The sequence below is a fragment of the Acinetobacter sp. UBA1297 genome, from assembly GCF_002307755.1.
Classification (GTDB): Bacteria; Pseudomonadota; Gammaproteobacteria; order Pseudomonadales; family Moraxellaceae; genus Acinetobacter; species Acinetobacter radioresistens.
In genome coordinates, this window is sequence record NZ_DBUF01000026.1 from 1 (window position 1) to 57,671 (window position 57,671).

General features: G+C 43.3%; 54 protein-coding genes (1 of these 54 running past the window's edge). 24 read left to right on the plus strand and 30 right to left on the minus strand.

The window, feature by feature from the left end; all coding sequences use genetic code 11:
• Positions 1-176 precede the first annotated feature (176 nt).
• From B3R63_RS10465 to B3R63_RS10485, 5 genes are all read left to right on the plus strand, one after another.
• Entirely contained in the window at positions 177-1,082 is a 906-nt protein-coding gene (locus tag B3R63_RS10465; RefSeq protein WP_005023548.1) for an MlaA family lipoprotein, read from the plus strand.
• 124 nt (positions 1,083-1,206) lie between these two features.
• Entirely contained in the window at positions 1,207-2,175 is a 969-nt protein-coding gene (gene gigA, locus B3R63_RS10470; protein WP_005016128.1) for an RsbU family protein phosphatase GigA, read from the plus strand.
• A gap of 113 nt (positions 2,176-2,288) precedes the next feature.
• Positions 2,289-2,819, plus strand: a complete 531-nt coding sequence (gene gigB / locus B3R63_RS10475; RefSeq protein WP_005016131.1) for an anti-anti-sigma factor GigB — start codon at positions 2,289-2,291, stop codon at positions 2,817-2,819.
• A 23-nt stretch (positions 2,820-2,842) separates the two neighbouring features.
• Positions 2,843-3,667 carry a carbon-nitrogen hydrolase family protein gene (locus B3R63_RS10480; RefSeq protein WP_005016134.1) on the plus strand — a complete coding sequence of 275 codons (825 nt, stop codon included), beginning with the start codon at positions 2,843-2,845 and terminating at the stop codon, positions 3,665-3,667.
• Positions 3,668-3,764: 97 nt separating this feature from the next.
• A complete protein-coding gene (locus B3R63_RS10485; protein ID WP_005016136.1) occupies positions 3,765-4,190 on the plus strand; it encodes an organic hydroperoxide resistance protein in 426 nt (141 codons plus the stop codon).
• Between the two features lie 71 nt (positions 4,191-4,261).
• On the opposite strand, the gene gspE is transcribed toward B3R63_RS10485, so the two are convergent.
• Positions 4,262-5,749, minus strand: a complete 1,488-nt coding sequence (gspE, locus tag B3R63_RS10490) for a type II secretion system ATPase GspE (RefSeq protein WP_005023546.1) — start codon at positions 5,747-5,749, stop codon at positions 4,262-4,264.
• Positions 5,750-5,852: 103 nt separating this feature from the next.
• Between gspE and B3R63_RS10495 the strand changes: the two genes are divergently transcribed.
• A complete protein-coding gene (locus B3R63_RS10495) occupies positions 5,853-6,674 on the plus strand; it encodes a hypothetical protein (RefSeq protein WP_005016140.1) in 822 nt (273 codons plus the stop codon).
• Positions 6,675-6,683: 9 nt separating this feature from the next.
• A complete protein-coding gene (locus tag B3R63_RS10500) occupies positions 6,684-7,607 on the plus strand; it encodes a mechanosensitive ion channel family protein (protein ID WP_151838647.1) in 924 nt (307 codons plus the stop codon).
• Here B3R63_RS10500 and B3R63_RS10505 read toward each other — a convergent pair.
• Positions 7,597-10,446 (minus strand): DUF2339 domain-containing protein, encoded by a 2,850-nt coding sequence (locus tag B3R63_RS10505; RefSeq protein ID WP_151838648.1) that lies wholly within the window; start codon positions 10,444-10,446, stop codon positions 7,597-7,599. The two genes, B3R63_RS10500 and B3R63_RS10505, sit on opposite strands and share 11 nt — an antisense overlap.
• Before the next feature lie 153 nt (positions 10,447-10,599).
• Here B3R63_RS10505 and polA point away from each other — a divergent pair, with 153 nt between their 5' ends.
• Positions 10,600-13,359, plus strand: coding sequence for a DNA polymerase I (gene polA / locus B3R63_RS10510; protein ID WP_286730974.1), 2,760 nt, complete (start codon positions 10,600-10,602; stop codon positions 13,357-13,359).
• Positions 13,360-13,429: 70 nt separating this feature from the next.
• Here the strand turns inward: polA and B3R63_RS10515 are convergent, their stop codons facing one another.
• The 5 genes from B3R63_RS10515 to ppx are packed head-to-tail and all read right to left on the minus strand — an operon-like array spanning position 13,430 to position 18,554.
• On the minus strand, positions 13,430-13,999 hold the full coding sequence (locus tag B3R63_RS10515) for a YggT family protein (protein WP_005016149.1): 570 nt from the start codon (positions 13,997-13,999) through the stop codon (positions 13,430-13,432).
• 26 nt (positions 14,000-14,025) lie between these two features.
• Positions 14,026-14,856 (minus strand): pyrroline-5-carboxylate reductase, encoded by an 831-nt coding sequence (gene proC / locus B3R63_RS10520; RefSeq protein ID WP_005023535.1) that lies wholly within the window; start codon positions 14,854-14,856, stop codon positions 14,026-14,028.
• A gap of 16 nt (positions 14,857-14,872) precedes the next feature.
• On the minus strand, positions 14,873-16,237 hold the full coding sequence (tilS, locus tag B3R63_RS10525; RefSeq protein ID WP_151838651.1) for a tRNA lysidine(34) synthetase TilS: 1,365 nt from the start codon (positions 16,235-16,237) through the stop codon (positions 14,873-14,875).
• Positions 16,174-16,998, minus strand: coding sequence for an acetyl-CoA carboxylase carboxyltransferase subunit alpha (locus B3R63_RS10530; RefSeq protein WP_111280460.1), 825 nt, complete (start codon positions 16,996-16,998; stop codon positions 16,174-16,176). Before B3R63_RS10530 ends, tilS begins: the two co-directional genes overlap by 64 nt.
• Positions 16,999-17,033: 35 nt before the next feature.
• On the minus strand, positions 17,034-18,554 hold the full coding sequence (gene ppx, locus B3R63_RS10535) for an exopolyphosphatase (RefSeq protein WP_286730980.1): 1,521 nt from the start codon (positions 18,552-18,554) through the stop codon (positions 17,034-17,036).
• A 264-nt stretch (positions 18,555-18,818) separates the two neighbouring features.
• Here ppx and trxA point away from each other — a divergent pair, with 264 nt between their 5' ends.
• The 3 genes from trxA (at position 18,819) to B3R63_RS10550 (ending at position 21,529) form a co-directional block, all read left to right on the plus strand.
• Positions 18,819-19,145, plus strand: coding sequence for a thioredoxin (gene trxA, locus B3R63_RS10540; RefSeq protein ID WP_005016162.1), 327 nt, complete (start codon positions 18,819-18,821; stop codon positions 19,143-19,145).
• Between the two features lie 333 nt (positions 19,146-19,478).
• Positions 19,479-20,741 (plus strand): transcription termination factor Rho, encoded by a 1,263-nt coding sequence (gene rho, locus B3R63_RS10545; RefSeq protein WP_005016165.1) that lies wholly within the window; start codon positions 19,479-19,481, stop codon positions 20,739-20,741.
• A gap of 428 nt (positions 20,742-21,169) precedes the next feature.
• Positions 21,170-21,529, plus strand: a complete 360-nt coding sequence (locus tag B3R63_RS10550; protein ID WP_005016168.1) for a hypothetical protein — start codon at positions 21,170-21,172, stop codon at positions 21,527-21,529.
• A 201-nt stretch (positions 21,530-21,730) separates the two neighbouring features.
• Here the strand turns inward: B3R63_RS10550 and B3R63_RS10555 are convergent, their stop codons facing one another.
• The 3 genes from B3R63_RS10555 to pheS are packed head-to-tail and all read right to left on the minus strand — an operon-like array spanning position 21,731 to position 25,420.
• Positions 21,731-22,027 (minus strand): integration host factor subunit alpha, encoded by a 297-nt coding sequence (locus B3R63_RS10555; RefSeq protein WP_005016170.1) that lies wholly within the window; start codon positions 22,025-22,027, stop codon positions 21,731-21,733.
• The gene (gene pheT, locus B3R63_RS10560) at positions 22,024-24,405 is read right to left on the minus strand and encodes a phenylalanine--tRNA ligase subunit beta (protein ID WP_286730986.1); all 2,382 of its coding nucleotides are present in this window, start codon (positions 24,403-24,405) and stop codon (positions 22,024-22,026) included. Before pheT ends, B3R63_RS10555 begins: the two co-directional genes overlap by 4 nt.
• Positions 24,406-24,439: 34 nt before the next feature.
• Positions 24,440-25,420: a phenylalanine--tRNA ligase subunit alpha gene (pheS, locus tag B3R63_RS10565; RefSeq protein ID WP_005016174.1), complete on the minus strand. Its 981-nt coding sequence runs from the start codon at positions 25,418-25,420 to the stop codon at positions 24,440-24,442.
• Positions 25,421-25,576: 156 nt separating this feature from the next.
• Here pheS and B3R63_RS10570 point away from each other — a divergent pair, with 156 nt between their 5' ends.
• Complete coding sequence (locus B3R63_RS10570; RefSeq protein ID WP_005016177.1) at positions 25,577-26,614, plus strand: hypothetical protein; 1,038 nt, start codon at positions 25,577-25,579, stop codon at positions 26,612-26,614.
• Between the two features lie 378 nt (positions 26,615-26,992).
• On the opposite strand, the gene rplT is transcribed toward B3R63_RS10570, so the two are convergent.
• Entirely contained in the window at positions 26,993-27,352 is a 360-nt protein-coding gene (gene rplT, locus B3R63_RS10575) for a 50S ribosomal protein L20 (RefSeq protein ID WP_005016178.1), read from the minus strand.
• 11 nt (positions 27,353-27,363) lie between these two features.
• Positions 27,364-27,558, minus strand: a complete 195-nt coding sequence (rpmI, locus tag B3R63_RS10580) for a 50S ribosomal protein L35 (RefSeq protein ID WP_001096359.1) — start codon at positions 27,556-27,558, stop codon at positions 27,364-27,366.
• Between the two features lie 237 nt (positions 27,559-27,795).
• On the opposite strand from rpmI, the gene B3R63_RS10585 reads away from it, so the two are divergent.
• Entirely contained in the window at positions 27,796-29,058 is a 1,263-nt protein-coding gene (locus B3R63_RS10585; RefSeq protein ID WP_151838654.1) for an MFS transporter, read from the plus strand.
• Between the two features lie 137 nt (positions 29,059-29,195).
• Positions 29,196-29,924, plus strand: coding sequence for a TonB family protein (locus tag B3R63_RS10590; RefSeq protein WP_151838655.1), 729 nt, complete (start codon positions 29,196-29,198; stop codon positions 29,922-29,924).
• A gap of 40 nt (positions 29,925-29,964) precedes the next feature.
• On the opposite strand, the gene B3R63_RS10595 is transcribed toward B3R63_RS10590, so the two are convergent.
• On the minus strand, positions 29,965-30,387 hold the full coding sequence (locus B3R63_RS10595; protein WP_026444142.1) for a YqaA family protein: 423 nt from the start codon (positions 30,385-30,387) through the stop codon (positions 29,965-29,967).
• 71 nt (positions 30,388-30,458) lie between these two features.
• Complete coding sequence (locus tag B3R63_RS10600; protein WP_026444143.1) at positions 30,459-31,076, minus strand: glutathione S-transferase N-terminal domain-containing protein; 618 nt, start codon at positions 31,074-31,076, stop codon at positions 30,459-30,461.
• Between the two features lie 326 nt (positions 31,077-31,402).
• Between B3R63_RS10600 and B3R63_RS10605 the strand changes: the two genes are divergently transcribed.
• Complete coding sequence (locus B3R63_RS10605; protein ID WP_005016188.1) at positions 31,403-31,879, plus strand: Hsp20 family protein; 477 nt, start codon at positions 31,403-31,405, stop codon at positions 31,877-31,879.
• Positions 31,880-31,945: 66 nt separating this feature from the next.
• On the opposite strand, the gene infC is transcribed toward B3R63_RS10605, so the two are convergent.
• Together infC and thrS are read right to left on the minus strand one after the other, a co-directional pair.
• Complete coding sequence (gene infC, locus B3R63_RS10610; protein WP_080548202.1) at positions 31,946-32,497, minus strand: translation initiation factor IF-3; 552 nt, start codon at positions 32,495-32,497, stop codon at positions 31,946-31,948.
• Positions 32,498-32,502: 5 nt separating this feature from the next.
• Positions 32,503-34,425 carry a threonine--tRNA ligase gene (gene thrS / locus B3R63_RS10615; protein ID WP_151838656.1) on the minus strand — a complete coding sequence of 641 codons (1,923 nt, stop codon included), beginning with the start codon at positions 34,423-34,425 and terminating at the stop codon, positions 32,503-32,505.
• 391 nt (positions 34,426-34,816) lie between these two features.
• On the opposite strand from thrS, the gene B3R63_RS10620 reads away from it, so the two are divergent.
• The 3 genes from B3R63_RS10620 (at position 34,817) to B3R63_RS10630 (ending at position 37,329) form a co-directional block, all read left to right on the plus strand.
• Complete coding sequence (locus tag B3R63_RS10620) at positions 34,817-36,460, plus strand: acyl-CoA synthetase (RefSeq protein ID WP_151838657.1); 1,644 nt, start codon at positions 34,817-34,819, stop codon at positions 36,458-36,460.
• A gap of 77 nt (positions 36,461-36,537) precedes the next feature.
• Complete coding sequence (locus tag B3R63_RS10625) at positions 36,538-36,960, plus strand: DUF1810 domain-containing protein (RefSeq protein WP_119878436.1); 423 nt, start codon at positions 36,538-36,540, stop codon at positions 36,958-36,960.
• A 117-nt stretch (positions 36,961-37,077) separates the two neighbouring features.
• Positions 37,078-37,329 (plus strand): DUF2789 domain-containing protein, encoded by a 252-nt coding sequence (locus B3R63_RS10630; protein WP_151838658.1) that lies wholly within the window; start codon positions 37,078-37,080, stop codon positions 37,327-37,329.
• Positions 37,330-37,385: 56 nt separating this feature from the next.
• Here the strand turns inward: B3R63_RS10630 and yjgA are convergent, their stop codons facing one another.
• From yjgA to mazG, 9 genes are all read right to left on the minus strand, one after another.
• Positions 37,386-37,922, minus strand: a complete 537-nt coding sequence (yjgA, locus tag B3R63_RS10635; protein ID WP_005016207.1) for a ribosome biogenesis factor YjgA — start codon at positions 37,920-37,922, stop codon at positions 37,386-37,388.
• Between the two features lie 2 nt (positions 37,923-37,924).
• Positions 37,925-38,194, minus strand: a complete 270-nt coding sequence (locus B3R63_RS10640) for an HPr family phosphocarrier protein (RefSeq protein WP_005016209.1) — start codon at positions 38,192-38,194, stop codon at positions 37,925-37,927.
• Positions 38,191-39,042, minus strand: coding sequence for an RNase adapter RapZ (rapZ, locus tag B3R63_RS10645; RefSeq protein WP_005016211.1), 852 nt, complete (start codon positions 39,040-39,042; stop codon positions 38,191-38,193). The genes B3R63_RS10640 and rapZ overlap by 4 nt, the downstream gene beginning before the upstream one ends.
• A gap of 32 nt (positions 39,043-39,074) precedes the next feature.
• On the minus strand, positions 39,075-39,920 hold the full coding sequence (gene panC, locus B3R63_RS10650) for a pantoate--beta-alanine ligase (RefSeq protein ID WP_005405744.1): 846 nt from the start codon (positions 39,918-39,920) through the stop codon (positions 39,075-39,077).
• Between the two features lie 3 nt (positions 39,921-39,923).
• Entirely contained in the window at positions 39,924-40,733 is an 810-nt protein-coding gene (gene panB / locus B3R63_RS10655) for a 3-methyl-2-oxobutanoate hydroxymethyltransferase (protein WP_005405953.1), read from the minus strand.
• A 37-nt stretch (positions 40,734-40,770) separates the two neighbouring features.
• Positions 40,771-41,259, minus strand: coding sequence for a 2-amino-4-hydroxy-6-hydroxymethyldihydropteridine diphosphokinase (gene folK / locus B3R63_RS10660; RefSeq protein WP_005406001.1), 489 nt, complete (start codon positions 41,257-41,259; stop codon positions 40,771-40,773).
• Positions 41,256-42,707: a polynucleotide adenylyltransferase PcnB gene (pcnB, locus tag B3R63_RS10665; RefSeq protein ID WP_106438704.1), complete on the minus strand. Its 1,452-nt coding sequence runs from the start codon at positions 42,705-42,707 to the stop codon at positions 41,256-41,258. Before pcnB ends, folK begins: the two co-directional genes overlap by 4 nt.
• Positions 42,708-42,842: 135 nt before the next feature.
• On the minus strand, positions 42,843-43,259 hold the full coding sequence (locus B3R63_RS10670; protein ID WP_286731021.1) for a ComEA family DNA-binding protein: 417 nt from the start codon (positions 43,257-43,259) through the stop codon (positions 42,843-42,845).
• A 16-nt stretch (positions 43,260-43,275) separates the two neighbouring features.
• Entirely contained in the window at positions 43,276-44,037 is a 762-nt protein-coding gene (gene mazG / locus B3R63_RS10675) for a nucleoside triphosphate pyrophosphohydrolase (RefSeq protein ID WP_216069278.1), read from the minus strand.
• Between the two features lie 136 nt (positions 44,038-44,173).
• On the opposite strand from mazG, the gene B3R63_RS10680 reads away from it, so the two are divergent.
• Positions 44,174-44,950 carry an SDR family oxidoreductase gene (locus B3R63_RS10680; protein ID WP_005405835.1) on the plus strand — a complete coding sequence of 259 codons (777 nt, stop codon included), beginning with the start codon at positions 44,174-44,176 and terminating at the stop codon, positions 44,948-44,950.
• A 79-nt stretch (positions 44,951-45,029) separates the two neighbouring features.
• On the opposite strand, the gene B3R63_RS10685 is transcribed toward B3R63_RS10680, so the two are convergent.
• The 4 genes from B3R63_RS10685 to cysM are packed head-to-tail and all read right to left on the minus strand — an operon-like array spanning position 45,030 to position 50,533.
• Entirely contained in the window at positions 45,030-47,336 is a 2,307-nt protein-coding gene (locus B3R63_RS10685; protein WP_005016224.1) for a RelA/SpoT family protein, read from the minus strand.
• 33 nt (positions 47,337-47,369) lie between these two features.
• The gene (gene rlmD, locus B3R63_RS10690) at positions 47,370-48,761 is read right to left on the minus strand and encodes a 23S rRNA (uracil(1939)-C(5))-methyltransferase RlmD (RefSeq protein ID WP_151838660.1); all 1,392 of its coding nucleotides are present in this window, start codon (positions 48,759-48,761) and stop codon (positions 47,370-47,372) included.
• Between the two features lie 9 nt (positions 48,762-48,770).
• Positions 48,771-49,589, minus strand: a complete 819-nt coding sequence (locus tag B3R63_RS10695; protein ID WP_151838661.1) for a 3'-5' exonuclease — start codon at positions 49,587-49,589, stop codon at positions 48,771-48,773.
• Between the two features lie 17 nt (positions 49,590-49,606).
• Positions 49,607-50,533 carry a cysteine synthase CysM gene (cysM, locus tag B3R63_RS10700; protein WP_005016228.1) on the minus strand — a complete coding sequence of 309 codons (927 nt, stop codon included), beginning with the start codon at positions 50,531-50,533 and terminating at the stop codon, positions 49,607-49,609.
• Between the two features lie 152 nt (positions 50,534-50,685).
• Here cysM and B3R63_RS10705 point away from each other — a divergent pair, with 152 nt between their 5' ends.
• The 5 genes from B3R63_RS10705 to rsfS all read left to right on the plus strand — a co-directional run bounded on the left by B3R63_RS10705 (position 50,686) and on the right by rsfS (position 56,576).
• Entirely contained in the window at positions 50,686-53,490 is a 2,805-nt protein-coding gene (locus B3R63_RS10705) for a GacS-like sensor histidine kinase (RefSeq protein WP_005023479.1), read from the plus strand.
• Positions 53,491-53,606: 116 nt separating this feature from the next.
• Entirely contained in the window at positions 53,607-54,395 is a 789-nt protein-coding gene (locus tag B3R63_RS10710; protein WP_151838662.1) for a crotonase/enoyl-CoA hydratase family protein, read from the plus strand.
• 15 nt (positions 54,396-54,410) lie between these two features.
• Positions 54,411-55,277, plus strand: coding sequence for an NAD(P)-dependent oxidoreductase (locus B3R63_RS10715; protein ID WP_286731031.1), 867 nt, complete (start codon positions 54,411-54,413; stop codon positions 55,275-55,277).
• A gap of 19 nt (positions 55,278-55,296) precedes the next feature.
• Positions 55,297-56,085 carry a hydroxypyruvate isomerase family protein gene (locus tag B3R63_RS10720; protein ID WP_005016237.1) on the plus strand — a complete coding sequence of 263 codons (789 nt, stop codon included), beginning with the start codon at positions 55,297-55,299 and terminating at the stop codon, positions 56,083-56,085.
• An 89-nt stretch (positions 56,086-56,174) separates the two neighbouring features.
• Complete coding sequence (rsfS, locus tag B3R63_RS10725; protein WP_005016239.1) at positions 56,175-56,576, plus strand: ribosome silencing factor; 402 nt, start codon at positions 56,175-56,177, stop codon at positions 56,574-56,576.
• A gap of 626 nt (positions 56,577-57,202) precedes the next feature.
• Here rsfS and B3R63_RS10730 read toward each other — a convergent pair.
• On the minus strand, positions 57,203-57,671 hold the 3' end of the coding sequence (locus tag B3R63_RS10730) for an NAD(P)(+) transhydrogenase (Re/Si-specific) subunit beta (protein ID WP_286731037.1). Its footprint extends 989 nt past the window's final position; the window shows 469 of its 1,458 coding nt (coding positions 990-1,458); its start codon lies beyond the right edge, outside the window; it ends in the stop codon at positions 57,203-57,205.

Consider the following 57,671-nt stretch of genomic DNA (forward strand, 5'->3'; position numbering starts at 1 on the left):
ACGCAAGGGGTATTTTATAAAATATCGTTCATCTGGATAATTCTTAAACAAAACATCTTTTTTTCACCATATTTCAAACAAATTTGCTTTAATAGTGTGATTCAAGGAACTGTTTAAATAAGTTCTCATCAAATTTGTGGACCATTTGACTGCTTGTAGAAGTTTTAGGAATTTTTATGCCTCACTTTCATTTTTTATGGGCAAGCTTACTGGCTGCCGGTTTTGCTTCTTCTAGTTTCGCTCAGGAGATTGCCCAGCCTGTTTCGGCTTCAGCAGAACAGGTTCCTGATGCTGAGGTGATTGATCCGGACCATCCGTCTCATCCTTCTCGTTTAGAAGCTTTAAGGCAGCTCAAGAATGTTACCCGTCAAGACTTAAAGGTAAATGCTAATGCAGCACAGCCTGAGGAGGTCAAAGATCCTTTACAACCTCTGAATCGTCAGATCTATGAATTAAACGATGCGCTTGATCGCACTATTATTCGACCGGTTGCTGTGCAATATGTAGAAAAGATACCTACTGATGTGCGGGGAACCTACCGCAATTTCCGCAAGAATTTAGGTGAACCCTGGAACGCAGTAAACCAGCTTATGCAAGGACGTCCAGCCCGCGCAGCAAAAACTCTCGGTCGTTTTACAGTAAATACCCTATCCAGTTTAGGTTTTGCTGATCCAGCGAGACGTGTAGGTTTAGAGAGTGAAGACGAGAACTTTGGTACAACTTTGGGCTACTGGGGAGTGCCGTCCGGACCTTATCTGGTATTACCTGTTTTAGGTCCGAGTACTTTTCGTGATACTGTAGGTCGCGTAGTAGACAGTCAGGCGCGACCACAAAAATATATTTTTGAAGATCACGAGGGTCTTTACTGGGGGGACCAGATGCTACGTGGTATCGATATTCGTTCCCAGCTACTTGATGTTGAAGATGTCTTACAGGGCGACCGTTATGCGGCCATCCGTGATATTTATTTACAGCGTAAAAACTATGAGATTGCCCAGAAAAAAGGCACTGATGCTGAAATCACTTTTATTGATGATGAAGCAGATGATGAAAATGCGGATCCTGAAATTATCTCGGATTAACTAATTGATAAATAGTTTTGCTAGATCCTTTCTAGTTACTCTAGCAACACTTTGATTTATATAATTAGTATATCTATTATGATGAACTTAAAATTTGTTTAAAACAGGTAAATCAACGCCTCTTATGTATTTTATTCAGCCCACTCGCCCTATTCCTTATTTGGATCGGGCTTTACATGCGCTTCCGAATCTGCAAATGATTCATATTGAGGATATCGATTTATACGACCCGACAATTATTGCAATTGCAGATGTAGAAGATTTCCTGGTTTATCAGTGGAATTTACCTACTGTAGTTATTGCTTTTCAGCATGAGGGGGCTGCACTTGCCAAAGCCTGGGAACAGGGAGCGTTAGCTGGCTGGATTTGGAATGATCTACCGGATCAGCCTGATCAGGCGTTGTTAAAAATAGATGCACAGTATAAACGTAATCAGGATAGTCGTGATCTGCCCTCAGCCGCAGAACTGCAAAAACGTCTTTTACCTAATCCTTTAGCCTTAAAAGATTATGAAATAGAAACTTTTTTTCAACCTTCAGCCTATCTGTCCGGTGACTGGTATGACTACTGGAAGCTGAATGATAAAGAAATTATTTTCTATTTAGCAGATGTTTCAGGCCATGGGGTAACCAGCAGCTTGTTAACCTCATGGATGGCTGCGTTTCATGGACGCTCTAAAACACCCTGTGAACTGATCAAGAAACTAAACGGTATGCTGATGCAAGAAAATATTGAAAAGCATATCACCATGATTGCCGGAATTTTAAACCTCGAAACCCATCAACTCCGCTGGTCCAGCGCGGGACATTATCCGCCCGCTATTTTGTTTGAACCACATAAACCACCGAAAATTTTAAGTACGAGCAGCTTTCCATTAGGCTTGACAGATGATCTGGAAGTTGAAGAGTTTGAATGTTATCTGAACCAGCATGCACGGTTCATTATCTGTTCAGATGGCGCCCTTGAACCCTTTGATGGGCGTTTGAATGAACAGTTTGAACAACTGGTCCAACATCTGGAAAAACAGTCATTTGAGCCTCCGAGTCATGTTGCAGATGACATTGCCATCTTAAGTCTATGTCGAAAGAATTAACTGATTTATCAATATAATACTCTTTAGCTATAGCTATGATGACTATCGGCCACTTGAGTCTGTAGCCCCCCTATGTGATAATTTTCATATCCTTCTCTGCAAATGGCATTTATATGTCAACAGGTCATGTTGAATATGCAAGCTTGAATGGAACGCATATTTTCAAACTTATTGGTGAAGTGCGAGCCCAATCTTGTATAAGTCTAGACAAACTACTTGGTAAAATTGAGCAACAAGCAGGTGTCGTGGGTGCAATCGTCGATTTGACCCAGACCACTTTTATTGACAGTACTGTATTAGGTATTTTGGCGAAGCTGGGCTTAAAACTTAAGCAGACCCATAATATTCAGGCTGTCATGCTCTCTACCAATTCCGATATTACGACTCTGGCCAACAGTATGGGGCTGGGGCAGGTTTTTGTAATTTTAAATTACTGCGGTGATCCAAACGTTTGCACACGTACACTTGTTGAAGAGCATGTAACTCATGGTGCTATGTTGACGACTGTACTCGATGCTCACCGAACTTTAATGAAACTCAACCAGAATAACCAGAATATGTTTGAACCTCTGGTAAAACAGTTGCAAAAAGAACAGGATACACTGGATCAGGTATCTGAACGTAAAAATGCGCCTTCGACCTGAAGCCTAAACAAACGGAGTAACTGATGCCATTACTTTCTGTTGTTCAAATGAATTCCCAAAATCTGATTGAAGATAACTTCATTGAGATTGAACGTTTGATGCAGCAGAGTAAGGCTGAAGGTGCCGAGCTTATTGTATTTCCGGAAAATTTTGTCTGTTTTGCAGCAGGTAAGCAGCGTGAAACGGCTGAACAGTTTGAACATATTCAGCGCCGGCTAGAGCAGCTGGCACATCATTATAATCTTTGGATCATTGCAGGTACATTGCCCTGCCCGTTTCGTCCTGATGGCTCTACCATAAAAGATGGTCGGGTACGTACGACCAGTTTATGTATCAGTCCGGAAAAAACCGAAGGACGTTATGACAAAATTCATCTTTTTGATGTTCAGGTTGGGGATGCTGTAGGTGGTTACCAGGAATCTAAAGTATTTGAACCTGGTGACAAGCCTGTAGTCATTCATACACCATTTGGCCAAATCGGGCTTATGGTGTGTTATGACCTTCGCTTTCCAGAGCTGGCTTTAACCCTACGTCAGCGTGGTGCCAATATTTTAACTGCGCCAGCTGCTTTTACTTACACTACAGGCCAGCTACACTGGCAGTTACTTTTACAAGCTCGCGCAATGGATAGCCAATGTCAGGTTTTAGGTGCAGCGCAGCAGGGTTGGCATGGTGAAAAGCGCCAGACTTGGGGACATGCAGCCGCAGCAGACTCACGCGGCCAGCTGCTGGCTATGGTTAACAATGAAGGTCCGGGCCTGATTACCGTTCCTTTTGACCTGCAAGAACAGCAGTCTGTACGTAACTCTATGCCTCTCATGCAACATCGAAAACTGGTCACGTTCTGATTTAATTTGGTTTTAGATTTTTTTACAAAAAAACCAATTTATTCTGGTCTTTAATACGCCACGATAACACTACAACTATTCGCTTATAGGTAATAAAATGGCTTTAGAAAAAGTAGTTTATCGTGCACATGCAAAAGCAACAGGTGGCCGTGATGGTCGCGCAACCTCATCTGACGAGATTTTAGATGTAAAACTGGCTGTACCAAAGGAAATGGGCGGTCCTGGTGGTGGCACTAACCCTGAACAATTATTTGCGGCTGGCTATTCTGCCTGCTTCTTGGGTGCAATGAAATTTGTTGCGGGCCGTGATAAATATAGTATGCCTAAAGATGCTTATATTGACGGCGAAGTAGGAATTGGGCCGATACCGACCGGTTTTGGTATTGAAGTCACACTCAATATTCATTTAGAAGGAATGGACCAGACTGAAGCGGAAAAACTGGTTGAAGCTGCTCATATTGTCTGTCCATATTCAAACGCGACTCGCAATAATATTAATGTTGATTTAAAAATTACGACTTAAAAGTAAAATGGCATTATAAAATTCAAAAACAGAATTTTATAATGCCCTGATTAATATTCTTATAAAATGACTTATTCGGCTGCTTCATTGGTAACGCGAAGCACTTCTTCTAAAGTTGTTTTACCCTGCAATACTTTACGCAAGCCGTCTTCGCGAATTGAACCTGCATGTCTGCGGGCAAAATTTTCCAGCTCATACTCTGCTGCATTCCCATGAATCAGACGGCGCATCTGCTCATCAATCGGAACAATCTCATAAATAGCTGTACGCCCAGTAAAGCCGGTATGGGCACAGTGTTCGCAGCCCTTAGGTACAGGTAAACGAACTGGTTCTATCTGTTCAAAAGAGTTAAAGATATGCTGCTCAAAACTATCAGCCTCACGCCAATTAACACAATGTGCGCATAAAGTACGTACCAGACGCTGAGCCACCACACCAATTAAAGAACTTGAAAGTAAAAAAGGTTCAATGCCCATATCTTTTAGACGTGTTACTGCACCAATAGCGGTATTGGTATGGAGTGTAGAAAGTACAAGGTGGCCGGTCAAAGAGGCCTGCACTGCGATTTCAGCTGTTTCCAGATCACGAATTTCCCCGACCATAACCACATCTGGGTCCTGACGCAGCATAGCTTTTAAAGCCCGCGCAAAAGTCATATCTACTTTGGTATTAACCTGGGTCTGGCCAATTCCTTCAAGCTGGTATTCAATAGGATCTTCGGCTGTCAGGATATTACGGCTACCATCATTCAGATCAGACAAGGCCGCATATAAAGTCGTAGTTTTACCGGAACCGGTTGGTCCGGTCACCAGAATAATACCATGGGGTCGGTGCACCAAAGTTTTTAACCGTTCATAATCTTCTGCAATCAGGCCGAGATGCGTCATATTAAGACGACCCGCCTGTTTGTCGAGCAGACGCATAACAACGCGCTCACCATGCGAAGAAGGTAAGGTCGAAACACGAACATCAACTTCGCGTCCGGCAAGACGAAGTGAAATACGGCCATCTTGTGGAATACGTTTTTCGGCGATATCCAGACGGGCCATTACTTTAATCCGGGACACCAGCAAAGGTGCAAGCTCCCGCCGTGGCTGAACGATTTCTCGTAACTGTCCATCGACCCGCAGACGAACTGAAAGTTTTTTCTCAAAAGATTCAATATGGATATCGGATGCACCGACACGAATTGCCTCAGACAGCAAGGCATTAATCAGACGAACGATGGGTGCATCATCTTCCTGATCCATCAGGTCTTCTGCTTCAGGTACCTGATCTGCCAGGCTCAGCAAGTCCGGATGGTCTTCGAGCCCTGCAGCTACCTGCTGTGATTCACCGGTATCACCGGCATAACTGGATCCTAATAAACTATTGAACTCTTGCGCACTGCATAACTGATAATGTACCGGGCGGCCCAGTAGCCGACGAGCCTCCTGCAAAGCAAGGGGAGTCGTGTCTTCACGACGCATGATATAGACTTGGTCCCCTTCATAACGCAAGATGACGCCATGACGTTTTGCAAAACTGTAAGGTATTTGTAGTTGTTTAAGTATTTGCATCACAACTTATAATAATAGAAAAATTGGTTTTGAGTGTACTCTATGCATATGACAGCGTGAAGTCTGTTTTTTGCTAAAGATGTGATGAAAGGAATAACTGGTCTTGACAAATTACAATGAAAATTTCGAGCCTGAATCTTCTACTATTAAGTGGTGGGGTGAACAGCAATTTGATATGAACCAGAATAAAGCCTGGCAGTTCGGTTCATTATTTTTTCGTCTGACTCGCAGTCAGCGCGAGTGGCAACTTGAATATCATCGACCACAGTTTCAGCATGATGATGAGCAGGAATGGCGTATCATTGAAGAACCAGATTTTATCTTTCCACAGCCGGTTGAGATTGAACGTTATATGTTTAAAAAAACACATAGCAAATTCCAGCTTATGCCTCGTCTGGCTGACCGCTCTGTCGTAATTAAACCGGTCAATCCGATTTACATCCCAGCAGGGCAACGCGGTACGCTTTATATCAGCACTCCCTTATGGATTGCCGGTTTTGTAGAAAGTCAGAGAGATCCTTTATTCGATTTACCGGTCATTCTTTCTAAAGATACCTGGTTTGGCCCAGACCAGCGTACCGGTGAAATGTGCTATGCCACCGCAGTGGATGGCCGTACTGAACTAAGCCAGCTTAAACCGCGTGCTTTTCGCGCCGTAACCCCTATCCATTTTCATAATACCAGCAATCAGCAGCTGCGTTTTGACCGCATGAATGTGCCTGTACCTGCCTTGCCTTTGTTTTATAGCGAAAAAACTGGCCGTTTATGGACTTCACAGATTAAAGTTCTGCATGAAGGACTGGACCGTCCTCCGCGGGTAAGAATTGAAAACCAGACCCCGCCTCTGGCTGGCGAGGTTCAGTATATTCATCCCCCGCGCTCTCCAGGTGGAGCACTATTTAACATGTTTGATTCATTCTTCTAAGAGGTGGTCATGGCTGATACAAATATTCCAAAAGAAGTGACCCAAAGCCTCAAAGGAATCTTTACCAATATTAATCTGGACCGTTTAAGTGAAATCTTGGTAGGACTGGTACTTTGCCTGATTGGTTTCTTGATTGCCCGGGTAATTTCCAATACTTTTATCCGTACGGTAGGTTTACGTTTTAATGCTCATCAGCGCCTCGTCTGGCGCCGCGGTATTTTTTATTTTATCTTTCTGCTTTTTGTAATTGCCAGTTTGAAGGAAGCCGGTTTCAAACTTAGCGTTTTTCTTGGCGCCGCCGGTATTTTAACAGTAGCTTTAGGTTTTGCTTCACAGACCTCTGCAACCAACCTGATCAGCGGTCTCTTCCTGATTGGTGAAGGCTCCTTTGAGGTTGGTGATACCATCCAGATTACTCTCATCCGTGGCCATGTAATTGAAGGCGAGGTTCTGTCAATTGATCTGCTTTCGGTCAAATTGCTCACCCTCGATAATGTTTATGTGCGTTTGCCGAATGAACAGCTGATTCGGGCACCGGTCATGAATCTGTCAAAATTTCCCATACGGCGTATCCCCATTACCCTCGCGATTAATTTCCATGAAGATATTATTAAAGTACGGGAAGTTCTGCTGGATGTTGCCAATAAGTATCCTCTGGTTTTGGACGAACCTAAACCGGCAGTGACAGTAACGGCATTTCGAGAATCATCAATTGAACTATTGTTCGCCGTATGGTGTAGCCGGGAAAATTATCTGCAGGTCCGTGATGAAATGCAGGAATTGATCCGTAATGGCTTTGTCGATAATCAGATTGAAATTCCTGTTCCCAAAATGGGCTTTGTTGACCGCCCCCCTCTCACTGCTGCATTGGCTAATGAAGATATTGATAGATATGCCAATGCCAGAGAAATAAAACGTGAGCCTAAACTTTAGGCTCATCATCTGTCGACTGTTGTATGGCAGGTGGCAGAGGTGCCAGATAAGCAATAATCAGCATCACGATTCCGGCCCCAATAAACGAGAACACCCGGGTAATAGTGCCACTTTGCGATAGATCCAGAAAGACCAGTTTTGCCACTACAATAGCCAGTAAGGCTGCACCGATAAACCAGATCTGTCGCAACAAGCGGCGACTGGCCAGCGTCATCAGGATAAAAGCAAGGATAACCCACAACAGGGTTAAACTGAGCTGAACTGTCCCATTACTCCAAATTGCTGTTCCCCAAAGTGGTGTACCCATGTAATGATGTAAGCCACGTACCATGATACTGCTCATAACCAGCAAGCTCACCAGAATCGAACCAATCTTGAATGTCCATTCCAGATTTTTATCATGGAATCGATATTGATAAATCGCCCAGAGTAAACCAGCCATTACTCCAATCGAAAGCAGATCGGCAGGATTAAGAATTACTGTCCAGTAGGCATATTCAGCAACCTGAACATCAATGCTCAGGCCAGTCAGCCACAACAGACTTAAACACCACACTGTAATAGAATGCATCAGAAAAGGTGTTTTTGAGTAAATTGCCCAAGCGCCATACAATGCAGGAATTAAGCCCAGTGCCAGAAGTGGCGTTGTTGGCAAAACAGCCAAACCAGTAACAGCCAACAATAACCAGCTAATCGCAGCCCAAAATTCTTTTACTGATTGACTGTTATGTTCAGGTTTTGCCCATAATGTTATAAAAGCAGTAACGGCCGAAGCAAACAGGAACGAATATTGAGACCCCGATGTACTCCATGCCAGATTAGTCCACAAATTTTCCTGCCAGATTGCAGCACCTAAAAATAGTAAAAATAGCGTATTGATAAATAACTGTACCAGCAACCAATTTACTTGGGTTTTCCAGTGCATAAATGCTGTAAATACTGCAGATAAAAGAGCTGCCATAGCCAGATATGGGCTTAAACCCTGCCCTTGCAGGCCAAGACTGTGTACAGCGGCGGCGGCTCCCGCATAAAGACCTAAAGCTAGTAAAATACAGCTTAATACACTGCTACTAAAATACTTTTCTTCAGAGGACTGATGCTGTAACAGGTAATATACTGATATCAGCTGGGCAAACGCATAAATTGCTGTACTTAAAACCGGAAACTGGCTTTGGCTCCAGATTTGATAAAACAGGGTCACTGAACTTAGCAAAAGTAATGCTACGCCAATATAACGGCTAAATCGGTAGCGTTCAGTTACGCCCCAGACAATTAGAGCGGCACCCTGTACGACCCAGCCAATGGTGCTCCAGTGTGCCCCTTGCGCCAGTGGAAAAATTAGTGCAATAAAAGAAACCGATAAAATAAAGAAACTTTTAGCGAGTAAAGATAGCTCCTGCTGTTGCTGACGAATCCAGAGTGTTAATCCGGCATAGATGAGCGCCAGCAAGGCAGCACCTAGAGTCAAAGCCAATGTGTTATCGCGCATCAACCAGGCATGCAGGGAAAAACCTAGCACGGGTACACTAAAGATCAGGCTCACATCAAGCAATGGCTGTAAACGGCCCTGTTCTTGCTCAGGATGGCTAAGTAATTGTCTTAAACTTAATGCGTGTTTACGTGCAATTAACTGGCTGTAGCGAATGCTTAGCCAGATAAAGAGCAGAATATGCAGCCAGATGATGAGATCAAGGATGAGATACTGTTTTGCTTCGCTATATATGACGATGACACTGCCACCTAACAGCATGGTGACGAAGAATGCAATGTGATTAAGAATTTTCCAGGACTGAACAAAATTAACTATAGCCACTGCCAGATTAATTAATAAATAATAGCCCAGTAAAAACACTGTATCCGGATGATACTGTGGAATGACCAGGGGCGCCGCATAGGCCATTCCTAAAGCTAGTATAGCCAGATAAACAGCATGCTGTTTGAGGCTCAAATAACTGGTCACTATCAACAGTGCTGCAAAGAGCATACTGGCTATAGACAGGCTGGCAATAACTCCATAATGATGGGCAAATACCAGTGTCAGGAAAATAACAGCGAGTCCTACCCCCTGCAATGCAACAGCAAATAAAAGATTTCTCTTTTGCAGGCTATAGCCAAAAAATGTAATAGCACCGCCAATACAAGCAATAAACCCTAAGCGAAAACCCAAGCTGAGTTGCCAGTGTTCACTGGCAAAGCGGAGTAATAATATGACTCCGATCATCAGCACTGCCACAGCGACTCGCAAGATTGGATTACCATGTACCATCCAGTTAATGGCAGGCTGCCACCAGCTTGAAGCAGCCGGTTCTGGTGCTACTGCTGGCACTCTATCTGGTTCGGTAACAGAAGATCCGGTATGAGCTGGCCCTGAAGGGGAAGTCTGTTCGGAAAGTATTTCTGCTTCTTGCCTGCTTTGCAGTTGCCGGGCGGGTAACGGAAGTAAAGAAGGTCCAGCCAGTGAATGATGCTGCTCCAGATTAGCCAAACGTTGTTGCAACCGGTTAAGCAAATGAATCAGACAAATGATAAAAATTATAATTGCAAGCCAGAGCATACTGCGCCAGTCACTTAAATAAATCACTGCCCCAAACAGCACACTTGCATACATCCCTGCTTTTTGCCAAACCAGATCGGCTGCTGGCTGTATAAATCTCGCCCGCTGTTCTAGCTGCTGCAAACGCTGTTGCATATTTGAAACCAGCTGGATGAGTAATATGCTGAAAAATAAACTGGCGCCGACTATGCCAAGCTCAAAATTAACAAGTGCAGAGCCAGCAAAAATAACGACAAGTATGATCAGAAGAAAAATGAAATATCCCTGCTTATCTTTGTTATACATGGGCAAATTGAGTATTCCTGTCCAATTTTGGCTATCTTAACCGATCTCTTATCAGATAAAAGAATTTGCATACAAACTGCTGCAAAATTCATATTCTGCATTGCAGAGAAAATTCACGTAGAATAAAGCCATTCGATTGTAAGGAAGTATTCAATGCCACCATTTGTCTTGGTTGACGGGTCCTATTTTTTATTCCGGGCATTTCATGCGCTGCCTCAATTAACCACTTCAACCGGGTTACATACCAATGCAATCCGTGGCGCGATTTCTGCAATACAAAAACTGATGCGCCGCATCCAGCCCACCCATATGGCTGTAATTTTTGATACACCCGAGCCTACTTTCCGCCATGAGCTGTCGCCACTTTATAAAGGTGACCGCCCAAGCATGCCAAGTGAACTCTCCCAGCAGATTCCTTATCTGCATGCCCTGATCCGGGCTTTAGGTATTCCCCTTTATTCCCTGCCGGGTGCCGAAGCTGATGACATCATTGGAACACTGGCAAAACGCGCTGAAGCTGCCGGCCATCAGGTCCTGATCTCTACTGGTGACAAGGATATGGCACAGCTGGTCACAGATAAAGTGACACTGGAAGACAGTTTTAAAGACAAACCGATGGATATTCAGGGAATCTTTGAGAAGTTTGGAGTATGGCCTCACCAGATTATTGACTACCTGACCCTGATGGGTGATGCCTCAGATGGTATTATGGGTGTACCAGGTGTAGGGGCAAAAACTGCTGCTAAACTACTCAATGAATACGGTTCACTTGGGGGCATTCTAGAAAATGTAGAACATATTAAGGGTAGAGTCGGCCAGAGTATTAAGGATAATCTCGAAGGTATAACCATTGACCATCAGCTGGCTACCATTGTATGTGATCTTGACTTGAATATAAGCTGGGAAGATCTAAAACTGGCAGATCCGCATGTAGAAACCTTGCGTAATCTGTATACCGAACTTGAGTTCCGTAATCAGCTACAATCCCTAGATCACCCCCATAATCCAAATAACACTACTTATAAACAGGCTTCAGCTCAAGCTACGGCTTTACCTGCAAATAAAGATATACCAGATGAACATGCTACTTTGAGCAGTGAAGAAGACCGGCTGGGCGAAGCAACTTATCATACCGTGCTGACCCAAGCAGACTGGGAATTGTTATTTCAGCGTATGTCTAGCGAAACCCGCTTTGCTATTGATACTGAAACAACCAGTCTGGACTACCGGGTAGCAGAAATGGTCGGCTTCTCTGTCGCCTTTGATGCAAAAGATGCATATTACGTTCCTCTGGCACATGACTATGCAGGTGCACCTGAGCAGCTGAACCGTGAACAGGTTCTGGCTCAAATCAAGTCTATTCTGGAAAATGATCAGGTTGAAAAAATTGGCCATCACCTTAAATATGATGCCCATATTTTTGCCAATCATGGAATTGAACTCAAGGGCTGGTTTTTTGACACCATGCTGGCCTCTTACGTGCTGAACTCGGTGGCTACCCGTCATGGTATGGATGATGTCGCGCGCCTATATTTAAGTCACCTGACCACTACCTTTGAGCAGGTGGCAGGGAAAGGTGCCAAGCAGAAGAGTTTTAACCAGATTGAGCTGGAAGTGGCTTCACCTTATGCAGCCGAAGATGCTCACGTTACTTATCGCCTCTATGAAGTACTGGCTGAAAAATTAAAAGCTCATCCGGAACTTTGCAATATTTTATATAATATTGAAATGCCGGTTGCTCGTATTCTGACGGGTATGGAAGAAGATGGTATACGTCTAGACCACGGCTTTCTGGACCAGCTCAGCATAGAGTTTGCCAAAACCATGCAGGAGCTAGAACAGCAAGCGATGGAAATGGCTGGTGAAACGTTCAATATTGCTTCTCCGAAACAGGTAGGTGAAGTGCTTTTTGAAAAGCTCGGCATTAAAGGTGGTAAAAAGACTGCCACAGGCCAGTTCAGTACCAGCGAAAGTATTCTGGAAAAAATAGAGCATCCGATTGCTGCTGTAATTCTGGAACACCGCAGTCTTGCTAAATTAAAGAGCACCTATACAGATGCTCTGGTCAAGCAGTCCAATAATTCTACCCATCGGGTACATACCAGCTACCATCAGGCACTTACTGCCACCGGACGTCTGTCATCATCTGATCCGAACTTACAAAACATTCCAATTCGCGGAGAAATTGGCCGACAGATTCGTAAAGCCTTTATTGCTCCGGCTGGTCGTGTCTTGCTGGCTGCTGACTATTCTCAAATCGAATTGCGTCTAATGGCCCATTTCTCGCAAGATGATGCCCTGCTAGATGCTTTCCGCCACGGTCAGGATGTTCATCGCCGCACAGCAGCTGAAGTTTTGGGAATTGCTCTTGAAGACGTCACCAATGACCAGCGCCGCCAGGCTAAAGCTGTAAACTTTGGATTACTGTATGGCATGTCTGAGTTCGGTCTGATTCGTCAGCTTGGTTTTACCCGTCAGGAATCGCAGGATTATATCAAACAGTATTTTCACCGTTACCCGGGAATTTATGAGTATATGCAACGTACCCGTCAACTGGCTTTGGAACAGGGCTTTGTAGACACGCTATTTGGTCGCCGTTTATACACACCAGATATTGATGCCCGTAACATGATGGTACGTAAAGCAGCTGAACGTGCTGCAATTAACGCACCGTTACAGGGAAGCGCAGCAGATATTATTAAACTAGCCATGATTGCGGTAGATAAAATCTTGCCGAAAGATCAGGCACGTTTATTACTTCAGGTTCATGATGAATTGGTATTCGAGGTTGACGAAAATATCGCAGATGAGCTGGCCCCTCAACTGGCTGAGGTTATGGAGTCGGTAGTCGAAATCTCTGTACCTTTACTGGTAGAAGTAGGTAAAGGCTGTAACTGGGAAGAAGCACACTAAGCTACCACTTGCTTTACTTAATCACCAGAAAATAAAAAAGGACCTAACGGTCCTTTTTTATTTTAGCTCTTTATAAACCCACTAACAAAATCCGGGCAACTTCATTCATCAAAATCTCGGCAATATAGAGCGCCAGGAATGCCAAAATTGGAGACAGGTCAATCATCCCCATATTAGGCATCAAGCGGCGAAACGGTGCCAATAAAGGTTCAGCCAGATCTTGAATGACTTCAATATAAGGCCCACGCGACTGGGTAAACATCACCACCCAGCTTAAGATAATCGTTGCAAAAATCAGATAGCGACAGAAACGTAATAAATCCTGAATCATGGTCACAAAAGTCAAGATCACCAGATGCACAGGGCTGTTTGGCATAACACCAGACAGATACATCAGGCCGAAAATCTTAAGCAGATATAACACCACGATCAGAACCAGAGCTGCCAGATTTACACGGCCTTTACCGAGTGTTGGCAGGATACGGCCGAACACATCAACAATCTTGGTTGCCTTGACCGTAGACATTACTACCGGGTTATAAGGATTCACCGCAGCCAACTGGACCAAGAAACGGAAGAAGACGAGCAAAATCGCTACGTTAATGATAATGCCAAAAATTAGCGCAGAATTTGCACCCATACTTTAACTTTCCTAATCAAATCAAATTATTTAGTGCTTTCACTCAGCTCTTGTGCGAGTTCCTGGCTGCGTTTTTTCGCTGCAGCAAGTGCAGCCTGAATGTTTTGGGAAATCTGTGCACGATCAAACATTTCCAGTGCAGCCTGTGTCGTGCCGTTCGGTGAGGTTACATTTTTACGTAACTCAGACGGTGAGCTGGAGCTGGTAATCGCCATTTGTGCAGCACCTAAAGCTGTTTGTAAAGTCAGTGCGGTGGCTACTTTCTCATCCAGACCAAGATTTTTACCCGCCTGTATCATACTTTCCATCATATAGAAAAAATATGCCGGGCCAGACCCAGAGACCGCAGTAACAGCATCAATCTGTTCTTCGGTATTAACCCACAAGGTCAAACCGGTCGATGCCAGAATCTGGCTAGCCAGATCACGGTCCGCCTGCTGCACAGCAGGGCTGGCATATAATCCGTGTGCACCAGTCTGTACCAGTGCCGGTGTATTCGGCATTACCCGTACCACCTGATCACTCTCGACCAGCTCAGCGATAGTTGCAATCTGAGCACCTGCTACAATTGAAATAAGCAGTTTTCCAGCAAACAGACCTTTTAAAGGTTGCAATACCTTAGCCAATACCTGTGGTTTAACAGCCAGAACGACCACATCGGCATCATGAATAGCTGCAACATTGTCTTCAGTCACATGAATATCTTTTTCCTGAAGCAACGAACGAATCTGTTCAACCGGATCAGCTACTGTAATACGGGTAGCAGGCAACCCACGTGCTAACAGGCCACCAATTAAGGCTTGTGCCATATTGCCACCGCCAATAAAACAGATATTGCAATTTAAAGCTGTACTCATGTTCAATGCTCGTCATTTACATTTGTTGTTGCTGAGTGATTAATACCGGTTGCCAGCCACCTCGCTCACAATATGGAGATTGCGCCAACCAAAACCCTTTGGGCGTAAAAACCCCAAGCATAACATTATCTCGGCTTAATATTTGAATCTGATGACGCTGCCAAGGAAAAATTTGTGCTTCCTGAATAGCCTTTTTGAGCGGCCATGCACCTACACGGCCATAAAGATGAATTCTTTCCCCACCCTGCCGCGATGTTAATACAAGATTCTGCTTCAATAAATCTGCTGATAAACCCACTGCTTGCGGTTGAATTTGATAATGGCCAGAAGCAGTTTGGTAAACATGAGAAAGCTCGGGAATAAAACTTTGTTCAAAAATGAGCTGAGTATTTTTCTCAGCCAGATATTCATCTGTCTGTAAACGGTGAAGCTGCCCGTGATAACGAACATAATAATACTTGTTCCAGTGTAGCGCCGCCTGTGCATCGGCTTTGGCAGCAATAACTTCATGCTGAATCCGCTCAACCATTTCAAAAGCTGGCCGATATATACCTTCACCTTTCATCCATGTTGAAAGCAGTTGTCGCTGTCGGGGTTTTGAAAGTAATTTTAATCTTGCGAGATCAAGCTGCTGTGCATTGCCACAGTTTTTTAAATCCTCTTGTAATACTTCCTGCAGAATCTCATCGGCATCCTGCATTAATAAAGCTGTGCGGGTGACTGCTTGCTGCATTTTAGAAAAGCGGGAAGCTAAGAGCGGCCAGAGCATTGTTCGGCACCAGGCACGGTCGTAATAGGTATTATTATTTGAAGGATCATCAATAAAACTGATGTTTAATTGTTCAGCCCATTGGCAAATCTGCTCACGGGAGAGGGACAGCATCGGACGCCAGATTGGCATTTCATGACGCTGATCCAACTGTTTCATAGCAGAGAGTCCAGAAATACCCGTGCCAGAAAACAATCTTAACAATACGGTTTCTGCCTGATCCTGCTGATGATGGGCAAGAACAAGTACTTCGCCAGATTTAATATGCTGATGATAAGCCTGATAGCGCGCTTCACGGGCCTGACGTTCAAGATTACCTGCATTTACATGTACAGGCTGCACAATGCATGGAACATCAAGCTTCATACATTCAGCTTGCACATGAATACCCCAGTCCCTACTCTGAGCCTGTAATTGGTGATCAACATAGATAGCCCTGATCCGTCCGGGGCAAAGCGCCGCCATAAAATATAATAGGAGCATGGAATCCATGCCCCCACTACATCCGATCAGGAAAGAAGTTTCTGGTGAAAACTGCTCAAGCTGTTTTAAGCAACCAGACCTGAATTCTCGCTGCCAAACTTCATTAAACGTTGGTAACGTGCCTCGCATCGTTCGCTAGCATCCATTCCTTTCAATTCATCAAGTGCCTGTTTAAGCACTTCTTGAAGACGGTCCATAACCAGTTCAGGATGTAAATGTGCTCCCTCACCTTCATCGACGACATATTCTACAATACCCAGTGCCTGAAGTTTATCTGCTGTTAATGATAACGCTTCACTGGCCTGTTCTGCCTTTTCAGCAGTTTTCCATAAAATAGAGGCACATCCTTCTGGCGAGATTACCGAATAAATACTGTGTGACAGCATAATCACGCGGTCTGCAACCCCGATCCCCAGCGCACCGCCAGAACCACCTTCACCCAGTACCGTTGCAATAACCGGAACTTTCAGGCTTGAAAGCTGGGCAAGACTACTGGCAATAGCTTCAGCCTGTCCCCGCTCTTCAGCCCCTACACCCGGGTATGCGCCCATAGTGTCAATAAACGTAAATACTGGCAGATTGAATCGCTCTGCCATATCGAGTAGACGTTGTGACTTGCGATAGCCTTCAGGATTGCACATCCCGAAATTATGTTGCAATTTTTCACGAGTGCTACGACCGCGGTGCTGTCCTACCACCATCACCGGCTGACCATTGAAACGAGCCAATCCGCCGATCATCGCGCCATCATCGCCAAAAACGCGATCACCATGCAACGCATCGAACTCTGTAAAAATTTCGCCCACATAATCCAGAAATTGCGGACGTTCCGGGTGACGTGCAATTTGAACTGTTTTCCATGCTTTAGATTGAGCAGCTTTGTTCTTCATAGGCCGAGTATTATTCCTGAATTAACAAAATTGAGTTAATTGATAAATTTTTCCGACTGAATATTCAACTCAATATCCCAATGCTTGAACTGCACTTGCTCATCCTGCAAATCTGCAATCAGCAGAGGCCATTGTTTGGCATCACCCGAAACACTGAGTTGCCATTGTTGATCATTTACTACAGACAGTTCAATGGCAGGAAGCACCTGATCACTGCGACTATGATTGATTAAAACTGCTAAACGTAATAACAGGCAAAGATAGGCCAGTTTTTCGCCTCCTGCCCGCGTTACTTCAATTTTTGCTTCATGACGCAGCTTGCGGCGATGAAAGCCCACCAGCCGAGACAGATGATTTTGATCAATCTGGGAGAATCCCGGAATATCGGAATGTTGAAGTAAATAGGCACCATGATGATGATATCCACCATGACTGATTGCAAGACCAATTTCATGCACATAGGCGGCACGACGTAGCAGATCGCGATCATCACAAGTCAGATTTAATGATTCTGCCACGCCATCAAATAGTTGCTGGGCAGTTTTTACTACACGCTCTGCCTGTTTCGGATCAGCGTTATAGCGTCCCATCAATGCCTGTACACTACGGTCCCGAATATCTTCATGCTTAAAACGTCCCAACAGGTCATACATCACCCCTTCACGAAGTGCACCATCTGAATACACCAGTTTATCTAGCTCCAGGACTTCAAATACAGCATACAAGATGGCAATCCCGGCAGGTAAAACAGCACGCCGGTCATCTTTTAAACCTTCGAAATCAATTTCAGAAGCATGCTTAAACTTAAGCAGTTTATCTTTTAATTTATATAGACCTTCACGGGTAACTTTTTCCTGCTCGTCACTCAACCCCATGTTAACCATGATCTGACGGCAGGCCTTAATGGTTCCACTTGAGCCTACGACAGTATCCCATCCTTCAGTTTTATAGGTGTTAGCTATTGCAGAGAGCTCTTTACGTGCAGCAACCACGGCTTTATCAAAAGCTTTTACAGAAATAGAGCCGTCAGCAAAATAAGCTTTGGTATAGGCCACACAACCCATCTGTAAGGATTCAGTATGCAAGGGTTCAAACTCTTCACCAATAATCAGCTCAGTTGAACCGCCACCAATATCGACGACTAGCCGGCGGCCACCATTAGCAATAGTATGTGAAACTCCCAGATAAATCAGACGGGCTTCTTCACGCCCTGCAATGATTTCAATCGGCTTTGGCAAGATTTCGGCAGCTTTTTGAATAAATTCATGCCCGTTTTTCGCTTGACGCAAGGCATTGGTTGCTACAATTCGCATGCGGGTAGGTTGTACTGAACCCAAACGCGCCACAAAACGGGCAAGGCAGGTTAAACCCCGCTGTTGTGCAGCTTCAGTCAAGTTTTTATTTTCATCAAGGCCGGCTGCCAGTTGAACTTTTTCTGACATTGAGGCAACTTTTTTGACTTCCCCATGATCAACTCTGGCAATTGCAAGATGAAAACTGTTTGACCCCATGTCTATGGCAGCAAGCAATTCTTCATCGATCAAAAAATCAGACATTCTTTACACATACCTTCACCGAATTGTCGCTTAGAGTAATTCACATGCTATGAATTTAAAAGACGTTTACTCAACATTTACTCGAGTTTATATTTTTTGTTTTACTTAATGATTGTGTATCACGATTGTCAGTATCGCGAGCTTCCATTAGACAAAACAACAGATAAGAGGAAAAATAACTTTAACTCTTTCATTGAACCTGATGGCTGTGTAATATTCGCAAAATTACAATGCTATCTTTAAAATACTTTTGGAGTCATACCCATGTCTGCTAATATTGTTAATACAACTGATGAAAACTTCCAGGCAGATGTTCTGGACGCTGAAACTCCAGTGCTGGTAGATTTCTGGGCAGGATGGTGTGCCCCATGTAAGGCAATTGCTCCTGTACTTGAAGATTTATCACGTGAATACGAAGGCAAGGTTAAAATCGTTAAAGTTGACGTGACTTCATGCGAAGATACGGCTGTAAAATACAATATCCGTAATATTCCAGCGCTGTTGATGTTTAAAAATGGCGAAGTTGTAGGTCAACAGGTAGGTGCTGCTCCACGTTCGAAACTGGCTGCATTTATTGACGAAAATATCTAATCTGGTTTTAAACATCCGTTATAAAAATACGCTGTTATAAAATAGCGTATTTTTTTCATGCTTAAATTGACAAACTTCCTGTTCTGACTTATATTTCATGCTCAAGAAACGTTGGAGCAATTCTCGCTCTCCACTTTCTTAAAAGATACAAAACATAAGATCGCCGCTCGGCAACAGAAAGTGTTTTATACATTTCTCTTCGATACAACTAATCAGTCATCTGAGTTTGTTATTGTGCAATTACGACGGACTTACTCATATTGCATGCGGCCGACTTTTGCTTCTTCTTAACTTCCACTTCATATGTCCCTTTTTAGACCTATCTGACCATCTATGAACTTAACCGAACTCAAGAAAAAACCGATTGGCGAACTTATTAAAATTGCTGAGTTTATGGGCCTTGAAGGAATGGCCCGTAACCGCAAGCAAGATATTATTTTTGCCATCTTGAAACGTCATGCTATGAATGGCGAAGAAATTTTTGGTGATGGTGTACTTGAAATTCTCTCTGACGGTTTTGGCTTCTTACGTTCAGCTGCGGGTTCGTATCTCGCAGGCCCAGACGATATCTATGTCAGTCCATCCCAAATTCGCCGTTTTAATTTACGTACGGGTGATACCATTACAGGTACTATTCGCCCGCCAAAGGAGGGTGAACGTTATTTTGCCCTGCTTAAAGTTAACCAGATTAACTATGACACACCTGAAAACTCACGTAACAAGATTCTCTTTGAAAACCTGACCCCACTCTTTCCAACCGAACAGCTGGTAATGGAACTTGGTAATGGTACAACGGAAGACTTGACAGCACGTGTGGTTGACCTGGTTGCTCCGATTGGTAAAGGTCAGCGTTCAATTATTGTAGCGCCACCAAAAGCCGGTAAGACCATGTTGCTGCAGAATATTGCTCAGTCAATTGTTCGTAACAACCCGGAAGTTTTTCTGATCGTGCTGCTCATCGATGAACGTCCAGAAGAAGTAACTGAAATGGAGCGGACGGTTCGTGGTGAAGTAGTAGCATCTACCTTTGATGAATCACCTGCTCGCCATGTTCAGGTAGCTGAAATGGTTATTGAAAAAGCTAAACGTCTAGTTGAACATAAAAAAGATGTGGTAATCCTGCTTGACTCGATTACCCGTCTGGCCCGTGCTTATAACACGGTAATTCCATCATCAGGCAAAGTACTGACTGGTGGTTTGGATGCACATGCTTTAGAACGTCCTAAACGTTTCTTCGGTGCTGCACGTAATATCGAAGAAGGCGGCTCTTTGACGATCATCTCAACTGCCCTGATTGAAACTGGCAGCAAGATGGATGACGTCATCTATGAGGAATTTAAAGGTACAGGTAACCAAGAAATCACCCTAGACCGCCGTATTGCAGAAAAGCGTGTTTTCCCTGCCATGAATATCAAGAAATCAGGAACGCGTCGTGAAGAGCGCCTGATGAGTGAAGAAAATCTGCGCAAAGTCTGGATTCTGCGCAAACTTCTTCATCCTATGGATGAACTGGCAGCTATGGAATTCCTGCTTGACCGTATGAAAGAAACCAAGACCAATGATGATTTCTTTGATCAGATGAAACGCAAGCAATAAGCAAGAACTGTAAAGTAAGTACTCATAATATAAAGGCCATCTATAACGATGGTCTTTATATTTTAGTTGACAAGTTTTACATATTGATACAAACGACTTAACTTCATGTTTAATTTGATTACAAGCTTTTGATTAATAAAGCCTTCATTTAAAAAAACCTATAACTTTTAAGCATTTATTTAGTACTTGTCCAATGTATTCTTCATTTTCCATTGTTATTTTCTGTTAAAAATCAGACGTTTTTTTGCATTTTTTGACCTTTTTTTAAGGTTAGGCAGTAGTAATTAAAAAATGGCAGTGATAGCATATTTACAGCCCAGTTAGTCTGCTCCATGCGTTGTTACCTATCTAACGTTAGGAATAATAAAAGCACAAAACAGACTGGCTCAGGTTTTTTTTAATCTCAACTTTTTTATGAGAGTGATGCCATGTTATTCAAGAAAATCGCTATTGCTGCTGCAGTTGCTACTACCCTAGCTTTCGTTGGTTGTGCTAAAAAAACTGAAGATGCTGCTGCTGATGCAAACGCTGCTGCTACTGAAGCTACTGCTGCTGCAAACGAAGCAGAAACTGCTGCTGACGCTGCTGCTGTAGAAGCTGCTCCTGCTGCTGAACAAGCTGCTACTGATGCTGCTCAAGCTGCTGACCAAGCTGCTGACGCTGCTACTGATGCTGCTGGCGCTGCTACTGATGCTGCTGACGCTGCAACTAAAGCTCCAGCTGCTGATGCTAATGCAACTAATGCTACAGCTACTGACGCTCCAGCTACTGAAAAAGCTGCTCAATAATCTATACGATTATTTGTCAAAAAAGAGAGCCTTTGGCTCTCTTTTTTATTGTCTAAATCTTTAAAAAATTATAAGTTATCTTTCTATCTAACATTTTTATTATCTTTCAGGCTTTCCTCTCTTCTTCTATAGTTTTTAAAAATTTCTGCTCCAGTGTCTTACAATCCAGAGCCGACCTAAAAATAATTAAAAAAAAGCAGGTCAATCGACCTGCTCATTCCCCACACGTTGTCTAAATTTCTGTCCTGCTCGGAAAGTCACTACACGACGTGCTGAAATTGGAATTTCTTCACCTGTTTTTGGGTTACGACCTGGGCGCTGGCGCTTATCGCGTAACTCAAAGTTACCAAAACCGGAGAGTTTTACCTGTTCACCGGCAATCAAAGCTTGACTAATCTCATCAAAAAATAACTCAACCATTTGTTTCGCTTCACGGCGGTTCAGGCTCGTAAGCTCACTAAGATGATCGGCCATTTCTGCTTTAGTTAATGCTGTCATGAGGCCCTCAATGTCGCTTGATAAGTGTTTTCCAACACTTCAATAATTTTATCCATACCTGATTTAATTTCAGCATCTTCAAGCGTACGTGTTGGGTGTTGCCACAACAGCGCAAATGCTAGTGAGCGTTTGCCCTCTTCAACACCTTGACCCGTATACACATCAAACAGCCAAGCTGAGTGAAGCAGCTCACTGCCTGTTTGTTCGATTAACTGCTGAATTTCACTAACATTTATCTTATCACTAATTAAAAGCGCAATATCACGTCGAACCGATGGAAAACGTGATAATTCTGTAAAATTAGATACATAAGATTGCAAAACAGCCTTTTGATCCAGTTCGGCAACCCAAGTGATACCTAAATCAAGCTCATCTTCTAGTGAAGGATGCAAACGTCCCAGATAACCCACGGTTTTTCCATCCACCAGAATTTCGGCTGACTGACCAGGATGTAACCATGATCGTTCTGAAGGAACATACTCGACCTTAATCCGGCCTGCTGCCAAAATTGCTTCTACATCACCCTTTAAATCAAAGAAATCCATCACTTGAGTTTTAGCATGCCAAGATTCAGGTACACGGGATCCAACTGCAATAAAGGCCAGAGTTGGAATTTGCTGAAGACCACAGATATCAGTTGCATTCTGATAGTCAAAGCGCAAACCCAGTTCAAACAGGCGCACACGGTTTTGCTGACGGTTCAGGTTATATTGTACACATGGAATCAGGCTCGATAATAAAGTACTTCGCATGGCAGCGAGATCACTTGAGATCGGATTTGCCAACATTAATGGATGTACCTGTGGATTAAGCTGCTTTTCAAGTTTAGCATCAGCAAAACTGAAGCTGATGGCTTCCTGGTATCCCAAGGTTGCGATAGTCTGACGTAATTGACCAAGCTCAAGCTGATCCTGATATTTTGCCAGTTTGACATCAATGACCGGTAGACTGATCTGGATGTTGTCATAACCATCTATTCGAGCGACTTCTTCGATCAGGTCTTGATATATGGCCAAGTCATAACGATGTGAAGGTGGCACAACTATCCAGTGTCCTTCAGCTCGTATTTCAACCCGGCAGCCTAAACGCGTTAAAGCGTCTGTAATAAACTCTCCATCAAGCTGATAACCTAGTAATTGGTCAACCTGTGTCTGTTTCAGCTCAATGGCATCACGTGTTGGTAAAAGCTCAGACTGTTCCACCACTGTAATTGGACCGAAGTCACCACCTGCCAGTTCCTGAATCAATTGAGATGCGCGGTTCATGGCCAGTATTGGCAACTCAAAATCCACGCCACGTTCATAGCGCTGTGAAGCATCCGTATGCAGTCCGAAACGGCGGGCACGTCCAGCAATAGCAAGTGGTGCAAAGAATGCAGACTCAAGGAAGATTTCCGTAGTTTCATCAGAAACTGCAGAAGACAGGCCTCCCATAATTCCGGCAATTGCTAATGCTTTTTCATCATCAGCTATGACCATTATATCCTCAGAAAGTGTAACTTCCTGCTCATTGAGCAAGACCAGTTTTTCTTGCGGGTTTGCCTGACGGACATGTATCGCACCTTGTACATTGCCAGCGTCAAAAGCATGTAATGGTTGGCCTAGCTCCATTAATACATAGTTGGTAATATCGACCAGAATACTATGCTGACGAATTCCGGAACGGGCCAGAGCCTGCTCCATCCAGAGTGGAGTAGCTGCTTTGGTATTTACATGTTTAATAACCCGGCCCAGGTAACGTGGACAGCCAGCAGTGTCCACAATCACTTTCTTTTCATCGGCAATAGTGGCTGCAACGTCTGCAACTTCAGGTGCAGTAACTGCCAACTGGTTAATTACTCCAATTTCACGGGCAATACCGCGAATGCTGAAGCAGTCACCACGGTTAGGTGTAATACTGATATCAATGACATGATCGTCAAGATTAAGATATTCACGGACGTTCATACCAATCGGTGCATCATCTGGCAGCTCAAGCAGTCCATCAAGTTTATCTTCAAGATCAATTTCAGAGGCACCACAGAGCATTCCCTGAGATTCAACACCACGAAGTTTGCCTTTTTTAATTTTGAAATCACCAGGCAAAACTGCCCCAATTGTTGCGACTGCTGCTTTCATACCTGCACGCACATTAGGTGCACCGCATACAATCTGTAAAGGTTCATCCGAACCAATATTAACAGTCGTTACACGCAGACGGTCTGCATCAGGATGCTGCTCTACACTTAGAACTTCACCCACGACAACTCCGGTAAAAGGTTTTGCTGCCGGTGACATATCATCGACTTCAAGACCGAGCATTGTCAGTTGATTTGACAGCGTTTCACTATCGATGGCCGGATTTACCCAGCTACGTAACCAATTTTCGCTAATTTTCATATCGATTAAACCTTACAAATTTTCAAATCTTGTCTTAAGCAAATTGGCGCAAGAAACGCACATCATTCTGGTAGAACATCCGCAGGTCATTGATGCCATAACGCAGCATAGCGAAGCGCTCTACTCCCAGACCAAATGCGAAGCCTTTATATTTTTCAGGGTCTATACCAGCAGCTTGCAGTACGTTCGGATGTACCATACCGCAGCCCAGCACTTCCAGCCAGCGGCCACGTTCATCCATAATATCCACTTCCGCACTAGGCTCAGTAAACGGGAAATATGAAGGGCGGAAACGGACCTTCAAGTCCTTTTCAAAGAACTCATTAAGCAGGTTAATCAGCAGGCCTTTAAGTTCTGCAAAGCTGGTATTTTCTGCGACATATAATCCTTCAATCTGGTGAAACATTGGTGAATGGGTCTGGTCTGAATCACAACGGTAAACGCGGCCCGGGCATACAATACGAATAGGTGGCTCAGACGTTTCCATAGTGCGAATTTGTACACCCGAAGTATGGGTACGCAATAAATGCTTGGCATCAAAATAGAAAGTATCATGCATGGCACGTGCCGGATGGTGGCCAGGAATATTCAATGCTTCAAAGTTATGATAGTCATCTTCAACTTCTGGTCCGGTTGCAATAGTAAAACCGGCTTTAGTAAAGAACTGACAGATGCGCTCTTGCACCTGAGTCACCGGATGGATACTGCCCATGCGCTGGCCACGGCCTGGCAAAGTAATATCAATAGTCTCACTGGCAAGTTTTTGTTGTAATGCAGCCTGCTGTAATTCTTTCTGACGTTCTGTTAGCGCAGTATTGATCGCTTCACGTACGGCATGAATGGCAGCGCCCTGAATCTTACGTTCTTCAGGGTCCATTTTGCCCAGTGCCTTGGACTGTTCTGCTAGCTGGCTTTTTTTACCCGTAAATTGAACGCGTACTTGGTCGAGTGTAGCAAGGTCTTGAGCCGCTGCAATTGCAGCCAGCGCTTCAGTGGTCAGGGCTTCCAGTGACATATTAACTCTCAAAGCATCAAAGTTGGAAATATAATAAAACTCTGCATTCTAACAGTTTTTATCCGGATTGATGAAGCCATCAGGCAGGAAAATTAGATTGGCAGGATGATTTATAAAAAGTATAAGATAAGATGAATGACAATGAGATCAACCCTAATGGCACTCGATCAAATCTGGAAACAACAATTAAGTCTCGTTACTTATGGCAATGAATATTTAAGCCATGACCTGCCCTTTAGCCGCTGGCTACATCATTCTATTTTTCAGCAACATATCTTCAGTTTTCGCAACTTGCATACACAGCACTTGCTAGCCCAGCATTTTCAAATCTGGCTGGAGGGTTTAAAGAAACGTGGGGTTTACCGTTTAAGTCTGCATAGTTCAAATTTATTGATTGATGAGAAAAACCCGAATGCAAATGTTGAGCTGTTGCCATTTGCTCATTTTATTGTCAGTCATGAGCATCAAAAAAAGACAGCATGGATTTTCGGAAAGGAACTGGCTGAATGGTATATTGCTGAAAACGATTTTGAAGCACCTGCTGGACAACGTCTGGATAAGCGTCATGAAACATTCTGGAGCTATGAGTTACCAGGGCGTTTATCCAAACTGGTTGATATTGACCTGCAAGATGCCAATTGGGATGAAATACACCAGTTCATTGAACAGGAACTTTTCAGAACCCAATTTGCCCAAGGTTATGTAGAGCCTGCAAACCGCCACCTACCATATTACGGTGTCAGTGAGCCAGCATCCCAAGTAGCGTCTGACAGTATATCATTACAATATTTGGCCTTAATTCCAACTGACTATTCTGCCGATATTGCACATGAACTATTACACCGGGTAACTGCACTGTCAGAATTTGTCGAGTATAAGCGTAAACATCCTTTTGATGAGCAGGGTACGACTTTAACGCCTGAAGAACAGATTAACCTGAGACATTTTTCTCAAAAAATTGATGACCTGCTCAGCAAGCTGATCGTTAAAGTTGCCAATCACTATAAATCTGCACAGTTAACTTATGTAGAACCGGTAGCAACCCCACTAGATAGTCCAGCAGTTACCCTGGCACAACCCGTACGTAAAGAAAAAGTACCAGCAGGTACACATAAAGCCGGCATGGGAAATGTGATTAAATTGCTTCTTTTAACAATCGTAATTTGTGTCGTCGCCTATTATTTTGGATTGTAACTGCTAAATATTTTTCTAACCCAAAGTTGTGTTCATATTGAGTCTATGACCCAGTATGAACGCAATGTCAGAACTCTAATAATCAGCTTAGAGAAACTTGGTACAATTTATGAATTAAATCAGTTTCTATTTTTAGATTTACTCATCATTATTATCAGTCAAAATAAAAATTTAAAGTTTTATACAAGATTTATAAGCGAGTTGCTCCCGCTCATGATAAAAATTAGTGCTGGAAGAATAATTTTGGGCCTTATAGTAATAAATAAAATATTTTAACTATTTTCAACAATTTAAAGGCTTACTTTACTTACGACCAGATGTTTTTAAAGATAATAAAAAAGACTGCAAAAGCAGTCTTTTTTAGATCATCGAAGATGATTAAGCAGCTAACGCACCTTTAGCTTTTTCAGCTAAAGCAGCAAAAGCAACTGCATCATGCATAGCGATGTCAGCAAGTACGCGACGGTCGATGATTACCTGAGCTTTTTTCAGACCAGAAATCATACGGCTGTAAGACAGACCGTTTTGACGCGCACCAGCATTGATACGTGCAATCCATAAAGAACGGAACTGACGTTTCTTCTGACGACGGTCACGGTAAGCGTATTGACCAGCTTTGATTACTGCTTGGAACGCTACGCGGTAAACGCGTGAACGAGCGCCATAGTAACCTTTAGCACGAGCAAGAATTTTTTTGTGACGGCGATGAGCCTGTACACCACGTTTTACACGAGCCATTTATAATCTCCTTAGATGTATGGGCACATACGACGAACTGAAGCAACGTCACTTACGTGAACCATTACACAGCCGCGCAATTGACGGATACGCTTAGCAGATTTTTTGGTCAAAATGTGGCGTTTGAACGCTTGTTTACGCTTGAAACCGTTTGCAGTCGCTTTGAAACGTTTAGCTGCACCACGGCGAGTTTTTAACTTTGCCATAACAACCTCTTTAAGCACCTGTTCGGCTCGTCTGCACCATTGCAATAACGACCTGCAGGTAAGGAAGGCGACATTTTATAGCAACTCTGCCTAAAACAAAAGCAATTAATCGGATTTTCATGATTTTAATCGGGCTTCAATACAGAAGATATATTTCTTGAATAATTTAGAAATGATGGAAATTTCAGCTTTTATTCAGGAGTATAATCACTACAAAAATATGTAGAACCCTCTTATATGTCTAACCAGCATGATGCTTTTGCCGCCTTGCGGTATCGAGACTTCTCGATTATTACACTCAACCAGTTTTGTCTCACTCTTGCCATTCTGATTCAAGAAATTATTGTTGCCTATTCTCTTTATCAAATTACCAAAGATCCTCTCACATTGGGGCTGATTGGACTGGCAGAAGCCATACCATTTATTGCACTTTCCTTATGGGGTGGCTATTTTGCTGACCGTTTTAACAAGCAGACGATTATGAAAGTTTGCCTGTTTTTTGCAGCCCCCTTGCCGCTTATCTTATGGTGGCTCTTTCATGCCTATGCAATAGATTCGATCACAATTAACAGTCTTTCTTGGGGAATCTATGCAGTTATTTTTGGACTAGGCACCATTCGCGGTTTTTACAACCCTTCTGCGACCTCCCTAAAACCTTTTCTGATTCCCAAAGCCATCTATGCCAATGGCGCAACATGGACCACCATTGGCTGGCAAAGTGGTGTGATTTTAGGCCCGATGCTAGGTGGTTTTATGTTAGCCTTTCTTGGCCGCGAAACCAGCCTGATTGCTGTTTCAATATTACTTGCCCTATGTTTTATGCTTATTAATCTGCTTCAAAAACGTAATTTTCCTGTGATGGAAGAACATCGAGTGCTGGATTCACTGGGTGAGGGGTTTCGCTTTATCTGGAAAACCAAAATTGTACTGTGGGCCATTTCTCTGGACCTTGTTTCAGTCCTGTTCGGTGGTGTCATCGCACTGCTGCCCATTTTTGCAGAAGATATTTTGAAGGTCGGACCCGAGGGCCTAGGCTACTTGCGCGCTGCTCCTTCAATTGGCGCCCTAGTTACCATGATAGCTTTAACCAAATTCCCTCCCACTCAGCATGCCTGGCGCAACATGTTACTGGCAGTTGCTGGTTTTGGTATATTTACCCTGCTGTTTGCCTTTTCAGATCATGTGTGGCTTTCACTTTTCGCTCTTGCCATAACTGGAGCTTGTGACAGTATTTCTGTAGTTATCCGACAGACTATTTTACAGATTTTTCCTCCCGAAAATATGCGGGGCCGTGTAGCTGCCGTAAATGGAATGTTTGTTTCGTCTTCAAATGAACTGGGCGCATTTGAATCGGGCCTGGCGGCCAAATATATGGGTACAGTTATGGCGACAGTATTTGGCGGCTGCATGACCATGGCTGTAGTCGTCGTTAGTTGGGCCAAAACCAAAGATCTATTTGATATAGATATAACCCAGAGTTCAGATAATCAATTCAAATAGATATTTGGCTTGGGATGCCTAGGCCTTTTCAGACTTCTTTTATATTGTCATCTGGATAGAAACAGATAATACTTAGCCGCCAGAGCTGGCCGAACGGGCAATGGCTCACTTTATCTAATAATGAAATGAATAAACTTATGAAATATGCTCTTCCTGTTCTATTTCTAATGGGCCTGCCGTCAAGTATAAGTTATGCTGCGGCACTAACAACCATGAAGCTTACTCCACAAACCAGTTCTGCATTACCTGCACATTTAACAACACGCATTCAATGGGTCCGTTTTCCTCAGCCAGTTTATAAAGATGAGGATTTAAAGGGCCAAGATCGCCACGCCATCATTCGTATTTATGCAGATGAAACAGGTAAGGTTAATAAAGCTGCAATTCAGGAAAGTACGGGTATTAAAACTCTTGACGACATCCTGCTGAATGCTGTGCAACAAGCTCAAGTCAAAGCCTATATTGAAAATGACACAGCTTTGCCAGTGATTGGCTATCAGGCTTTTAGCCTGAAATTAGACGACAATGCCGGTCAGGACTGTCTTTATAATTTTAATTCAGAAAACTGGCTGACTCAGCAACAGAATAAAAAAGTTCCTTTCCAGTATCTAAATCAGCCTCAACTGGAAATTAATCGCGACCAGTTGAATGGTTATGATCGTAGCATTAAATTTAGTTTTAAAAGCAATAGACAGGGTAATATTAAAAAAGTAAAAATACAGCAGGGTTCAGGAACCTACGCACTTGACCAGGCAGTAATACAGGCGGTTTCACAGGTACAAGTTTCTGCTCCGCGTAAATTCTGGATTTATAAAAAGTCACACTTTAAAGACCAGATTCATTTCAAGCTGGAAGAATGCCAGTAAATTTCCAGAAATACAGGAAGTAGCTATTCTACTTCCTGTATTAAAATAAAATATAAGCTAAATAAATAAAAAGATAACGTCCTGTTTTGGCCAAGGTCACCATCAACAGAAATCTTAAAAAATTTTCTTTTAACAGCCCCGCAATTAGGGTAATCGGATCACCAATGACTGGTAACCAGCTAAGTAACAGTGACCAATATCCATATTTATAATAAAAGTTCTGTGCTTTTTGTATCTTGGCTTCAGATACCGGAAACCACTTCTTATGCTTATAGTGTTCAATATGAATTCCCAGCCACCAATTTATACATGAACCTAAAATGTTTCCGGCACTGGCAACCATTAATAGCAATAAAGCTGAATAATGTTGTTGCGTCAGCAAACCAAGCAATACTGCCTCAGACTGCAAGGGTAATAGAGTCGCTGCACCAAATGCAGATATAAACAGTAGAAGGTATGCCATTGAAGATCAGTCCCAGATAAGGACTGAAGTATAAACTGTCTCTATGGCTGGGTTATCTACTCTACAATAAATTAAAGCTGAATAGTTAAAGCCCGCTGTATGGCAGGACGTGCTGTCAGGCGCTCTACATATTCTTTCACATTTGGATAGTCTTCTAACTGAATTCCCTGCCATTCATAGCGTAAAATCCAGGGTAAAATTGCCATATCTGCAATAGAGTATTCCCCAGCTACAAATTTTTGGCCGATGAGCTGTTTGTTTAATACGCTATACAAGCGCTTTGTTTCATTTAGATAGCGCTCTATGGCATATGGAATTTTTTCCGGCGCAAAACGGTTAAAATGATGATTTTGCCCAAGCATCGGGCCAAGTCCGCCCATTTGCCACATTAACCATTGTTCAACCTCTACCCGTTCCTGCTCATCCTGTGAATAGAAAAGGCCCGTTTTGCGACCCAGATATTGCAAAATTGCGCCTGATTCAAAAACAGAAATAGGTTCACCACGTGGCCCATCCTGATCAACAATTGCCGGAATTTTATTGTTAGGAGAAATTTTCAGAAAGTCTGGCTGAAACTGGTCATTTTCCATAATATTGATCGGAAAAATCTGATAATCCAGCTCCATTTCTTCAAGGGCAATCGTAATTTTATGGCCATTTGGCGTAGCCCAATAATATAGATCAATCATTTTTTATCCTTTCACTGCTATAGTTATTGTCATGAACAAACGCATTATATCTGTCTTTATAACACAGTTTTATAAATAACTTCTGTGACTGCACCATTAAAAGTTTGAAGTTTATGACTGAAATAACCCTATTTAAAGTGCACAAATTCTCATAGCAAGAGATTTGAGAATTTTTTAAAAATCTCTCTTGATTTTTTTTACTGGCATACCGATATATCTAGTACAGCAATGATCTTCCGGATATTGCTGGTAATTACTGTTGATGCCAAGCGTAACAGTAGTTCTTGTTTATACAACTTTGCTGAACTCATCAGGAGGTTATATCAATGAGTAGCGTAAGCCTTAGTCCACTTTTCCGTCGTAGTATTGGTTTTGACCGTTTAAATGATTTATTCGACTACGCCATGCAAAGTGAGGCACCGAACTATCCACCTTACAATATTGAAAAGCTGGGCGATAATCAGTACCGTATTGTGGTGGCAACTGCCGGTTTTAAACAGCAGGAATTGGCGATTAATCTGGAAAACCGGGTTCTGACTATTACCGGCAAGCCAGACAATGAAACAGGCGATCATAGTGTTGAGTACCTGCATAAAGGAATTGCACGTCGTTCCTTCAAGCTTTCATTACGTCTGGACGAGCATATTGAAGTACAACAAGCTGATTATGAAGATGGCTTATTGATCATCGAATTGCAGCGAATTGTGCCTGAAGAGAAACTGCCACGCCAGATTGCAATTGGCCGTAAAGCTAATGAAAGTGAAGCTGGCAAAGTTTATGAGATTCCTGCTTCTCAAGAATAAAGGGTTAAATTTTTAACTCTTCAATAAAAAAGCACCGCATTCGCGGTGCTTTTTGATATGAGATAATTACTTTTTCTTTTTCGGTCCAAGTAACATACCCATTTGACGGCCTTCCATTTTTGGTGCCTGTTCAACTACACCAATTTCAGCGACATCTGCTTCAATCTTTTGCAATTGAGCCAAACCAAGTTGCTGGTGAGCCATTTCACGGCCACGGAAACGTAAAGTAATCTTTACTTTATTTCCTTCTTCCAAGAACTTGATAATTGCACGCAATTTAACTTGGTAATCACCAACATCAGTAGCTGGACGCAACTTGATCTCTTTGACTTGCACCTGATGCTGTTTTTTCTTTGCATCTTTTTGCTTTTGCTTTAGGTCAAACAAGTGCTTGTTGTAATCCATGATTTTACAAACAGGCGGTTCTGCATTAGCAACGATCTCGACCAGGTCAAGATCTGATTCTTCTGCAGCACGCAACGCTTCAGCAAGTGAAACGATTCCTTTTTGTTCACCATCCGCAGCAACGAGGCGTACTTCTTTCGCACGGATCTCGTCATTAATGGCAGGACGGTTACTCTTAGCACCTTGTTGCTGGTTACGGTCAGGCTGTTTAATCTTTATTACTCCACAATATACCGGCCGCGTTCGGCTACGGCTACTTTCACTAGGTCATTGAAGGCATCAATAGACATAGTACCTAAATTTTTTCCTGAGCGGGTACGCACGTTGACCGTACCTTCCTCTACTTCCCGATCACCTAGAACCAGCAAGTAAGGAATGCGCTCAAGTGTACGTTCACGAATCTTAAAGCCGATTTTCTCATTTCTCAAGTCAGAAATTGCACGAATTCCGTTTTCCTTGAGTTTGGTCACTACCTGCTCGCAGGCCTGTGCCTGAGAATCGGTAATGTTCATGACACATGCTTGAACTGGCGCAAGCCAAGGTGGCATAAAGCCCGCATAATGTTCAATAAGTATACCAATAAAACGTTCAAAACTGCCAAGAATTGCACGATGTAACATAACCGGCTGATCGCGTTCATTATCTTCAGTCACAAATGAAGCATCTAAACGTTCTGGCAAATTGAAGTCACACTGGATTGTACCACATTGCCAGACACGGCCTAAGCAGTCTTTCAGTGAGAATTCAATCTTCGGACCATAGAATGCACCTTCACCTGGCTGTAGTTCCCATTCCAAACCTGCCGCATCCAGTGCATCTGCCAGAGATTTTTCAGCCATGTCCCAAAGTGCATCATCACCTACACGTTTTTCTGGACGTGTAGACAACTTCATCTGCACATCTTCAAAACCGAAATCTTTATAGACGTCCAGGGTCAATTTGATGAAGTCTGCAACTTCAGGCCCGATCTGCTCTTTGGTACAGAAGATGTGTGCGTCATCTTGAGTAAAACCACGAACACGCATAATACCATGAAGTGAACCAGACGGCTCGTTACGGTGGCACGAACCAAATTCGGCCAGACGGATCGGCAGGTCACGATAAGATTTCAGGCCCTGATTAAACACCTGAACATGACATGGGCAGTTCATTGGCTTTACGGCATAGTTACGGCTTTCAGAGTGGGTCGTAAACATATTGTCGGCATAGTTAGCCGCATGACCCGATTTTTCCCAGAGTGTAAAGTCTACGATCTGTGGAGTCTTGATCTCCAGATAGCCATTATCCTGCTGTACTTTACGCATGTACTGCTCAAGAACCTGGTAAATAGTCCAGCCATTCGGGTGCCAGAACACCATGCCTGGTGCCTCTTCCTGCATATGGAACAGATCGAGCGCTTTACCGATTTTACGGTGATCACGCTTTTCAGCTTCTTCAATACGCTTGATATAAGCCGCAAGCTGTTTCTTGTCTGCCCATGCAGTACCATAGATACGTTGTAGCTGTTCATTCTTGGCATCTCCACGCCAGTAAGCGCCAGAGATTTTAGTCAGTTTGAATGATTTCAAGAATTTGGTATTAGGTACATGTGGTCCACGGCACATATCCAGATAGTCCTGATGATAATACAGCCCCATCTGGGTTTCTTCTGGCATGTCTGCAATCAGACGTAATTTATACTCTTCTCCGCGTGCAGTAAATTCAGCAATTACTTCATCACGGGGGGTCATTTTCTTGATGACATCATAATCCTGATCGATGAGCTTTTTCATACGCTCTTCAATCGCTGCCATATCATCCAGAGTAAACGGACGTGGCATCCAGATGTCGTAGTAGAAACCTTCTTCAATGACCGGACCAATCACCATTTTTGCTTCTGGAAACAGCTGCTTAACTGCATGACCCACTAAATGTGCGCAAGAATGACGGATAATCTCGACGCCTTCTTCATCTTTCGGGGTAATGATTTGCAAGGTTGCATCTTCTGTAATGAGGTCAGAAGCATCAACCAGTTGACCGTTTACACGACCGGCAACTGTATTTTTTGCAAGCCCGGGTCCAATGCTTTGGGCAACGTCCATAACAGAAACAGCTTGATCAAACTGTTTTTGATCGCCGTTTGGCAATGTGATAATTGGCATAAAATGAATCCTTAAGGAGTGATGCCCCGTACCATAGGGCATTTCACCGCGAGATTATGATCGAGGAAAACCTCAAAAATATAAAAACGGTGGATAGAACAAATTTCGTTAAGAATTTTACACGTCTTGGCTTTATGAAGAAACAGCAAAAACGATAAAATCCTGTATTGTGAGTGATTTAGTTTATTGTACATAATGAACTGAACCTACAAAACAGCTTTCACCATAATTTGAAAGAATAATATTTTAGTTTTAGAATCAAAATTAAGTATTTGATTTATATATTAATTAAACAGAAACTAAGACTAAAGCATAAATGAAGTCCGGACCTGAAAGACCTATCTTTTCATAAACTGAAAGAATAAAACAATGATGAAAGGGAGTTATAAAAATGGTGAGTGCTTATGATGAATTACCGCGCACCCCTGCAAATTTCGTGGCACTTTCTCCTCTACGTTATCTAGAACGTGCGGCATATATCTACCCTCATCAGGCAGCGATTATTCATGGTTCACGCCAGATCAGCTGGCGGGAAACCTATCAGCGCTGTCGGCAGTTTGCCGATCAGCTGCAAAAGCTGGGTATCCAGAAAAACGATACTGTATCGGTACTTTTGCCGAATGTGCCTGCGATGATTGAGGCACATTTTGCTGTACCAATGGCAGGGGCAGTTCTGAACACCTTAAACACCCGCTTGAATGCCAAAACCTTAGCCTTTATGCTCGAACATGCAGAGAGTAAAGTTTTACTGGTCGACCCTGAGTTTTCTACTTTAGCAAAAGAAGCGCTGGCACTGGTTTCACAAGATATTTATGTCATTGATGTGGATGATGCCGAATATGAAAACTGCTTTAATGCACCGATTGGTGAAATTGAATATGAAGACTGGCTGACTGAAGGCAATGCTGATTTTGAATGGCATCTACCGCAAGATGAATGGGATGCTATTAGTCTGAACTATACCTCAGGCACTACCGGCAACCCCAAGGGAGTGGTTTATCATCATCGCGGTGCGTATATCAATGCTGCAAGTAATATCATTGCCTGTGGCATGACGCCACGTGCAACGTATTTATGGACCCTGCCCCTATTTCACTGTAATGGCTGGTGTTTTGCCTGGACCATGGCAGCAAATGGTGGGACCAATGTCTGCCTGCGCAAGGTTGACCCAGAACTGATCTTTAAACTGATTGCCGAGCATAAGGTGGATTATTTCTGTGGAGCTCCAATAGTGCTTTCCATGCTGATCAATACACCAGCAGAGAAACGAACTTATTTTGACCATCGCGTTGAAGTCATGGTGGCTGGTGCTGCGCCACCTGCTGCAATTATTGAAGGCATGCGTAATATTGGTATCAATGTTACGCATGTTTACGGATTGACAGAAACTTATGGCCCATCTGCACTTTGTGCATCACAGGCAGGCTGGAGTGACCTGACCATACAGGAGCAGGCACAATTACATTCACGTCAAGGTGTTCCATATCCGCTTCAAGATGGTATGAAGGTACTTGACCCAGAAACCATGCTACCTGTGCCAAATGATGGACAGAGCATGGGGGAAATCATGTTCCGCGGTAATATTGTCATGAAGGGTTATTTAAAAAATCCGGAAGCAACAGCAGAGGCGTTTAAAGGGGGCTGGTTCCATACCGGTGATCTCGCCGTATGTCAGCCTGATGGCTATGCTAAGATTACTGATCGTGCCAAGGATGTAATTATTTCGGGCGGAGAAAATATTTCATCACTTGAGGTTGAAGAGGTGCTTTATCAGCATCCGGCAGTGCTAACTGCTGCAGTAGTTGCCAAACCTGACCCACGCTGGCAGGAAGTACCCTGTGCCTTTGTGGAGTTAAAAGAGGGTGTGAGTATTTCTGCGGAAGAACTTACTGAACACTGTAAACAGGGATTAGCCCGCTTCAAGGTGCCTAAAGAGATCATCATCACTGATATTCCGAAGACCTCCACCGGAAAATTGCAAAAATTTATTTTACGTGAATGGGCCAAGGAGCGCTCAGTAGGTGAATTTGGCTAAAATAGCCAATCCTAAATGACGCACTCCATACCAGCCAGCTTAACTGCTGGCTTCCATTAAAAATATGAGTAAGTAAAATGGCAGATTTAAACCGTTTTATACAAGCTCAGGCACAATATTATAATCAAGCACTGGATGAGCTTAGAGCCGGACATAAGCGCAGTCACTGGATGTGGTTTATCTTTCCACAGCTTAAAGGATTAGGGCATAGCCATGCCGCGACCTATTACGGTATCAATAATCTGGAAGAAGCCCGAGATTTCCTGCGTCATCCAATTTTGGGCCAGCGTTATCTGGAACTCTGCCAAGTTCTAGCTGACTTATCTGAAAAAGATATTCATATAATTTTCGGCTCGCCTGATGACATGAAATTAAAATCCTCTTTAACACTGTTCAAGAGAGCCAGTGAGCATAAAAATCCTTTATTTCAAGTTTTGCTAGACAAATATTTTCAGGGAGCTGAAGATCAGCGAACGTTGCAGCTTTTATCTAATTCTTGAAGTAAAGACATAAATCTTTATATAGTTATATATAACAAGTTAGATAAATTATTAAACTTTATTTATTTCATTATCTTAAATAATATAAAAAATCCTATTTACATAAGGAGAATAGTAGTGAGCAGTAAAACTACTACGCGCATGACCCATTTATTTCAGCAGCTCGGGCTTGATTCTTCTGAAGCAGCTATTGCTCAATTTATTGAACAGCATCAACTGGCTGCTCCTGTCTATATCAGTGAAGCTGATTTCTGGACCACTGCACAAAGCCAGTTTATTCGGGAACACATGAAGTCAGACGATGACTGGGCCATTGTCATTGACCAGCTCAATGAATCACTGCATGAAGATTCAGTTAAAAAATCATAATGCATTCAGTGATTACAATAAAAAAGCGGCATACATGCCGCTTTTGCTTAACTGTGTTATCTCTGATCCGAGATTAAAGCAACCTGCTGGATATAGTTGACCAGCTTGTTTTTAGATTCAAGCAATTCTTCTTCACTTACCTGCTTGGCAACATCACGCTGAATTCGCAGCAGATGTTGACGTAAAGTATGGCGTTCGGCAGCATTATAAAGTTTTACAAACTCATTAATGACCGGATCACCCTGGTCAATAATACGGTCTACCCAACGCATGAGCTGTGCCTGTTTTTTCGCACCTTGCTGTGGCGTCAGGTAAGAAAGAATCATGGTTTCATCTTCATTACGCAACAGCTTGCCGATCCGCTGGAATTGACGCCGACGGGCTTCATGTGAAGTTATTGATTCAACTTCCAGTAAAGCGTCTATTAAACGCTCTTCTACCGGCAGCTTCTCAATTTGCTTACGTGGCAGCTCTGCCAGTTGTGCACCTAAAGCAGCCATGCGCTGAACTGCTTTTTTTTGTTCAGTTTTACTTGCACGTCCCTCTAAAACTTCAAAGTCTTCTTCAGTAAAACGTGTTGGACGACGCGCCACAGTTATTCAGCCTCATAAAATTTTGCTGCAAATAATGCCTGAATTTCCGATAAAGCTTTTTCTTCATCCGGACCGTCAATCACAATTCGCAAAGTGGTACCCTTACCTGCACCAAGCATGAGTAAGGACATAATATTTTTTGCATCAATCAGTTTATCATTTTTACCGATCTGAATTGAAGAACGAAACTTGGTCGTAACCTCAATCAACTTACCTGATGCACGCGCATGTAAACCTAGTTTGTTAATTACGTCAACTGTTGTATCAATCATGACCAGTGCTTCATTTCTCTATGTAAGACCTGAATAGACCATTGTGCCTCAAGCGATTTTTTTAGTCTATCCACGATATAAACTGAACGATGTTGCCCACCCGTACATCCGATCGATACTGTCATATAATGACGATGGCCTTTGGCAAAGGCCGGGAGCCACTTGTTGAGAAAGTGGTAAATATCCAAGAACATCTCATTGGGTTGATCACTTGATTCAAGGAATTTTCTTACCGGCTCATCCAGTCCTGAATACTTGCGTAATTCCAGGTCCCAATGCGGGTTGGGCAAATGCCTTACATCAAATACATAATCTGCATCTAATGGAATGCCATGCTTATAACCGAATGACTGTAAAATCAGGATTAAACGGTTAGCTTGGCCCAATTTTGAAAGCAAGGTGTGTTTCAGGTCATGTACACTTTTATCAGTCGTATCAATATGTACAGTGGCACGAAATTGAATAGGCATGAGCAGCTGTTTCTCTTCCTGAATACATTCATTCAGGCTCTTAAACCGGCTCGCCAAAGGATGCGGACGTCGTGAAGCACTAAATCGCGCAATCAGTTCCTGATCCTGTGTAGTCAGATAAATGACATCAACTGATCCATGCTGTTGTAACTGCTCAAAAACCTGATCAAATTCCTGTAAATCGGCCCGGGTACTACGTACATCTACACCAAGTGCCAGCTGCTCAAGATTATTCTCACGGTCCAGTTTTAAAACAATTTCTGTCAGCAATGCCAATGGCAGGTTGTCGATACAGTAATAACCCAAATCTTCAAGAACCTGCAATGCAGATGATTTTCCTGAACCGGATTGTCCTGTCACGATCAAAATACGCTTCATGGCAATAACTGTCCTTATTATATCTTTATGCTTCAGTGAGAATAATTGACCTGCAAGTTGTCAATCAGACGTGTATTCCCAAGCTTGGCCGCTACAAACAATACAAGACTCTGATTAAACTCATGTACAGCCTGGAGCTCAGGCGTGCGCGCCTCTACATACTCCACAACCAGACCCGCCTGTGTCAATTGACTTTTCACATGATCTAACACTTGTGACAAAGCTTGGCCCTGCTGTAACTCGAGTTCAGCATTTTTTAAACTTTCATAAATTGACGGAGCAAGCTGACGTTCTTCAGTACTCAGATAACCATTACGTGAACTCAAAGCCAGTCCATCTGCAGCTCGGGTAATTGGTACTCCAATGACCTCGAGAGGCAAATTCAAATCACGTACCAGCTGGCGAATGACTGCCAATTGCTGATAATCTTTCTGGCCAAAAAATGCATAATTCGGCTGTACTATATTGAACAGCTTGGTTACAACTACAGCTACACCATCGAAGTGACCCGGACGTGATTTCCCACACAGATCATCCGTAATTTTACCTACGCTAATATTGGTCAGACGAGGTTGTGAACCATACATTTGCTCTACACTTGGTGCAAAAATTATATCGCAGCCAGCATCTGCCAGCAGGTGACTATCCTGCTCCAGGGTACGCGGATAATTTTCGAAATCTTCATTCGGCCCAAACTGGATCGGATTTACGAAAATACTGACGACAACAACATCACATAATTTACGTGCCTCACGCACTAAATTCAGATGACCTTCGTGTAAATTTCCCATAGTCGGTACAAAACCGATAATTTTACGCGCTGTACGAGCAGGATTTAGAGAGGCACTTAATCCTTGAATGGTCACTTCAGTTTTCATAAATTACAACTCAACCTGGAAAGTATGTTCTCTAGCTGGAAAAGACTGATTCTGTACTGCCTGATGGTAGGCCTTGAAAGCATCCAGAATTGCAGTTTCACCACTTTGCTCTTTCATAAAATTACGCACAAAGCGTGCTACACGCCCAAAAGACAGTCCCAACATATCCTGTACGACCAGTACTTGGCCATCCGTCTCTGCACCAGCACCAATACCGATCACTGGAGTATGCGGAAACAGTTCAGTAATTTCTTTACCCAGCTGGGCAGGCACACATTCAAGTAATAATACCGCTGCCCCTGCTTCAACTACTGCTCTACAGTCAGCAATTAGCTGATCAGCGGCTTCACGACTTTTTGCCTGTAGCTTGTAACCACCCAGAACATGAACAGACTGCGGCGTTAGACCAAGATGTACACAAACCGGAATACCATTACGGGTCAGATTCTGTACCGTTTCAGATAACCATGCCCCACCTTCAATTTTGACCATCTGAGCACCGGCCTGCATTACGATGCGAGCATTTTTGAGCGCATCTTCCAGAGTAGCGTAACTCATAAAAGGAAGATCAGTCATAATCATGGCATGCTGATTACCACGACGCACTGCAGCAGTATGATAAGCCATATCTTCAACCAGTACCGGTAATGTTGAGTCATGACCCTGAATTGTCATTCCCAGTGAATCACCAATCAGAATAGAATCAATTTCAGCAAGCTCCATGGCTTTTGCCATACTGGAATCATAGCAAGTCAGGCAAGAAAATTTACGCCCCTGAGCTTTGAACTGTCTTAAATCACTCAGACTAATCATGAAGATATCCTCTTGCACAGTATCTTAAATATATAGATTAAATGCTGGCCCATTGTTCATCGGCCAAAACAGTAAGTTCTGATTGCTGGACCAAATCCAGTTGTTGAAGTAGCTGTCCATTTACGCTGAGACTCGCATCCAGATCAAGCAGTGGAATAACAACAAAATCCCGCTCCAGCAGTCCAATATGTGGCACATTCAGCCGTTCATGTTGTATAGACTGCTGACCATAAAGCAAAAGATCCAGATCTAGTGTCCGCTCGCCCCACCGGCGTAGACGCACCCGCCCGGCTTCCTGCTCAAAAGCTTGCAACTGATCTAATAGAGGCAAAGGCTCAAGCACGGTTTCAAGCTGTGCTACGGCATTATAATAATGCGGCTGGTCTTGAGGCCCCATAGGCGGACTCTGATATAACCTGGAAACTTTTACCGGCCCCAAGGTACTAAGCCTTGATACAGCTTGAGTTAAAATCTGGCGTGAGTCACCGAGATTGCTGCCCAGGCCAATATAAGCAATGGTACTCATTGTGTTGGTCCAAATACCACTTGACTAAGGTCACGCTTTACCCGTTTGCGCTTCATAATCGGATGATCACTATTAAAGTCTCCCACAGATTCTGCTGCTTTAATCGCTTCATGATCAACCTCCGGCTTACGTGCTTTTCTAGCACGTCGGCTACGCGGTTCGGGGATATCGACTAAGGGTTCAATTTCCAGATGCTTTACTTCATCCAGTACATCTTCGTTCTGTTTACGGCGATTTTTGGCACGCTGCCGGTTATACTGACTAATAGTTTTTTCTTTTTCATCAGCTCCCATATTCTGGTAAGCATCCCACCATTGCCCCATTCCCTGAGTCGTTGGGTCCCCTGCCTTCTCACGCAATAATAAAAAGTCAAAGCCGGCACGGAAACGCGCATGGCTGGCCAAGGCTTCAATTTGCTGAGGTTTCGGATTTAGCAAACGGCTCTGCATTTCCCAGACTTCACGAATAAAGGTTTCTGCAAAACGTGGAATAACAGTACGTGTGGCTTGACGCTTAAGTACATCCAGCCCAGCCTGAGCACGCGCCTCAGCAGCGACAATACCTTTACCGCTATAAAATTCATAGCGCTCCAGGAAGGGCTCCCAAAGTAGTACAGCATAGAAGAATGCTGGATTAATAGTTTTACCGATCTGAATACGATGATCAGTATTTTTCGCAGCCAACTCTATAAAGGCAGTAATATTCGGGCGGATATCTGCAAATAACTGCTTCCAGATATCAAAATCAATAAGCATCGGTAGCACACGTGCCAGGTGCCCCATAGTAAACAGCTTTTGTGATTCGTCATACAAACGGTGCGGAGACACATCACGGAGCAGTTGTGCCAGCTCGGCTGTAAAAATTTTCAGAATAGCTGGATCAATTTTGAAATTCAGTTTAGCTGCAAAACGCAAAGTGCGTAGCATCCGTACTGGATCTTCTTCAAAACGCTGTACCGGATCACCAAGCAAACGCAAGGTTTTATTTTTGATATCCTGAACCGCATCACAAAAATCAAGCACAATACCTTTATGCGGCTGATAATACAGGGCGTTAATAGAAAAATCACGGCGGGAAAAGTCTTGTTCGATACTGCCCCAGTTATTATCACGCAGGATCATGCCTGAGGCACTGGTCACAGCTTTTTTAGGAGGAGCACGAAAAGTTGCCACTTCAATCAGTTCACGGCCAGAATACACATGAGCCAATTCAAAACGGCGGCCAATAATACGGCAGCGACGCCCAAATACATCCTTGATCTGTGAAGGAGTTGCATTGGTTACAGCATCGAAATCTTTAGGGTTTAACCCCAGCATCAGGTCTCTTACACCGCCACCAACGATATAAGCTTCATAACCGGCCTTGGTTAAACTTTCGATAACATCTAAAATAGAAGAAGGTAATTGAGTGGTTGATAAACCACATTTTGACGCGCGCAAAGTTTGCAAAAGACGCTGTCTCCTACGTCAGGACGTAAATTTGCTAAGATGCTGTAATCATAGCTCCAACATGATTAAAGGGCAATTTGAATCTCAATATTGCCCTATTGTTTGTTGAGTTCTTATATCAACTAGCGTAACAACTTACAATGTCAGACGCGATTTATTTTTTTCAAATAGCTTGGGCCCAATGCCTTTGACCTTCTGCAAATCTTCGATGCTATTGAATTTTCCATTTTTGTTACGATATTCCACAATTGCCTGAGCTTTCTTTTCGCCCACGCCACTCAGTGCCTGCTGCAACTGATCAGCAGTACCACGGTTCAGGCTCACTTTTTCTGTACTGATCTGGGCTGCTGCTCCCGATGACATCGTCATTGAACCAGTTTGCTGCAATAGGCGGCGGTCGTGATCCAATTGCTGGTTTTTCCATTTCAAATAAGAATCATCAAACTGTTGTGCCTGTACCTGAACGGCACTTGCTAGCCAGAGACATGCCAGCAAACCCAACATTAAAGATAATATTTCTTTTAACCGGAAAAATTTATTGCTGTTTTTCATCACGATATAGAGCTCTTCATTTTAATTGTTGTTTAGCTTGCTCCCAGAGTTGATCCATTTCTTCCAGACTCAGCTGTTCTAAAGTTCGCTGTTGCTGTATGGCCTGATCCTCGATAAAAGCAAAACGGGTTCTAAATTTATGGATAGTTGAAAGTAAAGCCATCTCACTGGAAACATGAAGTTTACGGCCTACATTGATCAGTGAAAATAGACAATCGCCAAACTCATCCATAATTTCATCGGAATTTTGATGATATATCGCCTCTTTCAGTTCGAGCAACTCCTCTTCAAGCTTCCTATAAGCACTATTTACATCCGGAAAATCAAAACCGATTTTTGCCACATTCTTCTGTATTTGTTCGGCCTGAACTAATGCTGGGCCATGCTTGATCTCATTTAGCTGGGCAGCAGGCTTACCTTGTTTTTCCTGCTGCTTAATCTGTTGCCAGAGCTGGCTGACATCTTCTTGAGTTAGACGATGAGATTGTTCAGTTTTAAACACATGGGGATGACGACGCACAAGTTTCTGACAAATCGCCTGGACCACATCCTGAAAATCAAATGCACCTTGTTCACTGTACATCTGTGCCTGGAATACTACCTGTAGCAGCAGATCTCCCAGTTCATCACGGATTTCGCTTATATCGCCTTCACGTACTGCGGCTTCGACTTCATAAGCTTCTTCAATCGCATAGCGTGTCAGGCTCAAGGGCGTCTGTTCGCGATCCCATGGGCATTTTTGCCGGAGTTCCTGCATAATCGCCAATAGCTCTTTAATTGACTGCTCTGAATTTTTCATCTTTTGTCCTGCTTTACATTCACCTGTGCCAAATCATGTGACTTTTGTTAAGATAGGCCTGCAATAACAGTCAGGCTGATTGTTAATAATTAAAATATCAATAAAGAGAATAAGTATGACACACAGTATATTGATCAGTGGTGCAGCTCAAGGAATTGGCGCCGCAATTGCACGGCTCTTCTACCAGAAGGGTTACAAAGTTGGTCTGTATGATATTAACTACGCACAAGCACAGCAATTGGCACAAGCCCTTGGACCCAATGCAATGGCAGGGCAACTGGATGTTTCTGACTATCATCAATGGAACATGGCATTAGACGACTTTGTTAGCTGGGCTGGAGAGCTCAATATTCTGGTTAATAATGCAGGAGTTTTATACTCTGGTGCTTTTGAAAATACACCAATTTCTGCCCATCACCGTACAGTTGACATTAACATTAAGGGTGTAATAAATGGTTGTCATGCAGCTCTACCTTACTTAAAAACAGCCACTTTTGCACGCGTGATCAATCTCTCTTCTGCCTCAGCTATTTATGGACAGGCTGACCTGGTTTCCTATTCAGCCAGCAAGTTTGCAGTACGCGGTATTACCGAAGGGCTTGATGTAGAGTGGCAAAAATTTGGAATTCGTGTTTTAGATGTTATGCCATTATTTGTACAGACTGCTATGGTAAAAGATATGGATGCCGGCACCATCCAGAATATGGGTATTTCGTTGAAACCAGAAGATGTTGCCCAAAAAATTTATCAGCTTGCCAATATGAAAACTAATTTTTTGACTCCTACACATCAGCCAGTTGGCCTAAAAACCAAATTTCTTTTTCAGCTTTCACAAATCAGCCCGCAATTTATAAACCGCCTGACCAATTTAGCTTTAAGCCGGAAAAAATAGATTAAAAAATTTCTACTTCTACCGATTAAAATAAAAATATGCTTCTCAATGGAAGCATATTTTTTCAGAAATTTTAGATCTAATTACCCTGAACCAGACGGCGTGCGCTGATAATTCCTGGTTGCTGCTCCAAACGGGCAAGCAAACGTGATAATTGTGCCAGCCCTTTAACCTCAATTAACAACTTCATATTGGCAATACCATCAGCTTCAGAGATAGTATTGACCTGCCGGATATTGATCTGGTCTGCAAAAATGACCTGAGTCAGATCTTTAAGCAGACCACGACGGTCATAGGCTTCTACCACAATCTGCACACTCTGACCACGAGTAGGCTGCATTTCCCAGTCTGCTTCAACTGCACGCTCAGGCTCTTGACTGATCATACGCATATAATCCGGGCATCCCACCTTATGAATACTGACTCCTCGGTTTAAGGTAATATAGCCCGCAATACTTTCACCATGTACTGGCTGACAGCATTGGGCAATATGCAACTCGACATTGTCCAGCCCGTCGATCAGGATACCATGCGCCGATAAAGTATGACTGGCACGTGGATTCAGTGTCGGTTTGAGTACCAGCTCAGGCTCGTCCTGATCCAGATGCATGTGCCGGTTCACCTGATTAATCAGGGCATGCAGGCTCAGGTCTCCATTCACCAGCCCAATCAGAATATCATCACCACTTTTAACGTTAAAATGATTGCAATAATCACTTAAATCAATGCTCTTTGGATGAATTGCCAGACGCGATAACTCTTTATTCAGCAGGTCACGCCCCACTTCAAGATTTTTGCTCCGGTCCTGCTGTCTGAACCAGTGACGCAACTTATCGCGTGCTCGCGCGGTGCGAATATAACCTAGCGAATTCACCAGCCAGTCCCGGTTCGGTTCCCGGTCTTTTTTGGTAAGAATTTCTACCTGCTCACCTGTTTTCAAGCTATAGGTTAAAGGGACATAACGCTGGTTGACCCGTGCGGCATAGCATTTGTTCCCGACTTCAGTATGTACATGATAGGCAAAATCAAGTACGGTCGAACCCCGTGGTAATTCTTTAATGTCACCATCACGGCTAAAGACATAGATTTTCTCAAAATCCTCAAATTCTTGAATATGCTCAAAATTTTCGGTTTCATCACTCTGCTGATAGCCACTACTTTCATTACGTTCCTGATAATGCTCAAGAACCGCCCGTAAAGAATGCAAGCGATGATTAAAGGAATGGTCAGTGGTTTTAGAACCTTCCTTATAGTTAAAGTGTGAACATACACCAAGCTCAGCTTCTTCATGCATGTCATAAGTCCGGATTTGAACCTCTAGAGACTTATTTTCTGCAATTACTGCGGTATGCAAGGAGCGGTAACCATTGCCTTTAGGGTTGGTAATATAGTCATCGAACTGATGCGGTATATGTCGCCAGATTTGATGCACAATCCCGAGAGCGTGATAACACTCTGGTACGCTGTGCACGAGTACCCGCAAAGCACGAATATCATAGAGCTGATCAAAACTTAAGCTCTTGCTTTTCATTTTACGGTAAATTGAATAAATATGTTTGGCACGGCCGGTAATCTCTGCCTCGATCCCGTAATCAGCCAGTTCATTTTTCAGTTTATCGATGACAAATTGAATATAATGTTCACGTTCCAGACGTTTTTCATTGAGTAAAGATGCAATTTCTTTATAACGCTCAGGAGCCAAGTAGCGAAATGCCAGATCCTCAAGCTCCCACTTAAGCTGTGCAATGCCCAAACGGTGCGCCAGTGGCGAGTAAATCGTCAGAATTTCCCGTGCTACCCGCTCCTGACGCTCTTTAGAAGACTTAGCCAGTTCACGCAAGGCATACGTACGTTCAGCCAGCTTGATCAACACCACACGCACATCTTCAGTGACTGAAATCAGCATTTTATAAATGCCGGTCAAATGCTCGCGCTGATTATTATTAAAATGATCTTCGAGACGTTTATTCTTTTCAATCAGTTCAGAGAGTTTACCCATGGCCAAGGTGCCCTTGACCAGGTTATAGACATTCTCACCAAATCGTTCCTGCACCAGTTCAAGACTGGTAATCCCTTCACGTACACTGCGGTACAGCATAGCCGCTGAGAGCGTATCTTCATCTACATGCAGATGCGCCAGAATATCTGCCATTTCCACACCGGTATAAAAGGTGTTGGATCGGTGATTGACGTTGGTTTCCAGCTCTTTTTCTAATGTTAGCTGAGCGACTTCTTCTAGCTGCTTCAGCTCTGCCCCACCTAGAATATCACGCACGCGGTCTAGCCATGAGACTAAATCCAGCTGTGCTTCTTCGGCATGCTCGACAGTCGCTTCATCAGACAACTCGGTTAGTCGTCCAGGAAGCTGCTCACGTACTGTGACCATACCCTTCTCCTATACACATGTAACTCATGTTTTTTAATCGTTTATCTTGTTAATTTTTTCAAATAACACAATTGATTCTACGTGCCCGGTATGAGTAAACATATCCATCACACCAGCTTTTTTTAACTGATACCCATGCTCTACCAAAATACCTGCATCTCTTGCCAGAGTTGCTGGATTACATGAAACATAAACGATTCTTTTCGCATTAAAATTAGGAAGATAATGCATTACTTCTTCTGCTCCTGCCCGCGGAGGATCAATTAATAATGCATCAAAACCCTGCTTTGCCCAAGAATGAGAAGAAAAATCTTTTGTTAAATCTTGTGAATAGAAACGCACGTTCAATAATTTATTGCTACGGGCATTTTCAGTACCGCGTTTAACCATGTCTTCACTTCCCTCTACAGCAATTACTTGACCGGTCTCACCTACACAGCGAGCCAGAGGTAAAGAAAAGTTTCCTAATCCACAAAACAGGTCAAGTACACGCTCACCTGGCTGTAGATTTAGCAAATTACATGCCAGACTGACCATTTGCGAGTTCACTGTAGAGTTAACCTGAGTAAAATCTAGTGGAGAAAAAGCAAAATCGATATCGAACTCTTCCAGACGATAATGCAAATACTTTGATGCATCCGGCTGATCTACCCGATACAAACTCTCTGGTCCAGCAGGCTGCAAATACAGTTGCCACTGCCTGCTTAACGCATATTGTGTTAATTGGTTGACATCGACTTGAGGTAATTTCTCTATATTACGAATAACCAAAGCAATATCGTGATCACCCATAGCCAATTCTATATGCCCAATGGCTGCTTTGGCTGTTAGACTTTCGAGTAACAATTGTAGCTCATTTAAGTGGCCAGCCATAGCTCGGTCCAGTACCTTGCAGGTCTGAATAGAGACCAGATGATTAGTTTGACGCTCACGAAAACCAAATTTCAGCTTTTGCTCTTTAGCTAAAAAACGCACCCCTATACGGGCTTTACGACGGTAGTCTTCTCGAGTCGAACGTAAAGCGGGTAGCCACTCTTCAGGTTCAATGGCAGCAAAATGCTTAAGATGTGAAGCTAGGACGTCTTGCTTGAAACGGATCTGTTCATCTGGGTGCATATGTTGAAGACTGCATCCTCCGCATAGACCAAAATGCGGACAGACGGGTTCAATCCGATATGAGGATGGCTCACTCAGTAATTGAACACTGTCTGCTTCTTCCAATCTTTTGGTGTGATGGGTGATTCGGGCCTGAACAGTTTCTCCTGGCAAGGCACCGGTAATAAAAACCTTTTTACCCTGCTTTTCTGCCGGATGTCCCGGCTCATTTCCATAGTGAGCAATACCCCGTCCTTCATGGGAAAGCGCCTCAACCTTAAATACATAATGCGCAGGTTGAGCCGAACGCGGTTTAGCTTTGTGTCTCAAGGAAATAACCTAATCTCTAACTGTAGGAAAAATATAATGTGAAGTAAATTCGGTATGCTGCGAACTGTCTTGCCACAGGCGAACAAAATCCGCTTGTTGTGGCTGCTGGCTTAAATACGCAATTGTGGATTGAATCCAGAAACGATGATCCTCTGCAAGCAACTGACCTTTCAACAGTAGCCAGCGCAGATAGATCAGCCAAGTATTTAGCACATCGCCTTCACAGTGTTGGCTTAGCTCTAGCCATTCACCATGCTGTACTTGCTCAGGCACTCGGTAACCTTCTGCACGCTTGCCCGGATAACCCAGCAATTGTGCAGCGTCATCAAGTTTCTGAAAATTGCGGCCATTAAACATGGCCATCACGTCCATTAGATCGACATGACGGTGATGATAACGGTTCTGGTAATTATTATACCGCTTCTGAATATCAATTTCGCCCTGATCAAACAGGCTCGGAGCAGAAAGACCATGATACATGGTGCGAAATAAAATAACGGGTAAGTCAAACTGTGACCCGTTCCAGCTCACCAGAGTGGGATGACGCTTTTCAAAAATGGAAAGAAACTTTCTGAGAATCTCTGCCTCAGCAAACTGCTCCTGACTAAAAGAAAATAGCCGCATGCCATGTTCATCAACCCAGAGGCCTGAAATACAGACAATCTCGTGTAAAGGCAGACGCTGAAAATCGGTCCCTGCTTCTTGGCGACGTAGTTTAATCAAAGCCTGTTCAAGCTCATCATCCGGTAAATCCAGATTGTACAGGTGCGCACCTGCCTTCAAATCGGTCAGTGTTTCGATATCAAAAATCAGGACAGGTAAGCGCATGTAATTCTCTTGAATAATTATTTATCTTCAGCTGAAAACAAACCGGTAGACAGATAACGGTCACCACGATCACAAATTATACAGACGATGACAGCATCCGGATTTTCTTCTGCAAGCTGTAAAGAAGCCCAGACCGCTCCACCTGATGAAGTTCCGGCACTGATTCCCTCTTCCCGAGCCAATCTGCGCATAGTGCGTTCAGCCTCAATCTGTGGAATGTCGATCGTGCGGTCAATACGGCTACGGTCAAAAATTGTAGGAAGATATTGTTCGGGCCAACGGCGAATACCTGCAATACTTGAACCCTCAGATGGCTGCAAGCCCACAATCTGGATATCCGGGTTCTGCTCTTTAAGATATTTTGATACCCCCATAATGGTACCGGTCGTACCCATAGAGCTGACAAAATGGGTGATTTTACCCCCCGTCTGTTTCCAGATTTCTGGTCCTGTGGTGAGATAATGGGCCTCTACATTGTCCGGATTTCCAAACTGGTTAAGCACCAAACCTTTACCGTCCTGCTCCATTTGCAGCGCGAGGTCACGGGCACCTTCCATTCCCTGCTGTGGTGTCACCTCAATCAGCTCAGCACCATAAGCCAGCATGGCATCTTTACGTTCCTGACTCATATTGCTCGGCATGATCAGCTTCATTTTATAACCACGCATAGCCGCTACCATTGCTAGCGCTATACCGGTATTTCCACTTGTGGCTTCAATGAGCGTATCACCCGGTTTGATCTGTCCACGCCTTTCAGCCTGCATAATCATATTATAAGCAGGGCGGTCTTTTACCGAGCCAGCTGGATTATTTCCTTCAAGCTTGGCCAGCACAGTCGCTCGAGTGTGGCTAGCCAAGCGCTGTAAACGTACCAGTGGAGTTTTTCCAACATAATAGTCCAGCAGAAATTCATCCGCGGTAAAGTCAGGGGTCATCGTTGTCATTGTATGCACCTATATCGAGGTGATCAGTATTGTATGAAAAAATGCTTGCGCCTGCACTCATTTAACGTGCTTTTCTTAAAACCACTTAATGCACGGCCAGTTTTATATAAAGCATGCTAATATGCCTGCATGGGGAATGAACAGCTCAAGCCATGTCGAATCTGAATAAGAAACTATCTAAGCGCCTACATTTAAATCATGCCTATGGGCAGCTTATTGCCTTGATTTTTGTCCCCATTATGGTTCTTGCATGTGTTGGCGCGGCACTGGTTTTAACTGAAACTTCGAATGCGGCTAAGGCCCAGCAGCGCCATACAGCCACTGCAATTCTGACTCGCTATGAGCATGTAGCCCAGCAATTGTTTTATTTGCTTAGTCAAAACCCCGACCGTTACACTCAAGCACGTAACATTCTACAGTACATGTTTATTGAGCAGCACCTGCAAGGTGCCATGATTATTGATAAGAATGGTAAAAGCTATTTAGATATAGGCTTCCAAAGCGAGCCATCCCAAATAAAGCCTCCACAAAACTCTATCTTTTTTGGACCTGTTTCCTATCATCACAATCATCTTTATGGCTTGCAGATATCTTCTGATCCAGCCAATAAAGCCTGGCTGGTTATTGAAATGGACAACCAGCCATTGGAAATTGCGCGTTACCGGGTCATGATAGTGTTGATCGCTACCGGGCTTTTAACCTTATTATTGCTGTTACTGTGCCTGAATTTTTATTCACGGCGCTGGATTGCACCGATGTATGAGATCCGCATGCAGCTACAGCGGTTAAATGTCGATACTTTAGACCAGCACATTATTATTAACAGTACTGGCGAGCTGAGACTCTTACAGCGCGATATTGCCAATGTAGTGAAACGCCTACATTTTAGCTTTCTGGAGCTAAAAGAACATACCGAACAGACTGAAGATGACCTGCGCCGGACACTAGACACCCTAGAGGTTCAGAATATTACTTATCGCCAGGCACGCGATCAGGCAATTTCTGCAAATCAGGCCAAGTCAGTATTTCTAGCCAATATCTCGCATGAATTACGTACCCCGCTAAACAGTATTGACGGTTTTATTCACTTGATGCTAAGGCAGGATAATCTTAGCAATGAGCAGAACCTGTATTTGCAGACTATCCGTAAATCTTCTGCTCACCTGCTGGCCCTGATTAACGATGTACTGGATTTTTCTAAAATTGATGCCGGTAAGCTTGAGCTTGAAACTGCACCATTTGACCTTGAGGAAGCTATTTTTGATGTAATGGATATGCTGTCACCCCTTGCCGCACAAAAACAGATCGATATGGCATTTTATTATGGTGATGATGTTCCGCAATATATTGTAGGTGATGTACTGCGCTTCAAGCAGATTCTGACCAATTTGATTTCCAATGCAATCAAATTCACCCCAGATGGGGAGATTATTGTCCGGGCGCGGATGGAACAAGATGGTATGGAACAATGTCTCTTACATTTCAGTGTGCAGGATAGCGGCATTGGTCTGAGCGGTACTGATCGCAAAAAACTGTTTGAGTCTTTCTCACAGGGTGATACTTCGGTGACACGCCAGTTTGGAGGAACAGGTCTAGGGCTAGCAATCTCTAAACAGTTAGTACACCTGATGCAGGGACAAATCGGATTTGAAGATAATCAGGAGCGTGCACCTACAGAAAAGGGCTCAACATTCTGGTTTACCGCCATGTTTGGGGTGGAAGATGAGCATGAACAGCAACATCCGAATTTCGAACATATTCATGTTTTATCCTTCTTGGCCCATCCAGCTACTGCTAACGTATTGCGTCATTATCTGGAAAATTATCAGGTTAAGCATACTGAGACACAATCAATCCTGGATCTGTTCAGCCGCCTGAACCAGCTAAAAGACCAGAGTGAGAATACCTGGCTCATTGTAGACCATAGTGGTGACAGTGAAGCATTACTAAAAGAAATTCGTAGCCGCTATTCGGGACATCTTGCTGTTTATGGGTACCAGATGGTGCTTGAGCCGAATATTCTTACTGAATATCGTGCACGTCCCCTGTATCAGCCTCTTAGCCGTACTGCATTAATTCAGCTACTCAGCAACCAGCCAGTATTTGAACAGGATAGCCTTGAAAGTTTTAATGGCCGTGGCTTACATATATTGGCTGTCGATGATCACTTGCCAAATCTGATTGTACTTGAGGCATTACTAGGTGAGCTTAACGTTACAACTACCAAAGCGCTCAGTGGGCAGGAAGCACTAGATATCCTGCATCATCAGATTGAGCGCAAAGAAAAACTATTTGACCTGATCTTTATGGATATCCAGATGCCGGTAATGTCGGGAATTGACACCACCCGGGCTATCCGCTCACTGGAGTCAACGCTAGAGGGAGAAGTCCATCTACCGATTATCGCCCTGACTGCTCATGCTTTAGCCGATGAAAAAAATAAACTGCTGAAAGTAGGGATGGATGACTATGTCACCAAACCCATTCAGATTGATCAGCTGATTCATATCCTGACGCAGTGGACCAATAATCAGTTTAATCAGCCTCCCGCAATTGAAAGCGGTATTTTACTTGATGCTCTAGACCCTGAAGTTCTGGACTGGCAACAGAGCCTGCAGCTGGCAGCGAACAAGGAAGACCTGGCCCATGATCTGCTTAAGATGCTGGTGGACAGTTTTCCGGCTGAACTGGCTGAAATGCAGCAACTGATTGAGCTGGAAGATTTCCCCCAACTTGAACATGTACTGCACCGTCTATATGGCGCCACCCGTTATGTAGGTACGCCCAAGTTACAGGAGACCAGCGGAAGTTTTGAACAGTTTGTCTCTACCTTGCGCAAAGAACGCCGTAAGGCAGATGAAGCTTTTATTCAGGAAACCTTAAACCGTTTTGATGAACTAACAGCAATCATTCATGAAGTTGAGACTGCTGCCCGGCACATTCTGGATGCTTCTTAAAGCAAATAAATTGACTTAAATGCAAGACACAGCTCATTTACGTGACTCGGCTGTCATGCATCTGAGGTCATGCAATGGTATGCTCAGCCTCAAGAGAGAAAATAAGAGTTAGAAAAATGGCACTACTGCGTATAGAAAAAAATAATGGGATAGCGATAGTCTATCTGAACCGGCCAGAGAAACGTAATGCAATGAGTTTTGCTTTGTTACGTGAACTGATTAGTACGGCCAAAACTATAGAAAAAGATCGTTCCATCCGCTGTGTTATTTTAACGGGTGAGGCCAATGTATTTAGTGCCGGTATTGATCTGGGTGACCTCAATAATCCTAAAAACCGGGCCTATGCTGTTTGGGAGCTGCTCAAACCCGGTCAAAGCCTTTTCCAGAAAGCTTTTCTGGTCTGGCAAAACCTGCCAGTGCCGGTAATTGCAGCCCTCGAAGGTTTTTGTTTTGGTGCTGGAATGCAGCTTGCACTGGCTGCTGATATTCGCATTGCCCATCCTGAAACAAAGATGTCAATTATGGAAAGTCGCTGGGGCCTAGTTCCTGATATGGGTCTGTCACGTTCTTTAAAAGGTCTGGTGGGTATAGATCTGGCTAAGGAATTAACACTGACCGCACGGATTTTCAAGGCTCAATATGCCAAAGAAATTGGTTTAGTGACTCATTTGGATGAACAGCCTCTAGTACGGGCTCAAGCTTTGGCACAAGAAATGCTGCAACGCTCACCTGATGCTTTACTGGCTGCAAAACGGGTTCTGGAAGCAATGCAACATCAGCCAAAACAGTCATTACGGCTAGAAAAAATCTGGCAATTCAAGTTATTACTAGCAAAAAACACACGTCTTGCCCGTCAAAAAGATAAACGTCCTGAAATTGAATATCTGCCGCGTCAATACAAATAATAGAGAGCGAGACTGATGAGTTTTAACCGTGACATTCCAATAGCATTTTTAGGCATGGGACTGATGGGAAGCCGCATGGCTGCACGCCTGATTCATGCCGGCTTTCAGGTCGCAGTCTGGAACCGGACAGCTTCTGCTTGCGCCCCCCTGCTTGACACAGGTGCAAAAGCATTAGATCTGGAGCAACTGGGACGTTATAAAATTATTCTGACTTGTCTGGCAGATGATCAGGCTGTCCAGCAAGTTTTCAACCAGATCCAGCCCTATTTAAAACCCGGCCAGACCATTGTAGATTTTTCCAGTCTATCAGTAGATAAAACCCTGGAACTGGCACAGGCAGCCCGACGGCAACATGTCAACTGGATTGACTCTCCCGTATCAGGGGGTACAGCAGGAGCCGAACAGGGAACACTAGTGATTTTCGCTGGTGGAAATGCTGAAAAAATTCAGGACCTCACCTTAGTCTACAATGTTTTGTCACAACGTGTGACTCGTATGGGAGAAACAGGCACAGGTCAGGCGACCAAAATCTGCAACCAGCTCATCGTTGCGGCCAACAGTATATTAATTGCCGAAGCAGTTGCGCTAGCAGAACAGGCTGGTGTTGATACCCGACTATTAGCTCCTGCACTTGCAGGTGGTTTTGCCGACTCAAAACCGTTTCAGATTCTTGCTCCGCGTATGGCTACTCATGTATTTGAACCGGTACAATGGAAAGTGCAGACTTTATCAAAAGATCTGGGCAATGCAGTTAAGCTGGCAGAACAGTTCAAACTTGATATACCTGTAGCAAAGCAGGCCTTAACACAGTTAACTTCACACCAGCAAAATGGTTTTGCGGAAAAAGACCTGGCTACCGTGATTCAGCAGGTCAAATCTTAATTGTTCAAGGAATGAAAACATGTGTAAGCTTGCAGTTAATCTGTCCATGATCTTTACTGAAGTGCCACTCATTGAGCGTTTTGCACTTGCTCATGCGCATGGCTTCCAGCATGTCGAAATCCAGTTTCCTTATGAGCTCGAAATAGAACAGATTACCAGACAGCTGCACAAATACAAATTGGGTCTATGTCTGATCAATGTACCGGCTGGCGACCTGATGCAAGGCGGTAATGGCCTAGCAGGAGTCCCGGGGCAGGAAATTGCCTTTCATCGTGCTCTTGAACAGGCCATTGATTATGCCATAGCACTTAAAGTACCTAGTATAAATATACTGGCCGGCAAACAGCCAGAAGATGCAGATTTACTGCCTTGTCTGAACACCTTGGCACACAACTTGAAACTGGCCTGTCACCTTGCGACAGAGCAGGGAATTCAGCCAGTTTTTGAGATGATCAATGGCACAGACATGCCACGCTTCCTGGTACAAAACATAGCACAGGCTCAGGAAATGCTTGAAGCAGTCAACCATCCAGCCTTAAAAATGCAATATGATTGCTACCATATGGCAATGATGGGTGAAGATGTGTTGGCATCCTTGCAAGAAAACATTGCTTCAATTGGACATATTCAGTTTGCTGACTGCCCGGGACGACATGAGCCTGATACGGCCCAGATTTCTTATTCAGAGATTTTCACTTGGTTAAAGCAAAGTAAATATTCAGGATTTATTGCCGCAGAATATAAACCAAGAGCTCACTCAAGCACTTCTTTTCACTGGAAAAATAAATATTTTCCTGATCAAATTTAATACATAAAATGTTACGCGCGATAATTTGAAATCTGTTCACAAAAGCGCTATATTAGATACTGAATAATAGTTTGGAAAATATGTTTTTTATGAATTTAGAACCATCGCCCAGCGTGTCTAATTCTTACGATCTCGCCATGAATTCTCAAAGCCAGAGTGTGCAGGAATGCTTAAAAGTTGTGCACAATGCTTTAACCGATGTAAAAGCTAAAGATATTATTGAACTTGATGTCAGTTCAATTAGTAATGTTGCTGATGCAATTGTAATCGCAAGTGGTACATCAACACGTCATGTAAAAGCTTTGGCTGATAATGTTGCTGATGAAGCACGTAAAGCCGGTTTCCGTCCTATAGGTATTGAAGGCGAACGTGATGCAGAATGGATCCTGATTGATTTAGGATATGTAGTGGTACATGTGATGCTGCCTACTGCACGTAAGTTCTACGATCTAGAAAGCTTATGGCGTAATGCACCTGAATCTGTAGCGTAAAACTCCCTGAAAAAGCGACCTCTTCGGTCGCTTTTTTACATTTAGGATCTTTTTAATAATTCATCATATAAAGCTCTTAAAAAACCGATATTCCACTTATTTTTTTCGGATATGATCTGTTTCTTTGATCAGTTTAAGTTGAATAATGCATAAAATTTCAAACCGGTTAAATCCTTCTAAATAGCAATATTTAAAATTCCCTAGTCTCCCGCATTCAATATGAAAAGGTGAGGCAGCATATTGCCCACCATCTTAAAAGTACTTATTTCAAGCAAATATACTATGCATTACTACTCCTATTAAGTAGCGGATATGAATGAAAGATAGAGGATATAAAACGTAAAGCAGATCAATTATTTTTTATTTTTAATATATTTTTCCTAAAAGAAATAGCAATTTAAATTAAACCTGCAGGCTTAACTCTGCCAGTCTATAAGACAGTAGATTCAATATAAATAATAGAAAGGGTTACAAATGATTTCTTTAATTTTTAATAAATACTATAAAACAGATGAGGAAAGCTAAATTGAATACTATATAGTAGTTTAGAATAAATTTTGTTTGCCTACATTAAATAAGATTATAAAAAAAGCCACCCTAAGATGGCTTTCATTATTTTTTAGAAATTAGTGACCCGTGCCATTAATTGCTTTGGTCATATCCTCGACCACTTTCTTCGCATCACCGAAAATCATCATAGTTTTTTCGTTGTAGAACAGGTCATTATCGAGTCCGGCATAACCAGTTGCCATTGAACGTTTGATTACCATGATAGTACGTGCCTTATGCGCTTCAAGAATTGGCATACCATAGATTGGCGAGTTTGGATCATCTTTAGCAGCCGGATTGACCACATCATTTGCACCAATTACCAGTACCACGTCAGTTGCTGGGAAATCTGAGTTAATCTCATCCATTTCCAGAATATCTTCATAAGGTACATCAGCTTCAGCAAGTAAAACGTTCATATGCCCCGGCATTCGGCCTGCAACCGGATGAATTGCAAACCGTACAGTAACACCCTGCTCTTTTAACAGATTGGCTAATTCCTTGACCGCATTTTGCGCACGGCCTTGCGCCATTCCATAACCTGGC

Coding starts and splice junctions, on each gene's coding strand:
- gigB (WP_005016131.1), top strand. CDS start 2,289: ATGTCAACAGGTCATGTTGAATATGCAAGCTTGAATGGAACGCATATT.
- B3R63_RS10480 (WP_005016134.1), top strand. CDS start 2,843: ATGCCATTACTTTCTGTTGTTCAAATGAATTCCCAAAATCTGATTGAA.
- rsfS (WP_005016239.1), top strand. CDS start 56,175: ATGAATTTAGAACCATCGCCCAGCGTGTCTAATTCTTACGATCTCGCC.
- folK (WP_005406001.1), bottom strand. CDS start 41,259: ATGAGTACCATTGCTTATATTGGCCTGGGCAGCAATCTCGGTGACTCA.
- B3R63_RS10710 (WP_151838662.1), top strand. CDS start 53,607: ATGGCACTACTGCGTATAGAAAAAAATAATGGGATAGCGATAGTCTAT.
- B3R63_RS10720 (WP_005016237.1), top strand. CDS start 55,297: ATGTGTAAGCTTGCAGTTAATCTGTCCATGATCTTTACTGAAGTGCCA.
- rpmI (WP_001096359.1), bottom strand. CDS start 27,558: ATGGCAAAGTTAAAAACTCGCCGTGGTGCAGCTAAACGTTTCAAAGCG.
- proC (WP_005023535.1), bottom strand. CDS start 14,856: ATGAGTACAGCTTTAAATTGCAATATCTGTTTTATTGGCGGTGGCAAT.
- rapZ (WP_005016211.1), bottom strand. CDS start 39,042: ATGAAGCGTATTTTGATCGTGACAGGACAATCCGGTTCAGGAAAATCA.
- panB (WP_005405953.1), bottom strand. CDS start 40,733: ATGATTAGTCTGAGTGATTTAAGACAGTTCAAAGCTCAGGGGCGTAAA.
- B3R63_RS10600 (WP_026444143.1), bottom strand. CDS start 31,076: ATGATTGATCTATATTATTGGGCTACGCCAAATGGCCATAAAATTACG.
- B3R63_RS10585 (WP_151838654.1), top strand. CDS start 27,796: ATGTCTAACCAGCATGATGCTTTTGCCGCCTTGCGGTATCGAGACTTC.
- B3R63_RS10550 (WP_005016168.1), top strand. CDS start 21,170: ATGTTATTCAAGAAAATCGCTATTGCTGCTGCAGTTGCTACTACCCTA.
- B3R63_RS10515 (WP_005016149.1), bottom strand. CDS start 13,999: ATGGGTGCAAATTCTGCGCTAATTTTTGGCATTATCATTAACGTAGCG.
- B3R63_RS10500 (WP_151838647.1), top strand. CDS start 6,684: ATGGCTGATACAAATATTCCAAAAGAAGTGACCCAAAGCCTCAAAGGA.
- rplT (WP_005016178.1), bottom strand. CDS start 27,352: ATGGCTCGTGTAAAACGTGGTGTACAGGCTCATCGCCGTCACAAAAAA.
- tilS (WP_151838651.1), bottom strand. CDS start 16,237: ATGCGAGGCACGTTACCAACGTTTAATGAAGTTTGGCAGCGAGAATTC.
- B3R63_RS10570 (WP_005016177.1), top strand. CDS start 25,577: ATGGCACTCGATCAAATCTGGAAACAACAATTAAGTCTCGTTACTTAT.
- B3R63_RS10485 (WP_005016136.1), top strand. CDS start 3,765: ATGGCTTTAGAAAAAGTAGTTTATCGTGCACATGCAAAAGCAACAGGT.
- ppx (WP_286730980.1), bottom strand. CDS start 18,554: ATGTCTGATTTTTTGATCGATGAAGAATTGCTTGCTGCCATAGACATG.
- gigA (WP_005016128.1), top strand. CDS start 1,207: ATGTATTTTATTCAGCCCACTCGCCCTATTCCTTATTTGGATCGGGCT.
- B3R63_RS10625 (WP_119878436.1), top strand. CDS start 36,538: ATGGCAGATTTAAACCGTTTTATACAAGCTCAGGCACAATATTATAAT.
- B3R63_RS10685 (WP_005016224.1), bottom strand. CDS start 47,336: ATGGTCACAGTACGTGAGCAGCTTCCTGGACGACTAACCGAGTTGTCT.
- B3R63_RS10715 (WP_286731031.1), top strand. CDS start 54,411: ATGAGTTTTAACCGTGACATTCCAATAGCATTTTTAGGCATGGGACTG.
- B3R63_RS10530 (WP_111280460.1), bottom strand. CDS start 16,998: ATGAAGAACAAAGCTGCTCAATCTAAAGCATGGAAAACAGTTCAAATT.
- B3R63_RS10695 (WP_151838661.1), bottom strand. CDS start 49,589: ATGCGCTTACCTGTCCTGATTTTTGATATCGAAACACTGACCGATTTG.
- trxA (WP_005016162.1), top strand. CDS start 18,819: ATGTCTGCTAATATTGTTAATACAACTGATGAAAACTTCCAGGCAGAT.
- B3R63_RS10590 (WP_151838655.1), top strand. CDS start 29,196: ATGAAATATGCTCTTCCTGTTCTATTTCTAATGGGCCTGCCGTCAAGT.
- B3R63_RS10620 (WP_151838657.1), top strand. CDS start 34,817: ATGGTGAGTGCTTATGATGAATTACCGCGCACCCCTGCAAATTTCGTG.
- B3R63_RS10605 (WP_005016188.1), top strand. CDS start 31,403: ATGAGTAGCGTAAGCCTTAGTCCACTTTTCCGTCGTAGTATTGGTTTT.
- panC (WP_005405744.1), bottom strand. CDS start 39,920: ATGAAAACTGAAGTGACCATTCAAGGATTAAGTGCCTCTCTAAATCCT.
- B3R63_RS10465 (WP_005023548.1), top strand. CDS start 177: ATGCCTCACTTTCATTTTTTATGGGCAAGCTTACTGGCTGCCGGTTTT.
- B3R63_RS10505 (WP_151838648.1), bottom strand. CDS start 10,446: ATGTATAACAAAGATAAGCAGGGATATTTCATTTTTCTTCTGATCATA.
- B3R63_RS10670 (WP_286731021.1), bottom strand. CDS start 43,259: ATGAAAAACAGCAATAAATTTTTCCGGTTAAAAGAAATATTATCTTTA.
- B3R63_RS10555 (WP_005016170.1), bottom strand. CDS start 22,027: ATGACAGCATTAACTAAAGCAGAAATGGCCGATCATCTTAGTGAGCTT.
- pheT (WP_286730986.1), bottom strand. CDS start 24,405: ATGAAAATTAGCGAAAATTGGTTACGTAGCTGGGTAAATCCGGCCATC.
- B3R63_RS10680 (WP_005405835.1), top strand. CDS start 44,174: ATGACACACAGTATATTGATCAGTGGTGCAGCTCAAGGAATTGGCGCC.
- polA (WP_286730974.1), top strand. CDS start 10,600: ATGCCACCATTTGTCTTGGTTGACGGGTCCTATTTTTTATTCCGGGCA.
- gspE (WP_005023546.1), bottom strand. CDS start 5,749: ATGCAAATACTTAAACAACTACAAATACCTTACAGTTTTGCAAAACGT.
- B3R63_RS10595 (WP_026444142.1), bottom strand. CDS start 30,387: ATGGCATACCTTCTACTGTTTATATCTGCATTTGGTGCAGCGACTCTA.
- cysM (WP_005016228.1), bottom strand. CDS start 50,533: ATGACAACGATGACCCCTGACTTTACCGCGGATGAATTTCTGCTGGAC.
- thrS (WP_151838656.1), bottom strand. CDS start 34,425: ATGCCAATTATCACATTGCCAAACGGCGATCAAAAACAGTTTGATCAA.
- pheS (WP_005016174.1), bottom strand. CDS start 25,420: ATGTCACTGGAAGCCCTGACCACTGAAGCGCTGGCTGCAATTGCAGCG.
- B3R63_RS10640 (WP_005016209.1), bottom strand. CDS start 38,194: ATGATTGATACAACAGTTGACGTAATTAACAAACTAGGTTTACATGCG.
- B3R63_RS10705 (WP_005023479.1), top strand. CDS start 50,686: ATGTCGAATCTGAATAAGAAACTATCTAAGCGCCTACATTTAAATCAT.
- rho (WP_005016165.1), top strand. CDS start 19,479: ATGAACTTAACCGAACTCAAGAAAAAACCGATTGGCGAACTTATTAAA.